The sequence below is a fragment of the Aquirufa sp. genome, assembly GCF_964796385.1.
The window spans coordinates 57,546-114,086 of sequence record NZ_CBAUBA010000003.1 but is presented as its reverse complement, the minus strand read 5'-3'; the positions used below and the strand labels follow the sequence as shown (position 1 = coordinate 114,086).

55 protein-coding genes and 1 tRNA gene (2 of these 56 running past the window's edge) are annotated in these 56,541 nt (G+C 41.4%); 27 read left to right on the top strand and 29 right to left on the bottom strand.

What is annotated here, in order from left to right; all coding sequences use genetic code 11:
• Nucleotides 1–1,951 carry the 3' portion of a TonB-dependent receptor gene (locus tag AC1W6K_RS02160; RefSeq protein WP_481946265.1) on the top strand. 422 nt of this gene lie to the left of the window's left edge, so only the last 1,951 of its 2,373 coding nucleotides appear in the window; its start codon lies beyond the left edge, outside the window; it ends in the stop codon at nucleotides 1,949–1,951.
• 42 nt (nucleotides 1,952–1,993) lie between these two features.
• Here AC1W6K_RS02160 and AC1W6K_RS02155 read toward each other — a convergent pair whose 3' ends face one another.
• Nucleotides 1,994–2,731, bottom strand: coding sequence for a glycosyltransferase family 2 protein (locus AC1W6K_RS02155; RefSeq protein ID WP_481720351.1), 738 nt, complete (start codon nucleotides 2,729–2,731; stop codon nucleotides 1,994–1,996).
• A gap of 58 nt (nucleotides 2,732–2,789) precedes the next feature.
• Here AC1W6K_RS02155 and AC1W6K_RS02150 point away from each other — a divergent pair, with 58 nt between their 5' ends.
• Complete coding sequence (locus AC1W6K_RS02150; RefSeq protein WP_481946264.1) at nucleotides 2,790–3,836, top strand: TerC/Alx family metal homeostasis membrane protein; 1,047 nt, start codon at nucleotides 2,790–2,792, stop codon at nucleotides 3,834–3,836.
• An 88-nt stretch (nucleotides 3,837–3,924) separates the two neighbouring features.
• On the opposite strand, the gene AC1W6K_RS02145 is transcribed toward AC1W6K_RS02150, so the two are convergent.
• The gene (locus tag AC1W6K_RS02145; protein ID WP_481720355.1) at nucleotides 3,925–4,812 is read right to left on the bottom strand and encodes an AraC family transcriptional regulator; all 888 of its coding nucleotides are present in this window, start codon (nucleotides 4,810–4,812) and stop codon (nucleotides 3,925–3,927) included.
• Nucleotides 4,813–4,925: 113 nt separating this feature from the next.
• On the opposite strand from AC1W6K_RS02145, the gene AC1W6K_RS02140 reads away from it, so the two are divergent.
• Nucleotides 4,926–5,717 carry a phytanoyl-CoA dioxygenase family protein gene (locus AC1W6K_RS02140; protein ID WP_481946263.1) on the top strand — a complete coding sequence of 264 codons (792 nt, stop codon included), beginning with the start codon at nucleotides 4,926–4,928 and terminating at the stop codon, nucleotides 5,715–5,717.
• Here AC1W6K_RS02140 and AC1W6K_RS02135 read toward each other — a convergent pair.
• Nucleotides 5,714–5,899, bottom strand: a complete 186-nt coding sequence (locus AC1W6K_RS02135; protein WP_481946262.1) for a hypothetical protein — start codon at nucleotides 5,897–5,899, stop codon at nucleotides 5,714–5,716. The two genes, AC1W6K_RS02140 and AC1W6K_RS02135, sit on opposite strands and share 4 nt — an antisense overlap.
• Complete coding sequence (locus AC1W6K_RS02130) at nucleotides 5,899–6,732, bottom strand: dienelactone hydrolase family protein (RefSeq protein WP_481946261.1); 834 nt, start codon at nucleotides 6,730–6,732, stop codon at nucleotides 5,899–5,901. Before AC1W6K_RS02130 ends, AC1W6K_RS02135 begins: the two co-directional genes overlap by 1 nt.
• Before the next feature lie 80 nt (nucleotides 6,733–6,812).
• On the opposite strand from AC1W6K_RS02130, the gene AC1W6K_RS02125 reads away from it, so the two are divergent.
• Nucleotides 6,813–10,181, top strand: a complete 3,369-nt coding sequence (locus tag AC1W6K_RS02125) for a ThuA domain-containing protein (RefSeq protein ID WP_481946260.1) — start codon at nucleotides 6,813–6,815, stop codon at nucleotides 10,179–10,181.
• A gap of 66 nt (nucleotides 10,182–10,247) precedes the next feature.
• Here AC1W6K_RS02125 and AC1W6K_RS02120 read toward each other — a convergent pair whose 3' ends face one another.
• The 4 genes from AC1W6K_RS02120 to AC1W6K_RS02105 are packed head-to-tail and all read right to left on the bottom strand — an operon-like array spanning nucleotide 10,248 to nucleotide 14,504.
• Complete coding sequence (locus AC1W6K_RS02120; RefSeq protein ID WP_395784099.1) at nucleotides 10,248–10,469, bottom strand: VF530 family protein; 222 nt, start codon at nucleotides 10,467–10,469, stop codon at nucleotides 10,248–10,250.
• Between the two features lie 3 nt (nucleotides 10,470–10,472).
• Complete coding sequence (locus tag AC1W6K_RS02115) at nucleotides 10,473–12,332, bottom strand: ABC-F family ATP-binding cassette domain-containing protein (RefSeq protein WP_481946259.1); 1,860 nt, start codon at nucleotides 12,330–12,332, stop codon at nucleotides 10,473–10,475.
• 6 nt (nucleotides 12,333–12,338) lie between these two features.
• Nucleotides 12,339–13,202 (bottom strand): twin-arginine translocase subunit TatC, encoded by an 864-nt coding sequence (tatC, locus tag AC1W6K_RS02110; protein WP_481720367.1) that lies wholly within the window; start codon nucleotides 13,200–13,202, stop codon nucleotides 12,339–12,341.
• A 9-nt stretch (nucleotides 13,203–13,211) separates the two neighbouring features.
• Nucleotides 13,212–14,504 carry a serine hydroxymethyltransferase gene (locus tag AC1W6K_RS02105; protein ID WP_481720368.1) on the bottom strand — a complete coding sequence of 431 codons (1,293 nt, stop codon included), beginning with the start codon at nucleotides 14,502–14,504 and terminating at the stop codon, nucleotides 13,212–13,214.
• Nucleotides 14,505–14,658: 154 nt separating this feature from the next.
• Between AC1W6K_RS02105 and AC1W6K_RS02100 the strand changes: the two genes are divergently transcribed.
• Together AC1W6K_RS02100 and AC1W6K_RS02095 are read left to right on the top strand one after the other, a co-directional pair.
• Entirely contained in the window at nucleotides 14,659–16,578 is a 1,920-nt protein-coding gene (locus tag AC1W6K_RS02100) for a protein-disulfide reductase DsbD family protein (protein WP_481946258.1), read from the top strand.
• On the top strand, nucleotides 16,578–17,024 hold the full coding sequence (locus tag AC1W6K_RS02095) for a hypothetical protein (protein WP_481946257.1): 447 nt from the start codon (nucleotides 16,578–16,580) through the stop codon (nucleotides 17,022–17,024). Before AC1W6K_RS02100 ends, AC1W6K_RS02095 begins: the two co-directional genes overlap by 1 nt.
• A 53-nt stretch (nucleotides 17,025–17,077) precedes the next feature.
• Here AC1W6K_RS02095 and AC1W6K_RS02090 read toward each other — a convergent pair whose 3' ends face one another.
• Both AC1W6K_RS02090 and AC1W6K_RS02085 read right to left on the bottom strand, forming a co-directional pair.
• Nucleotides 17,078–17,326 carry a hypothetical protein gene (locus tag AC1W6K_RS02090; RefSeq protein ID WP_481720371.1) on the bottom strand — a complete coding sequence of 83 codons (249 nt, stop codon included), beginning with the start codon at nucleotides 17,324–17,326 and terminating at the stop codon, nucleotides 17,078–17,080.
• 57 nt (nucleotides 17,327–17,383) lie between these two features.
• Nucleotides 17,384–19,111, bottom strand: a complete 1,728-nt coding sequence (locus AC1W6K_RS02085) for a M3 family oligoendopeptidase (protein WP_481946256.1) — start codon at nucleotides 19,109–19,111, stop codon at nucleotides 17,384–17,386.
• A gap of 67 nt (nucleotides 19,112–19,178) precedes the next feature.
• On the opposite strand from AC1W6K_RS02085, the gene AC1W6K_RS02080 reads away from it, so the two are divergent.
• Nucleotides 19,179–19,997 (top strand): aldo/keto reductase, encoded by an 819-nt coding sequence (locus AC1W6K_RS02080; protein WP_481720373.1) that lies wholly within the window; start codon nucleotides 19,179–19,181, stop codon nucleotides 19,995–19,997.
• Between the two features lie 80 nt (nucleotides 19,998–20,077).
• On the opposite strand, the gene AC1W6K_RS02075 is transcribed toward AC1W6K_RS02080, so the two are convergent.
• From AC1W6K_RS02075 to AC1W6K_RS02065, 3 genes are read right to left on the bottom strand one after another with little or no spacing between them, the layout of a single operon-like run.
• Complete coding sequence (locus AC1W6K_RS02075) at nucleotides 20,078–21,130, bottom strand: 2Fe-2S iron-sulfur cluster-binding protein (protein ID WP_481946255.1); 1,053 nt, start codon at nucleotides 21,128–21,130, stop codon at nucleotides 20,078–20,080.
• 1 nt (nucleotide 21,131) lies between these two features.
• Complete coding sequence (locus tag AC1W6K_RS02070; RefSeq protein WP_481946254.1) at nucleotides 21,132–22,634, bottom strand: glycoside hydrolase family 10-like protein; 1,503 nt, start codon at nucleotides 22,632–22,634, stop codon at nucleotides 21,132–21,134.
• Nucleotides 22,635–22,665: 31 nt separating this feature from the next.
• Nucleotides 22,666–23,361 carry a response regulator transcription factor gene (locus AC1W6K_RS02065; protein ID WP_481946253.1) on the bottom strand — a complete coding sequence of 232 codons (696 nt, stop codon included), beginning with the start codon at nucleotides 23,359–23,361 and terminating at the stop codon, nucleotides 22,666–22,668.
• A 105-nt stretch (nucleotides 23,362–23,466) separates the two neighbouring features.
• On the opposite strand from AC1W6K_RS02065, the gene AC1W6K_RS02060 reads away from it, so the two are divergent.
• Nucleotides 23,467–24,528: an AI-2E family transporter gene (locus AC1W6K_RS02060; RefSeq protein WP_481946252.1), complete on the top strand. Its 1,062-nt coding sequence runs from the start codon at nucleotides 23,467–23,469 to the stop codon at nucleotides 24,526–24,528.
• Here the strand turns inward: AC1W6K_RS02060 and AC1W6K_RS02055 are convergent.
• Genes AC1W6K_RS02055 through AC1W6K_RS02045 form a run of 3 tightly spaced genes read right to left on the bottom strand, consistent with a single transcriptional unit; the run spans nucleotide 24,514 to nucleotide 26,938 of the window.
• Nucleotides 24,514–25,242: a LytR/AlgR family response regulator transcription factor gene (locus tag AC1W6K_RS02055; RefSeq protein ID WP_481946251.1), complete on the bottom strand. Its 729-nt coding sequence runs from the start codon at nucleotides 25,240–25,242 to the stop codon at nucleotides 24,514–24,516. The two genes, AC1W6K_RS02060 and AC1W6K_RS02055, sit on opposite strands and share 15 nt — an antisense overlap.
• 8 nt (nucleotides 25,243–25,250) lie before the next feature.
• Nucleotides 25,251–26,294: a sensor histidine kinase gene (locus AC1W6K_RS02050; RefSeq protein ID WP_481720379.1), complete on the bottom strand. Its 1,044-nt coding sequence runs from the start codon at nucleotides 26,292–26,294 to the stop codon at nucleotides 25,251–25,253.
• Nucleotides 26,295–26,296: 2 nt separating this feature from the next.
• Nucleotides 26,297–26,938 (bottom strand): histidine phosphatase family protein, encoded by a 642-nt coding sequence (locus AC1W6K_RS02045; RefSeq protein WP_481720380.1) that lies wholly within the window; start codon nucleotides 26,936–26,938, stop codon nucleotides 26,297–26,299.
• A 69-nt stretch (nucleotides 26,939–27,007) separates the two neighbouring features.
• Between AC1W6K_RS02045 and AC1W6K_RS02040 the strand changes: the two genes are divergently transcribed.
• Both AC1W6K_RS02040 and AC1W6K_RS02035 read left to right on the top strand, forming a co-directional pair.
• Nucleotides 27,008–27,430, top strand: coding sequence for a hotdog fold thioesterase (locus AC1W6K_RS02040; RefSeq protein WP_481946250.1), 423 nt, complete (start codon nucleotides 27,008–27,010; stop codon nucleotides 27,428–27,430).
• Nucleotides 27,430–28,542: a chorismate-binding protein gene (locus tag AC1W6K_RS02035; RefSeq protein ID WP_481946249.1), complete on the top strand. Its 1,113-nt coding sequence runs from the start codon at nucleotides 27,430–27,432 to the stop codon at nucleotides 28,540–28,542. Before AC1W6K_RS02040 ends, AC1W6K_RS02035 begins: the two co-directional genes overlap by 1 nt.
• Here the strand turns inward: AC1W6K_RS02035 and AC1W6K_RS02030 are convergent.
• From AC1W6K_RS02030 to AC1W6K_RS02000, 7 genes are read right to left on the bottom strand one after another with little or no spacing between them, the layout of a single operon-like run.
• On the bottom strand, nucleotides 28,526–29,848 hold the full coding sequence (locus tag AC1W6K_RS02030) for a hemolysin family protein (protein WP_481946248.1): 1,323 nt from the start codon (nucleotides 29,846–29,848) through the stop codon (nucleotides 28,526–28,528). The two genes, AC1W6K_RS02035 and AC1W6K_RS02030, sit on opposite strands and share 17 nt — an antisense overlap.
• Complete coding sequence (locus AC1W6K_RS02025) at nucleotides 29,845–30,075, bottom strand: hypothetical protein (RefSeq protein ID WP_481720388.1); 231 nt, start codon at nucleotides 30,073–30,075, stop codon at nucleotides 29,845–29,847. Before AC1W6K_RS02025 ends, AC1W6K_RS02030 begins: the two co-directional genes overlap by 4 nt.
• A gap of 1 nt (nucleotide 30,076) precedes the next feature.
• On the bottom strand, nucleotides 30,077–32,620 hold the full coding sequence (gene ccsA, locus AC1W6K_RS02020; protein WP_481946247.1) for a cytochrome c biogenesis protein CcsA: 2,544 nt from the start codon (nucleotides 32,618–32,620) through the stop codon (nucleotides 30,077–30,079).
• A gap of 2 nt (nucleotides 32,621–32,622) precedes the next feature.
• Entirely contained in the window at nucleotides 32,623–33,066 is a 444-nt protein-coding gene (locus AC1W6K_RS02015) for a cytochrome c maturation protein CcmE domain-containing protein (protein WP_481720392.1), read from the bottom strand.
• A complete protein-coding gene (locus AC1W6K_RS02010; protein WP_395784142.1) occupies nucleotides 33,063–33,269 on the bottom strand; it encodes a CcmD family protein in 207 nt (68 codons plus the stop codon). Before AC1W6K_RS02010 ends, AC1W6K_RS02015 begins: the two co-directional genes overlap by 4 nt.
• A 1-nt stretch (nucleotide 33,270) precedes the next feature.
• Entirely contained in the window at nucleotides 33,271–33,945 is a 675-nt protein-coding gene (gene ccsA / locus AC1W6K_RS02005) for a cytochrome c biogenesis protein CcsA (RefSeq protein WP_481946246.1), read from the bottom strand.
• Nucleotides 33,933–34,598: a heme exporter protein CcmB gene (locus AC1W6K_RS02000; RefSeq protein ID WP_481720398.1), complete on the bottom strand. Its 666-nt coding sequence runs from the start codon at nucleotides 34,596–34,598 to the stop codon at nucleotides 33,933–33,935. The genes ccsA (AC1W6K_RS02005) and AC1W6K_RS02000 overlap by 13 nt, the downstream gene beginning before the upstream one ends.
• A 149-nt stretch (nucleotides 34,599–34,747) precedes the next feature.
• On the opposite strand from AC1W6K_RS02000, the gene AC1W6K_RS01995 reads away from it, so the two are divergent.
• Together AC1W6K_RS01995 and feoB are read left to right on the top strand one after the other, a co-directional pair.
• Nucleotides 34,748–34,987: a FeoA family protein gene (locus tag AC1W6K_RS01995; RefSeq protein WP_481720400.1), complete on the top strand. Its 240-nt coding sequence runs from the start codon at nucleotides 34,748–34,750 to the stop codon at nucleotides 34,985–34,987.
• Nucleotides 34,988–34,989: 2 nt separating this feature from the next.
• The gene (feoB, locus tag AC1W6K_RS01990) at nucleotides 34,990–37,116 is read left to right on the top strand and encodes a ferrous iron transport protein B (RefSeq protein WP_481720402.1); all 2,127 of its coding nucleotides are present in this window, start codon (nucleotides 34,990–34,992) and stop codon (nucleotides 37,114–37,116) included.
• Here the strand turns inward: feoB and AC1W6K_RS01985 are convergent.
• Both AC1W6K_RS01985 and AC1W6K_RS01980 read right to left on the bottom strand, forming a co-directional pair.
• Nucleotides 37,113–37,562, bottom strand: a complete 450-nt coding sequence (locus tag AC1W6K_RS01985) for a PaaI family thioesterase (RefSeq protein WP_481720404.1) — start codon at nucleotides 37,560–37,562, stop codon at nucleotides 37,113–37,115. The two genes, feoB and AC1W6K_RS01985, sit on opposite strands and share 4 nt — an antisense overlap.
• Before the next feature lie 25 nt (nucleotides 37,563–37,587).
• On the bottom strand, nucleotides 37,588–38,007 hold the full coding sequence (locus AC1W6K_RS01980; protein ID WP_481720406.1) for a DUF2147 domain-containing protein: 420 nt from the start codon (nucleotides 38,005–38,007) through the stop codon (nucleotides 37,588–37,590).
• Between the two features lie 129 nt (nucleotides 38,008–38,136).
• On the opposite strand from AC1W6K_RS01980, the gene AC1W6K_RS01975 reads away from it, so the two are divergent.
• From AC1W6K_RS01975 to AC1W6K_RS01965, 3 genes are read left to right on the top strand one after another with little or no spacing between them, the layout of a single operon-like run.
• Nucleotides 38,137–38,898: a phosphosulfolactate synthase gene (locus tag AC1W6K_RS01975; RefSeq protein ID WP_481946245.1), complete on the top strand. Its 762-nt coding sequence runs from the start codon at nucleotides 38,137–38,139 to the stop codon at nucleotides 38,896–38,898.
• 35 nt (nucleotides 38,899–38,933) lie between these two features.
• Nucleotides 38,934–39,572 (top strand): VTT domain-containing protein, encoded by a 639-nt coding sequence (locus tag AC1W6K_RS01970; protein WP_481946244.1) that lies wholly within the window; start codon nucleotides 38,934–38,936, stop codon nucleotides 39,570–39,572.
• A gap of 1 nt (nucleotide 39,573) precedes the next feature.
• Complete coding sequence (locus tag AC1W6K_RS01965) at nucleotides 39,574–40,329, top strand: shikimate dehydrogenase family protein (protein WP_481946243.1); 756 nt, start codon at nucleotides 39,574–39,576, stop codon at nucleotides 40,327–40,329.
• Here AC1W6K_RS01965 and AC1W6K_RS01960 read toward each other — a convergent pair.
• Nucleotides 40,326–40,829 carry a phosphoribosyltransferase family protein gene (locus AC1W6K_RS01960; RefSeq protein ID WP_481720414.1) on the bottom strand — a complete coding sequence of 168 codons (504 nt, stop codon included), beginning with the start codon at nucleotides 40,827–40,829 and terminating at the stop codon, nucleotides 40,326–40,328. The genes AC1W6K_RS01965 and AC1W6K_RS01960 overlap by 4 nt on opposite strands.
• A gap of 99 nt (nucleotides 40,830–40,928) precedes the next feature.
• Here AC1W6K_RS01960 and AC1W6K_RS01955 point away from each other — a divergent pair, with 99 nt between their 5' ends.
• Both AC1W6K_RS01955 and ruvX read left to right on the top strand, forming a co-directional pair.
• Complete coding sequence (locus AC1W6K_RS01955; RefSeq protein ID WP_481720416.1) at nucleotides 40,929–41,474, top strand: YcxB family protein; 546 nt, start codon at nucleotides 40,929–40,931, stop codon at nucleotides 41,472–41,474.
• A gap of 2 nt (nucleotides 41,475–41,476) precedes the next feature.
• Nucleotides 41,477–41,890, top strand: a complete 414-nt coding sequence (gene ruvX, locus AC1W6K_RS01950) for a Holliday junction resolvase RuvX (RefSeq protein WP_481720418.1) — start codon at nucleotides 41,477–41,479, stop codon at nucleotides 41,888–41,890.
• A gap of 7 nt (nucleotides 41,891–41,897) precedes the next feature.
• On the opposite strand, the gene AC1W6K_RS01945 is transcribed toward ruvX, so the two are convergent.
• Complete coding sequence (locus AC1W6K_RS01945; protein WP_481720420.1) at nucleotides 41,898–42,725, bottom strand: phytanoyl-CoA dioxygenase family protein; 828 nt, start codon at nucleotides 42,723–42,725, stop codon at nucleotides 41,898–41,900.
• 289 nt (nucleotides 42,726–43,014) lie between these two features.
• Between AC1W6K_RS01945 and AC1W6K_RS01940 the strand changes: the two genes are divergently transcribed.
• The 8 genes from AC1W6K_RS01940 (at nucleotide 43,015) to AC1W6K_RS01905 (ending at nucleotide 49,347) form a co-directional block, all read left to right on the top strand.
• Entirely contained in the window at nucleotides 43,015–43,752 is a 738-nt protein-coding gene (locus AC1W6K_RS01940; RefSeq protein WP_481946242.1) for a transporter, read from the top strand.
• Nucleotides 43,753–43,803: 51 nt separating this feature from the next.
• Entirely contained in the window at nucleotides 43,804–45,210 is a 1,407-nt protein-coding gene (locus AC1W6K_RS01935) for a BatD family protein (RefSeq protein WP_481946241.1), read from the top strand.
• 6 nt (nucleotides 45,211–45,216) lie between these two features.
• Nucleotides 45,217–46,302, top strand: a complete 1,086-nt coding sequence (aroC, locus tag AC1W6K_RS01930; RefSeq protein WP_481720426.1) for a chorismate synthase — start codon at nucleotides 45,217–45,219, stop codon at nucleotides 46,300–46,302.
• A gap of 3 nt (nucleotides 46,303–46,305) precedes the next feature.
• Nucleotides 46,306–46,743, top strand: a complete 438-nt coding sequence (locus AC1W6K_RS01925) for a nucleoside deaminase (RefSeq protein WP_481946240.1) — start codon at nucleotides 46,306–46,308, stop codon at nucleotides 46,741–46,743.
• Nucleotides 46,744–46,804: 61 nt separating this feature from the next.
• Nucleotides 46,805–47,416 (top strand): superoxide dismutase, encoded by a 612-nt coding sequence (locus tag AC1W6K_RS01920; RefSeq protein ID WP_481946239.1) that lies wholly within the window; start codon nucleotides 46,805–46,807, stop codon nucleotides 47,414–47,416.
• Nucleotides 47,417–47,507: 91 nt separating this feature from the next.
• Nucleotides 47,508–47,581, top strand: a tRNA-His gene (locus AC1W6K_RS01915).
• A gap of 201 nt (nucleotides 47,582–47,782) precedes the next feature.
• Entirely contained in the window at nucleotides 47,783–48,421 is a 639-nt protein-coding gene (locus AC1W6K_RS01910; protein WP_481946238.1) for a carotenoid biosynthesis protein, read from the top strand.
• A gap of 44 nt (nucleotides 48,422–48,465) precedes the next feature.
• Nucleotides 48,466–49,347: a MerR family transcriptional regulator gene (locus AC1W6K_RS01905; RefSeq protein WP_481946237.1), complete on the top strand. Its 882-nt coding sequence runs from the start codon at nucleotides 48,466–48,468 to the stop codon at nucleotides 49,345–49,347.
• On the opposite strand, the gene AC1W6K_RS01900 is transcribed toward AC1W6K_RS01905, so the two are convergent.
• Entirely contained in the window at nucleotides 49,344–50,408 is a 1,065-nt protein-coding gene (locus AC1W6K_RS01900; RefSeq protein WP_481946236.1) for a mannose-1-phosphate guanylyltransferase, read from the bottom strand. The two genes, AC1W6K_RS01905 and AC1W6K_RS01900, sit on opposite strands and share 4 nt — an antisense overlap.
• 3 nt (nucleotides 50,409–50,411) lie before the next feature.
• The gene (locus AC1W6K_RS01895) at nucleotides 50,412–51,452 is read right to left on the bottom strand and encodes a DUF3089 domain-containing protein (RefSeq protein ID WP_481722425.1); all 1,041 of its coding nucleotides are present in this window, start codon (nucleotides 51,450–51,452) and stop codon (nucleotides 50,412–50,414) included.
• 224 nt (nucleotides 51,453–51,676) lie between these two features.
• Here AC1W6K_RS01895 and AC1W6K_RS01890 point away from each other — a divergent pair, with 224 nt between their 5' ends.
• Nucleotides 51,677–54,553 (top strand): TonB-dependent receptor, encoded by a 2,877-nt coding sequence (locus tag AC1W6K_RS01890; protein WP_481946235.1) that lies wholly within the window; start codon nucleotides 51,677–51,679, stop codon nucleotides 54,551–54,553.
• Nucleotides 54,554–54,637: 84 nt separating this feature from the next.
• Nucleotides 54,638–56,541 carry the 5' portion of an excinuclease ABC subunit UvrA gene (gene uvrA / locus AC1W6K_RS01885; RefSeq protein WP_481946234.1) on the top strand. The gene runs 916 nt beyond the window's last position, so the window shows 1,904 of its 2,820 coding nt (coding positions 1–1,904); it begins with the start codon at nucleotides 54,638–54,640; its stop codon lies off the right edge, out of view.

Below are 56,541 nucleotides of genomic sequence, written 5' to 3'. Positions count from 1 at the left end.
GCTAACTACATCAGACGCAGGAGCGGGAGTTGGTTATACCGGTATCCGAATTCGGGGCTCTGATGCGACGCGTGTGAATGTGACGGTCAACGGTATTCCCATTAATGACTCGGAATCGCAAGGGACTTTCTGGGTGAATATGCCGGATTTTGCAAGTTCCGTGAATTCGGTTCAGATTCAACGTGGAGTGGGAACTTCGACGAATGGCGCGGGGGCTTTTGGGGGTTCTGTCAATATGCAAACCAATACCTTCGAGCCTAAAGCGTATGGAGAAGCGAATGCTTCCGGGGGGTCTTTTGGAACGCTAAAAACGACGCTCAAATTTGGATCGGGATTGTTAGGAGGGAAGTTTACCTTGGATGGGCGTTTGTCACGCATTGTATCGGATGGATTTATCGATCGAGCTTCATCCAATCTACTATCTGCCTATTTTTCTGCGGGGTATTTTGGCGCGAAAAGCTTCGCTCGTTTTAACTATTTTACCGGAAATGAAAAGACATATCAATCGTGGTATGGGACACCCGAAAGTAGAGTCAATGGTTCGGTAGATGAGATGAAAGCCTTTATTGACCGCAACTATTTGTCTGAATCTGATGCGACAAATTTGTTGGCTAGTGGCCGGAGATACAACTATTATACGTATGATAATCAAACAGATAATTACGCGCAGGATCATTTTCAGTTAATTACGAATCACCGATTGGACGAGGCGTGGAATTTGGATTTGAACGCGCATTACACGTATGGACGCGGATATTTTGAAGAATTTAGACCAAATGCTGATTTGCAATCGTATGGGCTTGGCGCAAAACCTATCGTAGATGTGGTACGTCGAAAATGGCTAGATAATGATTTTTATGGATCGACATTTGCGTTGAATTATGCCGGTTCGCAAAAATTCAAGTTCACTTTTGGCGGGGCCTGGAATCGATACATTGGTCGTCATTATGGTTTACTTGTTGCGCCAGTTGCTTTTGCAGGTCATGAGTGGTATCGCAGTCGATCACAAAAAACGGATTTGAATTTATATGCAAAAGCAAATTGGGATATAGCCACAGCTTGGAATGCCTACTTTGATGTACAATTCCGAACCGTGGGTTATCGCATGCTAGGAACTGCGGATAAGTTTTTGACTTTGGATTCCGACAATTCGTATTCATTTTTTAACCCCAAATTTGGCCTAACGCATCAAATTTCAGAAAAATCTAAAGTGTATGGGTCCGTTTCTGCGGGCAGCAAAGAGCCCAGTCGGCAAGATTTTGTCGACAACGCCGCCGCAGCTCCGCGTCCGGAATACTTGCAGGATTATGAGTTTGGATATGAGCGATCTGGCCTCCGGTATGGATTGCAGTTAAATGGTTATTTTATGAATTATCAGGATCAGCTCGTCTTAACCGGTGCTGTTAATTCGACCGGCGATGCAATCCGGACAAATGTGGAAAAAAGTTACCGTTTGGGTTTGGAGGCGGTACTAAATTACCAAATTTCAAAGCGTCTTGTTTGGAGTGGCAATGTGACACTGAGCCAAAACCGAATTCAGAATTTTCAAGAAAAAATGGTTGACTATGATTTGAATCAGGAGGTGGTCATCAATCATGGAAATACGGATATTGCTTATTCGCCATCGGTCATTTACGGAAGTGCGTTGACGTATACGTTGGGAGCTTTTGAAGCAAGTCTTTTACGTAAATATGTTGGAAAACAATATTTGGACAACACCTCGGATGATGCTCGTTCGCTGAAGGCTTACAGCACGCATGATATTCGCTTGAAATACACGATGAAGAAAGGACCTGCCTTTACGTTGTTATTGAATAATGTGCTGAACGAGATGTATTCTTCGAATGGGTACACCTATTCCTATCGGTATGGAGGGGCTACCACGACGGAGAATTTTTACTATCCGCAGGCGGGATTTAATTTCTTGTTAGGAGCGAGTATTCGATTCTAATCTACATAAAAAAGCCTCAGATTTATATTCTGAGGTTTTTTATTAACTCATTAAATCCCATTTCCATCCCCATTTGGCGAGTCGGTAGCGGACTGAGTACCAAAGAACACCTATTCCATAGATGGAGCTTCGTGTGAAGTTGATCGAGGAGGCCTCCTCAAAATATTTTGTGGGGCAGGTTACTTCGCCTACTTCGAATCCTTTCCAGAATACTTGTAAAATCATTTGGTTGTCAAACACAAAGTCGTCGTCACATTTCGTGAAGTTGACCGCTTGAAGCACTTCTTTTGAGAATGCGCGGTAGCCAGTATGATATTCGGATAATTTTTGGTCGATTAAGATATTTTGAAATAATGTCAAAAGCCGATTCGCAATGTATTTGTAAATAGGCATTCCTCCTTTGAGCGCTCCTTTACCTAAAATTCTAGAAGCAAAAACGACCGGATATAATCCGTTACCGATGATTGAAATCATGGCTTTCAACAACATCGGGGTATATTGGTAGTCGGGGTGCAGCATGATCACAATGTCGCCACCTAGTTCAAGTGCTTTGGTATAGCACGACTTTTGATTTCCCCCGTAACCTTTGTTTTTATCGTGGCGGATGATGTGTTTGATGCCAATTTGCCGGGCCACTTCCACGGTATTGTCTGGGCTGTAGTCGTCAACTAAAATGACTTCATCCACCCAGTCGTGCGGGATTTCGTTATATGTTTTTTCTAATGTGAGTGCTGCTTTGTAAGCAGGCATCACGACGATTACCTTTTTGCCTTCGTACATATGATATTGGTCAAAATTTGCGACCTTTGTCCCTTTGAATGCGTAAAAATACTTATTTATGAGTGAATCTCTATTTTTTCTTGTCTTTTCAGTGCTCGTGATATTGGTGATGTTAATTGACTTGGGCATCTTTAAAAAGGCGGGGGCGGCGGAAGTTACGTTTCGCGAAGCTGGATTTTGGACGGGGGCGTGGGTGTTATTAGCGCTGATGTTTTACATATTTCTGGGGTATAACGGCGCTTTGGTGCATGGGATAAAGGATTTGGCTGGTTTGCGGGCGGTCCAACAAGCCTATGCGTCGCATATTGATCTAGGTACTGGGTCATATTTTGACCAGTTGGCCATTTTCCAAGATAATTTATCGCTTGAATTTATCACTGGTTATTTAGTCGAGTATTCGTTGTCGGCCGATAACGTCTTTGTCTTTATATTAATTTTTAATTCGTTTGGGGTTCAGAAGCGGTATTACAAGAAGATATTGGTTTGGGGGATTTTGGGAGCGATTGTGTTGCGGCTTGTATTTATCTTTTTGGGGGCAGCCTTGCTACAGAAATTTGATTGGATCATTTATTTGTTTGGGGCATTTTTGGTTTACACGGGTGTGAAGATATTATTTACGAAAGAGCATGAGGAGGAGATTGACGTGGCTGATCATCCAGTTGTCAAATTACTTTCAAAGTATTTTAATGTATACAAGCGAAATGTGATTGGGCACTTTTTTGTACGTATGAAAAATACGGGGAAGATTTTTATAACGCCAATTTTTGTGGTGGTTGTGGTCATTTCATTTACTGATATTTTGTTTGCGGTGGATTCTATTCCAGCGATTTTCTCTATTTCAAAAGATCCGTACATTGTATTCTTTAGCAATGTTTTTGCGGTCATGGGGCTGCGCTCTCTTTTCTTTTTCCTATCAAGTTTGATGGGCTTGTTTCGCTTTCTGCCGATGGGCTTGGGGGTGTTGCTCAGTTTCGTCGGATTGAAGATGATTGGTCACCATTATTTGGAACAATGGGGTTTTGGAACCCTAGCATCTTTGGGCGTAATCCTAGGAATATTGACTGCTAGTATCGGGTTGAGCCTTTTATTCCCGGCGAAAAAATAATCAGTTTTTTATCAGTTTTTTTCTAGGTTGTACTGTCCTAAAATGTGATTTTTGGTAACGCTGCCGGGGTCTTCAACCCCGGCAGCGTTTACCCCACCTGCCATTCGCGAACTAATTTCCGATACTGCAGCGGTGTTTCGTTCATGTAAAGCTTAAACTGTTTATTGAAATGTGATAGGTTCCCAAAACCACTTTCAAAGCAGATTTCAGCCATGCTCAACTGGCTACTTCGTAATAATTCACAGGCATGTTTGATGCGAAATTCAGTCACCATTTCCACAAAAGTCTTCTTCGTCACCTTCTTAAAATAACGGCAAAAGGCCGTTTCAGTCATATTAGCTAAATGTGCCACTTCATCTAAATGAACCTCCTGGGTATAATTTGCAATGACATACGCATATACGCGATTGATTCGCGCCAGATCCACTGCTGATAATGCATAACTGGAGTCGTTAACCTCAATAACCTGAGCATCCGACCCTGCCTGACTCAACTGATGCAAGATGTTTAAAAAGGCAAGCATTCTTGGGAATAGCGTCAAATCCCCCAATTGCATTAGCTCCCGCGCCACGCGATCTTGCGTTGGCCCTTGAATTGACAAGCCGCCACGCGCTTTTTCAAATAGCTGTCGGAGCGCCGCACATTCTGGTTTTTGGAGGAAATCGCCGCCCAAAAAGTCTTTTCTAAAATGTACAACTAATGCTTGTGCTGCCTGTGGGGTTTCTTCGGTTGCCAACCAGTCTTTGCGGTGGTTTTGCCAACAATGCGGCACATTTTCACCGAGCAGTACTAAGTCGCCAGGCCCAAAATCTGTAATTTGATTCCCTACAAAGCGCTTGCCAGTCCCTGCAATAATTAATGTTAGTTCAAATTCGGGATGAAAATGATAGGGTGCGTCAAAGCGTTCTTGAATAACTTCTTTCAGTTGGATGGAGCTTCCCGTAGGTTCTCCTAAATGCTCTAAACTCGCCTTCATTGTTTTATCAAATTACCTGCCTCGCCCTAAAATGCATAAGGTTCAGGTAAAATTGCATTATTATTGGCAAATTTTTAGGTAGTCTTTACCATAAAATTTCTCAAATTTTGAGAATGCTTTCAAATCCATACAAACTCAATGCCAATCAAATTGCTGAATTCCAGCAAAACGGCCACATTTATTTACCCAATATTCTTAGCCAAGAAACGCTTGAGCCCTATCGAAGTGCCATTCGTAATTGGGCTGCAGATTTTCAAGCGAAGCAAAAACCCATCGCAGAACGTGATACTTATGGTAAGGCTTTTTTGCAAATGATGAATTTATGGGAAGAAGATGATAAGATTAAAGAATTTGTTTTGGCGAAAAGGTTTGGGCAGATTGCTGCTGATTTGTTAGGCGTTAACCAAGTACGTTTATATCATGATCAAGCGCTATTCAAAGAACCCGGAGGCGGACTGACCCCTTGGCACCAAGACCAATATTACTGGCCCATGCAAACCCCCAAAACGGTGACCATGTGGATGCCTTTTGTCGATATTGACGTAGACATGGGGATGTTGACTTTCGCTTCGGGCACTCAAAAGGCTGAATTGCCTCCAATGCCCATTTCCGATGAATCCGAAGCCATGATTGCGCAATATGTTCAAGATCAGCAATTTCCAATCGCTGCTCAAAAAACGATGCAAGCTGGTGATGCGACTTTTCACATGGGCTGGACCTTGCATGCCGCACCGGGGAACGCATCTCAAACTATGCGCGAAGTCATGACTGTCATATTTATGGATGCGGATGCGGTCGTGATGGAACCTAAAAATGCCAACCAGGAAGCAGATCGCTTGCGCTGGTTATCCGGTTATGCACCTGGCCAAAAAGCTGATTCGCCTTTAAATCCTGTGATCAATTAACTAGGTAGCGGCGGGCATTTACACTTTTTCTTGCGTTTTAAAAACGAGAAAAAGCCTTTTTTCTTTTGGTAAACTTTAGGTTTCGCTATCGAATAATGCGTGGATACGACAACCGCAGCTTCCGATTCATAAAACGAACCGAGCACCAGTGCACCTACCCACAAGACGATCACTTTTTTCATTAGTTCAAACGCGCTTTAAAGTAATTGGTCGCTAATTTCCAGGCCTCCTCAGTCGCCGCCTTATCGTAAGCCGGGTTTGAGGGATTCGCAAATGCATGTTCTGCATCAAACGATTTAATTTGAATCCCCTTACCCGCTAATTTCATATTTGCTTCAAACTCAGCCACTACAGCAGTTGAAATGAATTTTTCCCGTCCAGCAAATAAGCCCAATACATCCGTGTTCAATGTTTTTAATTGCTCCACATCCTTAACTGGCATGCCATAATACATGACACAAGCCGTAGCTTGGGATCCCGCTAAGATGGATGCTTTCAATGAAAGTGCCCCGCCAAAACACCAGCCCACGGTGGCAATTTTTGCTTTGGGTCCCGCGTAGGCGATGGCGCCTTTAATGATGCTTTCTAAGCGTAAGGGATTTGCGCCGCCCATATATTTACCCGCTTCTTCGCGTGTCGTGGCCACTTTTCCATCGTACATATCAATCGCCAACACATTGACATTGCCCAAATCAGTATAGAAATGTTCCGCTTCGCGCTTGATGTGGTCATTTAATCCCCACCATTCTTGAAAAACAAATAAGGTATAATTGGTTGGTTTTGCGGCCTTTATGAAGAAGGCATTGGCCCGTTGGCCATCCGGCGTCGCAAACGTAATCATCGCTCCCCCAGCTTGACTAACATGCTGGTATGGTTTTGGTAATTTGTGTGAGCGTATGAAGGCTTTGTTGGACGCCATTAATTGCATTTCATCTTTAGTGACAAAGCAGCAGGACTGGCCGAAGGTGAATGTGCTAACAAATAGAAATGCAAATACTGTAAATAATTTGCTCATGGTAGAAATATTTGAGGAAATTTATAAATAAAATTCGCATTTAGGCTAACTTGCACGACCTATTGTTAAAATTATCAACTATGAAAAAGAATTTGTTCGGCTTAGGCCGAGTAGTGTTTGCTATCTTTGTTAGCATCATATCAATCTCAACTGCTTTCGCTCAGGAGGCAAATCCATTGAAAGGTCAAAAAGTATTGGTCTTTTCACTCACTAAAGGTTTCCGACACAGTTCCATTAAGCCGGGTCAAATTGCCTTATTTAAAATGGCCAAAGAAAAAGGCTTTTCTGTTGACACAACTGAAAATCCTGCCGTATTCACCGAGAAAAACTTAAAAAACTACCGGGTGGTTGTTTTCATGAGCACAACGGGAAATGTATTAAACGAGCAACAGCAAAATGCATTTGAGCGGTACATTCAAGCGGGTGGAGCCTATTTTGGTGTACATGCAGCGACAGATACCGAATACGATTGGCCTTGGTATAACAAATTAGCTGGTGGCCAGTTCGCTTCGCACCCAGGGCGCCCAAATGTCCAAAAAGGAACATTTACAGCGGTTGACCAATCCCATATATCAACCAAACACATGCCTACGACGTTTGATCGTACGGATGAATTCTACGATTTTAAGAACTTCAACAAAGACGTTAAGGTATTAATTACTTTGGACGAGAAGACGTATAAGGATGGCAAAATGGGTGATTATCATCCAATGGCCTGGTACCATGAGTTCGATGGGGGACGTTCATTTTACACCAACTGGGGTCATACGCATGAAACATTTGATGAGCCTTTAGTTCTTCAGCATATTTGGGGTGGCTTGCAATGGGCTGCTTCAGGTCCTGCCATTAACTTCAATAAGCCTTTGCGCACGGGTCCTCTTCCTGAGGATAACCGTTTTACGAAAACGATTTTAGATAAAAATTTGGATGAGCCTACGGAGTTGGCTTTAACAGATGGTGGAAAAATTTTCTACGGAGAAAGAAAAGGTAAGTTAAAAATGTATGACCCTAAGAAGGGGAAAGTGAAAGTTGTAGCTGATTTGAACGTATTTTCTAAGTTCGAGTACGGTTTGATGGGCGTCAATATTGACCCTAACTACAACAAAAATCACTGGATTTATTTATTCTATTCGCCCCAAACAGGCCAGCCTGATACAGCTCAGCACCTTTCGCGATTCGTTTATGATGATGTGAAAGATACCTTAGTGATGGATAGCGAAAAAGTACTTTTACGCGTTCCTGTCAAGCGTGACGGTTGCTGCCACACGGGCGGTTCAATCGCTTGGGATAAATCAGGTAACTTATATTTATCTACCGGTGATGATACCAATCCATTTGATTCGAATGGATACGGACCAATCGATAATCGTGACAAGCGTTCTGGTTGGGATGCACGCGCAACCTCTTCAAACACGAATGATTTACGTGGTAAGATCTTACGGATTAAACCGACAGATGATGGAAAATATACAATTCCAGAGGGTAATTTATTTCCTAAAGGAGTTTACCATGTTAAACCTGAAATTTATGTGATGGGTAATCGTAATCCTTATCGGATTGCGGTAGACCAGCATACCGGATTCTTGTATTGGGGTGAAGTAGGTCCAGACGCTGGAGAAGATTCGCCAAAGTATGGTTCAAAAGGACATGATGAAGTGAATCAGGCTCGTGAGGCCGGATATTTCGGATGGCCTTTATTTGTGGCGGATAACCGTCCGTATAATCAACGGGATTTCAATAAAGATTCAACGTGGGCAAAGTTCAATCCCAATGCCCCTGTAAATGATTCACCTTTTAATACAGGTTTTGCTCATTTGCCAAAAGCACAAAAGGCATTTATCTATTATCCATATGGTGATTCTCCGGAATTTCCAGTAATGGGGAAAGGGTCTCGTAATGCGATGGCGGCTGGTGTTTACCACCTCGGAGATTATCCAAAAGATTCAAAAGTAAAATTGCCAGCTTATTACGATGGTAAATTGTTCGCATATGATTGGTCGCGGGATTTAATTTATACGGTTAGTATGAAGGAAAATGGCGATTTCTTAAGTATGGAGCGGTTCTTACCTAACATGGGCTTTATACACCCGATGGATTTTGCCTTCTCCAAAGAAGGAGCTATTTATGGATTGGAATATGGACCTAACTGGTTTGCGCAAAATGAGGAAGCTGTTTTATTCAAATTGGAATATAACGCAGGAAATCGTACCCCTAAGGTAGTTGCGACAGCAAGTAAAAAAGAAGGTGCCGCACCAATGCAAGTGAAGTTCTCTTCTGAAGGAACGATGGATTACGACAAGGATCCGATCACGTATAGTTGGAATTTTGGGAATGGCCAAACAAGTACAGCAGCAAACCCTTCCTATACATTTACCAAAGCAGGCGTGTACAGTGTAGTTTTGAAGGTTAAGGACAACAAAGGCAATTCAAATACAGCTTCCGTTCTTGTTAAAGTTGGGAATGATGTACCGAAAGTGGATGTACAAATCGATGGTAATAAGACCTTCTATTGGAATGATAAATCAGTGAATTATCAAGTATCGGTAGAAGATAAGGAAGATGGAACTTTGGCTGCAAGTAAAATTGCGGAGGAAGATGTTATCTTGAACATCAACTATTTAGAGGGATATGACCGGACAATTATCGAGCAAGGCCACAAGAGCAATACGACTTTCTCTAACGGAAAACGTTTAATTGATTTGTCGGATTGTAAGACCTGTCACGCGGTTGAGAAGAAGTCAATCGGGCCAGCTTACAAAGAAGTTGCTAAAAAATATCGGGCAAGCGCTCAAAACATCGATGAGCTTTCGAAGAAGATTATCAACGGTGGCGGTGGTGTTTGGGGCGAGCAAGTAATGGCCGCTCACCCTCAAGTTTCCAAAGCTGATGCGCGCGAAATGGTGGTTTATATTTTGGGCCTATCGGATAAGAAGAAAGCAACGCAGCCTGTTAAAGGTTCGTATGTTACTTCTGATAAGGGTAAGCCAGGAACATTTATTTTCTCTGCTTCATATACAGATAAAGGAAATGGTAAAATGACTCCTGCAACAGGCCAAAAAGTAGTCACGTTGCGCGATGCGAAAGTAGCGGCTGGCTCTTATGATGGTAATGCGAAAACGATGAAAACGAAGGTGGATGGTGTAGGTGAAATTGTGGTGGCTCTTGGCGATCAAGGATACGCATCTTTCAATCAGATCGATTTGACTGGTATTAAAAATATCAAAGCTTCCGCATTTGTTATGGCTGGCCAAACAGCTGGAGGAAAACTTGAGTTGTACTTAGGTAGCCCAACGGGGAAACTCGTAAGCAGTGTGGATATTCAAAAAATGGGTCAAGCAACGATGCCAGTTTCCGTAACAGGGGTTAATGATCTGTACTTTGTATTTGTTAATCCAAGTGCTGGAGAGAAACCGCTTTATGCATTAAAAGATTTCTTCTTTGAGAACTAGAGTTTGAGTAGCCTCAGGTTAAAACCTGGGGATATAAACGAAAGAGGCCCCAAACGGGGCCTCTTTTTATTTCGGGGGATGCTCATCCATTCGACTCGCCTTGATGTACAAGTTCTCTACTTTCTTTCGCGCCCAATCTGTTTTTCGCAAAAAGGTTAAGCTCGAATTGACACTCGGCTCATGAGCGAAACAATTGATACGAATGCGACTAGCCAGGCCTTCCCAACCGTATTTGTCCACCAAATATTCGATAATAAATTTAAGTGTTTTGCCTTCTAAAGGATCCATCGTTTATGCTCTTTCGGATAGTTCTAACCAGCGTAATTCTTTTTCTTCTAAGGTGTTCTTCAATATGTCAATTTCTTTTGCCCAGTCGGCCAACACCTGGAAATCACCTGAGCCGCTATTTAATTTTTCAATCAATGCGTCTTTTTCAGATTCTAATTTAGCCATCTCTTTTTCCAAATCCTCAAACTCTTTTTGCTCCTTAAAGCTCAATTTGGCACCTTTTTGAACCGAGAGTACCTCTTTTTCCTTTACTTGAACTTTTGGGGCAGGTGCGGGTTCATTTTCTTTATTCTCTAGCGCAATCCGGTAATCGGTGTAATTGCCATTAAAGAAGTTTACTTCACCTTCGCCCTCCACCAGGATTAATTGATCTACCAAATTATCCATGAAATAACGGTCGTGCGAAACAAGCAATAAACAGCCTTGGAACTCACTTAAAAAGTCTTCTAATAACTGAAGTGTGTCTAAGTCCAAATCGTTTGTGGGCTCATCCAGAATCAAGAAATTCGGATTCTTCACCAATACCTGCATCAATTGCAAACGCTTCTTTTCCCCACCGGATAATTTAGAAACCGGCGTGTATTGTTGGGCCGTTGGAAACAAAAACTTACTCAAAAACTGACTCGGAGATAAAGACTCATTCTTACCATATGGAATCACCTCGGCAATTTCCGTAATGGTATCAATGACGCGTTGTTCGGGTTTGAATTCAAAAGGCAATTGGGTGTAATAACCAATCACTAAAGTCTCCCCGGGATCAATGGTTCCTGAATCCGGTTGCTCTAATCCGGTCAATAATTGCAAGAAGGTCGTTTTGCCTGCTCCATTTTTGCCTACGATACCAATGCGGTCTTTTTTCTTAAACGTATAGGTGAAATCATTGACGATTTTCTTCTCACCCCATGCCTTTTTCAGGTGGTTGATTTCAATGATTTTATTGCCCAAGCGTGACATTTGAATATTCAATTCTAACTTGCTGTCATCCACTTTCCGATGCGCCATTTCCTCTGTTTCAGAGAAGGCATCGATTCGGGATTGTGATTTGGTGCCACGCGCTTTCGGTTGGCGACGCATCCATTCCAATTCCTTTCGATACAGGTTTTTGGCTTTCGAAACCGTACTTGCTTCTGACGCCTCACGCTCTGCTTTTTTCTCAAGGAAATACCCGTAATTCCCTTCGTAGGTGTATATCGACCCGAGGGCCAATTCCATCATTTTATTACAAACTTTGTCTAAGAAATAACGATCGTGAGAGACAACTAAAACGGTGACATTGGGACCGGATAAAATCCCTTCCAACCATTCAATGGTTTCAATATCCAAGTGGTTGGTCGGCTCATCCAAAATCATAATGTCTGGACTTTCGATCAATAACTTAGCTAAAGAAAGGCGTTTTTTTTGCCCCCCTGAAAGCGTGGAGACTTGTTGGTCCCCATCCGGAATTCCTAAACGCGTAATAATTTGTTTGGCTCTAGCTTCGTAATCCCAAGCGTTATTCGTTTCCATTAAAGCAAACGAATCTGTTAACTCTTGTGGATCGCCGGATATCATTGCCTTTTCATAGGCCTTGATCGCTACGGCACTTGGTAAATCATCGGTGAACAAATAATTTAAGACGCGTTCATTCTCCGCAAAAACGGGGTTTTGGGGTAAATATCCTACACGTATTCCTTTACGAATCGTGATTTTACCTTCATCGGGGGATTGCATTCCCATGATGGATTCCATCAAAGTGGTTTTTCCCGTTCCATTTTTCCCGATTAGCGCTACTTTTTCGCCCTTCTGTAAGCCAAAAAATAGGTTTTTAAACACCCAGCGTTCGCCAAGATTTCGCGAAATGTTTTCCGCCGATAGATAATTCATAAGGTATTAGTCGTTTGCTTCTGCAGCCTCCTCACGCATTTTTCTGCGTAATACTCGGCCCGAAACGATGATGCTGATCTCGTACAATCCGAAAAGAGGAAAGGCGACCAACAATTGGGAAATCACATCAGGGGATGGCGTGATAATCGCTGCCAACAATAATATAACAATCAAGGCATGCTTGCGGTATTCGCGCATGAATGAAGGTGTCAAAATACCCACTTGCGATAATACGAATGCAATCATAGGTAATTGGAAGGTTAATCCACAGGCCAGCGTCAACATAGACAATAACGAGATGTAATCGTTAATATCGAATTGATTTTGAATCGAAGGATCTAACTTAAACGTAGCCAAAAAATTAATGGCCATCGGTGCTACCAAGAAGTATCCGAAAGAAACACCGATAAAAAACAACAGAGAAACCCAAAATACCGCTCCACGGGCAGCTTTTTGTTCTTTTTCTTTAAGACCTGGACGAATGAAACGCCATACTTCATAAAAAGCATAAGGAAACGCAAACATCAAGCCAACAATAATTGACTGGGTAAGCGCCATCATGAATTGGCCTGAAACCTCCCGGCTCTGAAGAATAAAATCTGCTTGTTTCAAGCAAAGACTCGTCCATCCAGTCATTTCTGCCAATCGGCATAATACTTGGTTTGTCCAAAAATCAACCTTAGTCGGCCCCATGATGATAATTCCGAAAATTTCATTCCGAAAAATCCAAGCTGCTATGGTAAAAATTAGGATAGAAGCCATGGACCGAATGATGTGCCAACGCAACTCTTCTAAGTGATCTAAAAAAGACATTTCCGTCCCGTCCTTATCCTCATCTACTTCATCGTCCCAATCTTGATCTAACGCCATTTTTGTTTATTATAGATACAATGGGAATTGCTTTACCCATTCATTTACTTCTCCTTTTATTGATTTTAATACCGCCTCATTGTCGTTGTTCATCAAAGCCTTATCCACCATCTCAACAATCTGTGACATGTCAGATTCTTTCAAACCACGCGTTGTCATCGCTGCTGTACCCACACGCATACCTGAAGTGACAAATGGAGATTTGTCATCGAATGGTACCATGTTTTTGTTAATGGTAATGTCGGCTTGAATCAAGGTGTTTTCGGCTAATTTGCCGCTTAAGCCTTTTGGCCGTAAGTCGATGAGCATTAAGTGGTTATCTGTTCCTCCTGAAATAATATCATAACCTTTCGCTAAGAAAGCCTTTGCCATTGCTTGCGCGTTCGACTGGACTTGCTTTGCGTAGGTTTCAAATGTAGGGGATAGTGCTTCTCTGAATGCGATTGCTTTTGCTGCAATTACGTGCTCCAAGGGTCCTCCTTGTGTTCCTGGGAATACGGCTGCATCGAGGCAGGCCGACATCATTTTTAGTTCGCCTTTCATGGTTTTAAAACCGAAAGGGTTTTCAAAATCGTTCCCCATCATGATCAAACCACCACGAGGCCCACGCAAAGTTTTGTGGGTTGTTGTTGTAATGATGTGGCAATGTTGCACAGGGTTATTTAACAATCCTTTGGCAATTAAAGCGGATGGATGTGAAATGTCGGCTAATAAAATAGCTCCTATTTTGTCTGCAATCGCACGCAAGCGAACATAATCCCAATCACGAGAATATGCAGATGCGCCACAAATAACTAATCTTGGTTTTTCTTTCAAAGCGATTGCTTCTACTTTATCCCAGTCGATCAAGCCTGTTTCTTTTTCTACGCCGTAGAAAAAAGCTTGAAAGTATTTTCCGGAGAAATTCACAGGCGAACCGTGTGAAAGGTGACCGCCATGTGCTAAATCAAACCCTAAAATTTTATCTCCTGGATTTAAAAAAGAAAGAAAAACAGCTGCATTCGCTTGCGCTCCTGAGTGCGGTTGCACGTTGGCCCACGTAGCGCCAAACAATTTCTTTGCCCGCTCAATGGCTAAAATTTCTACTTCGTCAACGACCTCACAGCCTCCATAATAACGCTTTCCTGGTAGTCCTTCGGCGTATTTATTTGTCAAAACGCTTCCTTGTGCTTCCATCACCTGTGGCGATGTGAAATTCTCGGATGCGATTAACTCAATACCAAATTCTTGTCGGTGAGCTTCTTGATCAATAAGTTTAAAAATTTCGGTGTCTCGTTGGGTTGGGAATGTGCTAGCAGCCATGAATTAATGTAGTTCTTGAATACGTAATTTAAGGATGTAAAAATAAGTTTTTTTATCTGAATAGAAAAACGATTGTGCTGGAACTATCGCGACAAATATCACGTTTGTATCCAAGTAAAAAAGCGTATTTTTGCAGGCAATAATTTTTCCAAAAATGAAATTAAAATTTTTAGCACTGTTCCTGTTGTTTTCGGTTCAGCTTTTCGGTCAAAAAATTACTCCAGCGAAATGGTCTTGGACCTTATCTCCTGCGCAACCTACTTCGGGTCAAGAAGCAGAATTAATTTTTAAGGTATCTATTGATAAAGGTTGGTATTTGTATTCATCTGATTTTGATAAGGATTTAGGTCCAGTTGTTACGACGGTTACGTTAAAACCTGGCTTGGGTGTTGAGTCCATTGGTCCGTTAAAAGCGATTAATCCACATAGCAAGGAGGATAAAGAAATTTGGGGAGGAACGTACACCTATTTCACGGAGCAAGGTGAATTTCGTCAGAAGATTAAAATCACTTCTGATAATTGGGTGATTGACGGGGTATATGATTCCCAAACATGTTCAAATGAAAGTGGCCTCTGTGTTCCAATAAAGGGTAATTTCAAGATTTCAGCTACGGAGGACTCAAAAAAAAAAGCCTCTAATGTAGCTGGAGGTGGTTTGATTGAGTTCTTTTTCGTGGCGTTGGGTGCAGGATTACTAGCCCTTTTGACGCCTTGTGTGTATCCATTGATTCCGATGACCGTGAGTTTCTTCACCAAGAAACAAGGTGGAAAGCGTCTTGCTTTCTTATACGGTTTATTCATCGTTTTGATTTACGTGTTTTTTGGGACGATACTCGCCTTCTTTGCGGGGGCTAGTTTTGCGAACTTTTTGAGTACGCACTGGATTCCTAATCTACTTTTCTTTGTGATATTTATCTTTTTTGGAATTTCCTTTTTGGGAGCTTTTGAAATTGTCTTGCCTTCGGGTTTGGTGAATTCAGTCGATGCCAAATCCGACAAAGGAGGTTTGATGGGCGTGTTTTTTATGGCCTTTACACTCGTTTTGGTATCATTTTCGTGTACAGGCCCCTTAGCGGGATCCATTCTGATTGCAGCTTCTCAGGGGGTTTTCTTAAAGCCAATTATTGGGATGTTGGGTTTCTCCTTGGCCTTTGCGATTCCGTTTACGATGTTTGCGATCTTCCCTGGTTTTATGAAATCGCTTCCTAAATCTGGGAATTGGATGAATGAGGTAAAAGTGGTTTTGGGTTTCTTGGAAATCGCATTGGCGTTTAAGTTTTTAAGTGTGGCTGATCAGGTGTACCATTGGCATTTATTGGATCGGGAGATTTTCTTGGCGATTTGGATTGCGATTTTCGGAGCCTTGACTTTGTATTTATTTGGCAAAATTTCTTTGCCACACGATGGGCCTGCGAAAAACTTGTCGGTGCCACGCACCTTATTCGCCACAACTGTACTAGCCTTTGTGATTTATTTGATTCCAGGTATGTTTGGCGCGCCTTTGAAAGGATTATCGGGGTGGTTGCCTCCGTTGAGTTCGCAGGACTTTAAAGGATCTGAAGCATCTGTTACTGCCCCTGTAAAAACAGATCAAGGCCAAAAGAAATATGCTGATTTTCTCACGTTACCATTGGGCTTACAAGGATTTTTTGATTTTGAAGAGGCAAAAGCCTATGCGTTGAAAGTGAATAAACCTTTGTTTATCGATTTCACTGGCCATGGTTGTGTGAATTGTCGGAAAATGGAAGAGAATGTGTGGTCGGACCCGCAAGTACTAAAGCGCTTGCAAGAACAATACGTCGTGGTCGCGTTGTATTGCGATGATAAGACGGAATTGCCGGCAGATCAGTGGTACACATCTAAGGTCGATGGTCAAGAAAAAAAGACCTTGGGCGATCAAAATCTTGACTTTCAAATTGCCCGTTTTAATTCAAATGCTCAGCCACATTACGTATTGTTGGATCCACGAAATGATGCAGCCCCAATGGTGAAGCCGGTGGCATTTGATGCCAATATTGCCCATTTTATTTCCTTTCTGGATCAAGGGGTGTCGGTCTATAATGGTGCCAAATAATGCAGTGGGGAGCCTATTTTGCGGTCATGGCCGCTTCGTCGATTAAATTTGTTGCTGGACCTTTGACTGGTTTTGGGTTGGGTTTATCCATGCTCGAGACCATTATTTGCACCTGGGTGGGGATGATGTTTACGGTAACGGTCATGTTGACGATAGGCCGTTTTCTAGTTCAACAAATTTCCCGGATTCGTATTCAAAAACCAAAATTATTTTCTGGGCGCGTTCGTTATGCGGTAAGTATTTGGCAGCGATTCGGAATTAAAGGCATCGCAGTGATGACCCCGTTATTATTTACCCCTATTGGTGGCAGTTTACTCGCCTTGTCTTTTAAAGTTCCTACGCCACGCGTATTGTTTTTTATGGCGATTTCAGGAATATTTTGGTCGGTGATTTTTACGGTCCTTTTTTATCAGTTGACATTCATCCGAGACCTATTGATTCAGTAGGGCATAAAAAAAGCCGGTCATCGACCGGCCTCCTTCTTAAGCTATATTGGTAATTAATTTCCTTTTGAAATTTCTTTTCCTTGAAATAGTTTTTCACGAATGGCATTTGCGCGTACTTCTAATTCCGGCTTGGCTGTATATGTGTTTTTCGACTGCGCAGCGGCTGAATCTGGATGAATTCCGTAAACATACTTATCATCTTTGCGAACGTCTTTTTGTTTGATTGTATTATTTTTTTGATAATCACATGCAATAGCAGTTACAGCTAGGGCAATAATCGGAAGTAAATTTTTTAATTTCATTGTTCTTATTGACAAAATTACGATGCAAAAGTAAGGCCAAAAATTGGTTTAAAAAAATTAGCTTTCTTCTAATTGTTGAATTTTTTGCGCTAAGAAGTCCATCAATTCTTGGATGTAAGCTTGGCTGAAATTGAACTCAATTCCTGCCGTGGCGTAAATTTCTTTAATTGGTTTGGTATAGCCCAAACTCAATGCATTCAAATATTTATCCAATGCCTGCGTTGGATTTTGGCAGTAATTACGCCAAACCGCTAGCGCTCCCAATTGCGCAATGGCATATTCAATGTAGTAAAATGGTACCTCAAATAAGTGCAATTGTTTTTGCCAAAGTTTCGTTTTGACTTCTTCGTGCTCACTCCAGTCCGTTATACTATCTGAAAACTGTCCATAAATACGGTTCCAAGCTTGCGCACGTTCCGCTGGGGAATGACTCGGATTTTCATAGATCCAATGCTGGAATGCATCAATCGTTGCTACCCAAGGCAAGGTGTCCAATATGTCCTCCAAATGCTTGATTTTTGCTCTTTTAGCTGCTTGGGGATCTGTAAAATAGGTGTCCCAATAATCCATCGTTATTAATTCCATGCTCATGGAAGCCAGCTCAGCAACTTCCGACGGGAAATTTCGGAAGGCGTTTAAGGCTAAATCTTTCGTTAAAATCGAATGAACCGCGTGCCCGCCTTCATGTAGGAGCGTAACCATATCTCGTACCTGACCAGCCGCATTCATGAAAATGAATGGGAAACCACTTTCCTCTAAAGGGTAATTATATCCACCTGGGTTTTTCCCTTTGCGTGAGCCTAAATCAAATCTGTCTAATTTGACCATTTCTTTCAAACAATTACCTAAAAATGGATCCATCTGATCGAATACCTCAATTGTTTTTAGTAGCAATTCCTCGCCCGTTTCAAACGGTTTCAAGGGTTCCCGTCCGAGAACATCTACGGCCTTGTCCCAAGGTTTTAACGCCGTAACACCAAGTACACTTTTGCGTTTTTCAGCTTGACGGTTGATCATAGGAACCACCGTTTTGGCAACCGCAGAATGAAATTCAAAGCAGTCTGCTGGGGTATAATCAAAGCGCCCTAGGCTAGCAAATGCATAATCGCGGTAATTTGCGAAGCCTGCGTTTAGAGCAAGTTGATGGCGTTTGCCAACTAATTGATCAAATAAATCATCGAGTTTTTCTTGAATAGCTAATCGTGCTCCAGATACTTTTTCGTAAACCTCTTTTCGTTTTTCGCGGTCATTTGATTCTAAATAGGCGTTGGCTTGTTGGAGCGTTTTTTCTACCCCATCTATCTCCACCATTAAGCCACCTGTGGCCGCACCATATTGCGTTTGTAAATTTTGCAATTCAGTAAACAGAGGGATATTTTCCTCGCGGAATATTTCGATCGACTTTTTCAAGCCACGCAACATAATCGAATAGCCTGCTTGTGGAAGTTCAGCGGCAAATGGACTTTGCATCACTTTATTATTCCAGGCGTCCTCGAAGACCGAGGCATTTGGCATAATTTCATTGACAAACTGCTGATAGCTATGCTGGTGCGCCTCATTTTGATTATCGCACGACATCTTAATATACCGCCACGCAAAGTTTTCAGAAAGGTAGCTTTCCAATTCAGAACGGTTCTGGCAAAATTCGATTAAATCTTCTAGGGAGTTGATTTTCGTTTCGCTGAGTTTTTCAAAATAAGGTAAAACACTTTCCCACGAACTTAATGTGAAGTCGGCTGCTAAGAATTTACGTGTGATTTTTTGTGGTCTTACTACTCGGTTCATCAGCTGTTTTTTTTGTAAAAATACATCAATTTTAGCTAGCTTTAATGTCGAAATTAAACTAGATCTAATGTTGCAAATTCCAAATGTTCGATTGAATTCAGGTTATTTTATGCCTCAGCTGGGTTTGGGGGTGTATGCGCCGGGCCAACAAAACGAAGTTGGGCAATCGGTTCGAGAAGCGCTTGATCTTGGGATTCGCTTAATTGATGCAGCTTCTATATATGGGAATGAATTGGAAGTTGGGCAAGCAATATCGTCCACTTCCGTTGCACGCGAAGAATTGTTTATTACGAGTAAGGTGTGGATGGATGACATGGGATATGATTCAACCATGCGTGCGTTTGAAAAGTCGTTGCATGATTTGTCTTTGGAATATATCGATTTGTATTTAATTCATTGGCCTAAGGAAGATAAGCGCAAGGAAACGTGGAAGGCGTTGGAATCCTTGCATGAACAAGCTGTCATCAAGTCCATCGGTGTTTCTAATTATTACCAAAAAAACTTGTCGGAGCTTTTGAACTATGCCCATATTTGTCCGGCAGTGAATCAAATTGAGTTAAGTCCGTTTTGTTACTTACCTGATGAATTAGCGTTCTGCCAATCGCAGGGTATTCAAGTTGAAGGATATGCGCCGGTCGTGCGTGGTTTCAAAAAAGAGCATCCCGTTTTAGTCGAAATCGCACGTAAATGGGCCAAAACTACCTATCAGATATTGATTCGTTGGAATATTGAAATGGGCGCGGTGACGATTCCAAAATCCATTCATCGGGATCGCATGATTGAAAATGTAACGGTATTTGATTTTGCGTTGGATGAAGATGACCTGACTCGATTAGCTTCTTTGTATGACAATACGCGGGTGGCTTGGGATCCCCGAGATTTCTAATTCCCCCCTACCTTTGGCAAACCTTGGAGGATTGCCAAAGGTAAGTGGAAAAAGTGATTTTCAAGCCCGAAAAACTGATATTAATCTAGATCAATCACCACCCCATCACTCGTCGGATGTGCCACGCACGTAAGAATATATCCTTTTTGAATTTCACCTGCCGTCAGTCCATCTTCCTCATCCATCACCACAGATCCAGACTTACACAAGCCCATACAAGCCGTGCACATTCCCGCCTGACACGAATACGGGATATCTAAATCTGCCTCAAGCGCTGCCTCCAATATCGTCTCATGTGGTTGCACCATCACGGCATGTGATTTCCCCTCATAGATTAAGGTAATCTCACGGGCCACTGAATTATCTTCGATCGACGTATCTGCAGAAGGAGCTGCACTAAATAATTCCTTGTGAATCTGGTCGGCAGGGACATCAAAAATCCCCAATGCCGCCTGCACATCATCCATCATACCCACGGGTCCACATAGAAAATAATGCGCTTTGGCAATGTCTAAGCCAAATTCTTGTTTCAAATAATACACCGTAGACGCCTGATTGATCCGACCTTTCAAGCCTGGCCAGGAAGCAGATGGCTTACTGATCACGTGCAATACCTGCAAGCGATCCGCAAATGATGCTTCTAATGCGTCCAACTGCTTTTTGAAGATGATTTGGTCTTCATAGCGCGACCCATAAATAACCCGAATTTTTGATTTGGATTCTCCGTGCAAAACAGATTTAATCATGGACATAAGCGGTGTGATGCCCGAGCCAGCGCCCACAAACACATAGGTTTTAGCTTGATTCGCATCAGCTTCTAACACGAAATTCCCCATCGGAGCAATAACCTCAATCGCATCGCCCACATTAATGTGGTCACATAAAAAATTGGAAACCACTCCACCCGAAATACGCTTCACCGTAATTGCTGGTGACATATCGGTTTTAGGAGAAGAAGAAAGTGAATAGCTACGGCGCGGTTTTTCCCCCGCGATAGTTGGGATCAAGGTTAAAAATTGACCCGATATATACGACAAAGTCTCATGTATTGGATGCCAAAAATGGATGGTTTTCGTGTCCGAGGTCTCCTCCGTGATTTCTTTAACTGTCAAATGTAAAAAACGTAAACTCATATTAATTAGGGTTAGGCACAATCCATTGAACCGTGCCGGCAGTTGACTCATTATGTAATCGATCGACGGCCGTTACGACAAATCCATGACCGGATTCTACGGTTGAAGCCTCTATCTGTATTTCTGTTTTGCTTCCTTTGTAAACAATATTTTCCGTATGTTCCAAAGCCTTCAATCCCTCCTTGCGATGGATTTTATAGACCAAATAATAGGTGGCAGGGTCTTTGTCCATACTCATTTCGCCAGGTTTCCATGTCAAAACCCATTGTCCCCCCTTTTTGTTTAAACTCACTTGGTGCGGAGCCGTGGGCGGAATGCTATCCAACCAAGGCATCGTGGGAACTAATGCCAAATGCGCAAAATATGATTTACGCAAAGTGTCTTGGAAGCCTTTTAAGTTTTTGGCTATTTGGCTTGAACTGAAGTAAATAGACCCTTTGACTTGATCTAAACTCCGAGCATGTTGCAATTGTTTGGCTAATTCCCCCGCATTCCACTGATCCGTTAAATGATAGGCCGCATGCCCCACGTAGATCGGTCGGCCATACCCATGCTCATTCCACCAGGCGGCAAGTGGCCCAAAGGGAGCTACTCTGTGCGTATTTCCCCAATATAATTGGGGGGCTAAATAATCAAGCCAACCAGCCTTCGCCCACTTTTCAGTATCAGCATACAAATCGTCATAGGACTGTAACCCGTTTCGTGTCGGGGATCCATATTCGGGATCTGAGCTTTTATGTCGCCAAATGCCAAATGGACTAATGCCAAATTTTACACGCGGATTGACTTCTTTAATGGCTTGAGCTATTTCTTGAATGAGATTATTGACGTTTCTGCGTCGCCAGTCGGCCAAACTTTCATTAGGTAATTTATACGTTTGATACGCTTCACCATCCTGAAAAACTTCATTTTTAATCGGATAAGGGTAAAAATAATCATCAAAATGAATGCCATCTACATCGTAGTTCTGTACAATATTTTTGACAACATTGGTGATATAATGCCGAACGGCAGGGATACCAAAATTTAAAAGATGTTGGTGATTATACGTCACAATCCACTCGGGGTGTTTGCGCACAATACTCTCCGAACTAAGTAAAGATTTAGTGGACATACTAGCCCTATTCATATTTAGCCACGCATGAAACTCCATGCCACGCGCATGACTTTCCGAAATCATGAAGGCAAGTGGATCGTAATAGGGTTTTGGTGCTTGGCCCTGTAGTCCAGACAAATAGGCGGACCAAGGTTCCGTGCTTTTGGCATAGAGTGCATCTGCTGCAGTACGCACTTGAACAAATAGGGCATTGATTCCGGTTTTATGATGGGAATCTAAAAGCTCAATGAATTCTTTTTGTTGGGTTATTCCATTGTAATTGCGCGCACTTGGCCAATCGATGTTTTGGACCGTTGCCACCCAAACGCCTCGTAACTCGCGTTTCGGATGCTCTGCCAACAGGCTAAATGAAAATAAAACTAGAATTAAAGGAAACTGCTTCATCATTGAAGCCGCAATTTACCAAAAATGGCTCGAATTAGGCCTTTTCAATCGAAAATAAATAACCTACCCCCTTCAGAGTTTTGATGTAATATTCCGGGATTTTCTCGCGTAGCTTTCGGATGTGCACATCTACTGTGCGTTCAACGACGTAGACGTCTGACCCCCAAACTTTTTCTAATAATTCGTCTCGGTTAAATACTTTATTTGGATTTTTTGCGAGATAGGAAAGTAACTCAAATTCCTTTTTAGGTAGCACAAGCGTACGTCCATCAAAGGTTGCTGCATATTGTGTCCGATTAATCACTAATCCGCCAATCGCAATAATTTCTTGACTTTCTTCCGCCGAATCGCGTTTCAGAATCGCATTGATGCGACTAACAAGAGCACGCGGCTTGATAGGCTTAATGATGTAATCATGCGCTCCTGCATCAAAAGCCGCCACCTCAGTAAACTCTTCTCCTCGCGCTGTTAGAAATAAAATCAGTGTATTTTTTAATTCAGGAATGGCTTTGATTTTACGTGCCGTCTCAATTCCATCCATCACGGGCATCATGACATCCATGATAATTAAGGCTGGCTTGAATTGTTTAACAATATCCAATGCTTGTTGTCCATCATGAGCTTTGGCCAAAACATAATTTTCTTTTGCTAAATTGTACTCCAGTAGCTCGAGAATATCGGGGTCATCATCCACCAAAAGTATTTTCGCTTTATTAAACTGTGTGTTCATATTCGTATTGGACAATTAGTTTAAATGAAGTGACACAAAGATATAAGTCGCTATATTACGAAATTGTTAACTTTTTCCTTACTTTGATTTAATTATTACTACCCAATGCCCGAAAAAACTGCTTATCCGATTCGCTTAGCTGCTGTGCTCATTTCCATTGCGCTAGTTATTTTGGGATTGTATCTACTTCAGGACTTACTTATTTTATTGTCATTTGGAATGATTCTTGCGATGTTACTTTTGCCCATTTGTGCTTGGCTTGAGCGTCGCGGATTGCTACGTGCCATTTCCATTAGTATCTGCTTACTGCTGCTTATTTTGGTTTTAGGCGGATTGTTATTACTTCTCATTGGGCAAGCGGCCGAATTTGTAAGCGACTGGCCCATCTTTATCAAAAAGGCGGAGTCTTGGTTAAACAGCCTACAAAGTTTTTTATCCAAAAACCTAAATATCTCCCGCAAAAAGCAAATGGGCGAGGTGACGAACCAAACCATGAATCTGTTAAAAAATTCCGGATCGATTTTATCTACAACGTTCACTACGTTAATTCACTCAATTACCACCCTGATTTTAGTCCCCATATTTGTATTTTTCTTCTTGTATTATCGGCAGTTTTTTTCGGAGTTTTTAAGTAAGGTTTTCCCAACAACCGAGCGTTCGGTGTTACAAGGAATTATGCACAAAACGGGCGGAGTGGTGCAGAGTTATTTGGTGGGACTTTTAGCGGTTATGCTGATCGTTGCCATTTCAAATTGCATTGGCTTTTGGTGGCTGGGTGTTGATTATTACTTGTTTTTTGGATCGTTGACGGGTATTTTATTGCTAATCCCTTACGTAGGGATTTGGGTGGGAGCGGCCTTACCGATCATTTTAACTTTAGTTACATTAGGCCCCGGTTTTGCTATGGGCGTAGTTGCTTGGGTAGCCGCAGTTCAATTTGTAGAAGCAAATTTCATAACACCATTGGTCATTGGATCCAAGGTGAGTATTAATCCCATGATTGCTATGTTGGCCCTTTTAGCCGGGGAACTAATTTGGGGAGTACCAGGTCTGATTTTAGCTTTGCCTTTAACCGCTATTCTTAAAGTTATTTTTGATCATGTGCCTGCACTTGAGGCCTATGGATTTTTGCTCGGCGAAGCCCCAAAACGATCAAAGCGAGAGTAACTCCTTGAACCTGATGGACTGTCGGCGCGATATCTCAATCTTCTCGCCCTTACCCATCAACGTAACCTGCAAGCCTCCGGAAAACCAGGGCTCAATTTTATCAATGTAATTTAGGTTGATGATATGCTTGCGATTCGCGCGAAAGAATACCTTGGGGTCCAAGCGATCTTCCATGGCATTTAAGGATTTCAAGACCAAGGGTTTCTGATCATCAAAAAACAAGCGGACATAATTTCCCATGGATTCGCATAGGCGAACGCGATCTAGGCGGACGAACCAACATTTCTCCCCGTCTTTCACAAAGATTTGGTCTTGGGCACCCAATTTATGACTAGGGCTTTCGGTAGCGCGCGTTTGTGCTTGCACCTGCTTTTCTAATTTTTGAATACTATCGCTGAGGCGAGATAGGTCAATGGGCTTCAACAAATAATCCAAGGCATTCACCTCAAATGCTTTTAATGCAAAGGCGTCAAAGGCTGTTGTAAAGATCACTTCGGGCAAAAATCCCTCCCAAGTTTCAAGCCATTCAAATCCTGTTTTCCCAGGCATTTGTATATCCAAAAACAACACGTCTGGCTGTTGGGTCTCTAGTAATTCGGACACCTCATCCGTATTAGCGGCCTCACCAATCACTTCGATATGTGGGAAATTTTCCAATAAACGTTTGAGTTCATTTCGAGCTAAGCGCTCGTCGTCTACGATAATTGCTTTCATGGTAGGTATTATTTTAGTTCAAGGTAAGGTAAAACCATCATTGCTTCCACGTGATTTTTGTCCAATGGACGAATACTTAATTGAGCGGTTTCTCCAAACAATAAATTAAGCCGACTCTTTGAATTTTCAAATCCAATCCCCAGCGAATTGGCCATTTCTGCTTTTAGTTGGCCAGGATTAATCACGGAGATATGTACACTTCCCTCATTCAATTGCGCAGCGATTGTGATCATCCCGCCTTTGACCGAATGTGAAATTCCATGTTTAATGGCATTTTCAACCAGTGTTTGGAGCATCATAGGAGGTATCTGAGCCTTTGAACATGTGGATGGAATTTCCATTTTCCACGTGAGTCGATCCTCATAACGAATTTTTTCCAATGCCAAATAATCAGCCACTGTTTCAAGTTCCTCTGCAAGCGGAATCGTTTTTCTGCGCTCAGTCAATAATGAGCTACGCAGTAATTTTGACAATTGGTTAATCCCCTTTTTTGCCTTTTGAGGATCTTCCGTAATTAGCGCTTGCACGCTGTTTAATGCATTGAAAACAAAATGTGGATTCATTTGGGCGCGCAAAACTTTACCTTCAGTTTCCTGTATCGTGCGTTCCAATCGGTCCTGCTCACGTTCCATGTCCAGCTTTTTATTGGAATATTGGAAGAAGAAATAAATCAACTGCCAAATTGCCAACGGCTTCATAAAATTGAATAAAATCTGAATGACAATAAATGGGCTTAATGTAACGTCATAGCTTTCTTGTAGAAAGGTATAATCCATGGGGATGTTTAAGCCTACTAAACAAAGCGCCATGAAAAGTAGCGCAAGAATATTCAATTGTAAGAGGCGAAATAAGCTCAGATCTTGCCAATGGAAGTGTTTGGTTATATGTCGGTATTGGTGGGTTAAGAAAATAGCGAGCGAAATATTGGCCAACGATGAAAAAAGCCATGCCCATTTCCAACCATATTGATTTGTGTAAAGTAGGGCTTCATTGAGCGCCCAGGCAAACCAGCCGCCGAATTGCAATGTCCAATAAAGCTGATTTTTTTTCATCCTTACATGGATTCGGGCAAGTCGCGTAAATGATCCGTGTGATTTGCTTTTAAAAGGTTGAATTTGCCTTGTTTGTAGTCATATTGAATGTGATACAAACATAAATTTTGATGGGCAAAATCGTCCATTTTGTGCAATGGTTTTTCAAATAAATGCGTAAGTAAAACACGCATGGCACGCCCATGCATTGCAATCAATATCGATTTTTCTTCTGGACGCGAAAGAATTAGGTCGACGACCGGTTTTTGTTTTTCTAAAACCTCAAGTGGACTTTCACCCTCCTCAGACTGCACATGTACATTCCCTTCACGCCATGTTTTAGTTAAATTTCGATAGTAAGTATCATCTGCTGTATTCGGGGTGCGACCCTCACGAACACCCCAAGAAATTTCGTTTAAACCTGCATGCTGCTCCCATGGAAGTCCCTTTTCGATGAATTGTTGGACCGACTGATGTGTTCTCTTCAGCGCAGAGGTATAGATTTTATCTAATTCAAGGTGATGATAATGCGCATAAAATGCTTCTGCTTGTCTTTGACCCAATTCATTCAAATCGGCATCAATACCGCTGCCCTGAACTACCCCGGAACGGTTGTATATCGTTTCGCCGTGGCGTATCAAGTAAATGTCTTTAATCGAATGCATAAAAAATTACGAAAGGGTCTTTATTCGGCAAATATTTCCGAATTTTACGCCACAAAACTACGAATATTTATGTTTAATACGGCCATTTCTCTTGATACCATAAATGCATGGGCAGCGGGTAATATGATCGAGCATCTGGGAATTGAGTTCACTGAAATCCATGCAAACTTTATCAAAGCTAAAATGCCTGTTGACCATCGAACAAAACAGCCTTTCGGCTTACTACATGGCGGCGCATCCGTTGTATTAGCAGAAACGATGGGGAGCATTGCTTCTAGTTTAGCTGTACCAGATGCGGAACATTACAAAGGGGTCGGGGTTGAAATTAATGCCAATCACTTGAAATCGGCGCGCGGAGGTTTTGTCGTAGGAACCTGCATTCCGTTACGAATTGGAAAAACACTACATGTGTACGAAATAAAAATTCATGATGAGGACGAACAATTAATCTGCGCGAGTCGTTTAACTGTAGCTATATTGAAAGTAGATTAATGTCAAATTTGTGGAGTAAGTTGTGGGAGGATGCAGTTCAATCAGAACATGCCATCGTTGTTTGGCGATTGCCTAATCAGCCTGAGAAGCACTTGATGGTGGACGCCACTGGGGGAGTGAAACAAGCTTCTTTGGATATAGCGGCCTTACCAAGCGGATTTTTAGTCGCCCCCTTCGAAGGAGAACCTTATTTTTTATCGGCAAGTCACATACACTCATCACCCGTTCTCCCATTCGATTTACCTTTAGTTAAGGACGTACCTGTGGTGGTAGACGAGGTTGAAAAGGCGTATTTTAAGGAGCAAGTTCGGCGTTCAATTGAAAAAATTCATCTTGGTGAGTTTCAGAAAGTAGTTTTATCGCGTACGGCAGAACAAATTTTTGATCCGTCTTTTGATGTTTTGGAGGCTTTTGATCGCTTATGTATGGCTTATTCATCTGCATTTATATGTGCCGTATATCTTCCTTCTTTTGGTAGTACGTGGATGTGCGCCACCCCTGAAATACTTGTTTCGCAGAATAAAGCGGGAGTTTTTAGTACGATTTCACTTGCAGGCACGCATGCAGCTTCACAAGCAGATGGCACGCAATTATCTGTTCAGGAAGTGCGCTGGTCACAAAAGGAGATAGAGGAACAAGCCTATGTAAGCCGCTATATTATTGATTGTTTTAAGCGGATTCGCCTGAGAGAGTATGTCGAAACTGGGCCTAAAACCGTACTGGCCGGTAATTTGATGCATTTAAAAACGGAATACTTGGTAGATACACAGAAGTATCATTATCCAGGTTTAATTTCTACTATGTTAGACCTTTTACACCCGACTTCTGCCGTTTGTGGCACACCTAAAGAAGCAGCAAAATCTTGGATTCACTCGGTAGAAAAGCACCAGCGATCGCTATACAGTGGATATTTGGGTCCTGTTAATGTGGATCAAGAGATACATTTGTTTGTTAATCTACGTACTGTCCGCTTGGAACATGGTATTAAACAAATGAAGGCAACTTATTTTGCAGGTTGTGGAATTACGGAGGAATCTATTCCTGAAACAGAATGGCAAGAGACAGAAATGAAATGCCAGACACTCCAGCGCGTACTTAGTGCTTCCCTTTAGTAGGTTCGTCTTTCGGTATTTTTCCTGTAATAATCATTTTAATGGTATCAATTCGAGCGTCAGTTACCGAAATGATTTGGAATTGAAAAGGGCTTAATGTAATAATCTCATTCACGCCAGGAATATCTTCATAAATGCTAATAAGCATTCCTCCCAGCGTTTCATAGTCGCCATCTGGTAAATTCCAAGCATATTTTTCGTTTAAATAATCGATTTCATGTCGGCCTGAAAGCAAATACGTGTGATCATCTAATTCCTTTTCAATCCAATCTTCGGAGTCATCATACTCATCTTGAATTTCACCAAAAATCTGCTCCATCACATCCTCCATGCTGACTAATCCGGAGGTACTTCCGAATTCATCAACGACCAATGCCAGTGATTTACGCTCTTTGGAGAACTTGATCATCAGGTCATTCGCTGGCATAGCTTCAGGAACGATTGGAATGGGGGTTAAAATGGCCAACAGGTCTTTTGGCTTTTTGAATAATTCCAACGAATGGCAATAGCCGATTACCTCCTCAAGTGTTTCTTTGTAAACCAAAACTTTAGAATGGCCACTTTCGATAAATACATGAGTTAAGCCTTCAATGCCTTCCTCTACTTCAATAGCCGTAATTTCTGTCCGAGGAATCATACATTCGCGGACCTTTACTTGTTTGAATTCGAGGGCATTATGGAAAATTTTAGTGTCAACTTCATTTTCCTCTTCAGTCGAAATCTTTCGATTCAAATTTTGTAAATAATGATTCAAGTCCGTAAGTCCAAAGGCGGGCTTTTCCTCCGAATAAGGAAGCCGTAAAACTTGGGTAATGAACCATTTAGACAGGCCAACAATACTCCAAACTAATGGAAACATGAGTGTATTGATTATCCATATTGGGATGGCAAGGAATTCGAGAATGGCATCTGGATTGATTAAAAAAACACTTTTGGGAGTGAATTCAGAGGTCATCAAAATTAAGATTGTGGCTAGAATTGAAGCCAATAAGCGGGCGATGATCTCATTTTCGATTACAGGAATGTTATGCAAAATCAAATGGTGGAGAAACTCTTCCATGAAAATACCATATGCCACGAGGGTAAGTGTATTTCCAATCAACATTGTGCCGATGAATAGGGATGGACTTCGGTTGAAATTAGAAATGATTTTGGCGCTTAGAATATTTTGTTTCGACTTAAGTTCGAAGTACAATTTATTCGAGGAAACAAAAGCCATTTCGACTCCAGAAAAGAATGCAGAAAATACCATGGAAACGATTATTCCAATGATTTGACTACTTTGAATAGTATATTCTGGACTCATTGACTATTTTTTTTTGATTCTTCTTCCTCCTTTTTCAATCGGATATTTTTTGAAAATTGATAATAAAAGAGGCAAGCAACGGCGTACATGAGCCATCCATAATGGTAAAATATTTCATTCCAAAAGTCGCCTTGAATCTCCTTGGGTGTCGGACTATTTAGGTCAATAATCCAAATAATCAAAAATCCGATGGCACCCGAAATACTTAATTTTTCTCTACGACTCATGTTAAGCGATATTTTTTTCTGTCCGACGAAATGTAGCGACAAATAATCCAATAAACATAAGAATCGATCCAACCCAAACCAAATTGATATACGGTTTTTCCAATGCCTTTATAATAATTAAGTCTTGCTGGGTCGTATTAACCGCAAAACTAAACTGTTGTGTCTTTGGGTCTATCGCCGTAAATTTAATTTTTATACCTGTCTCCTCGCTTTCAAAAGCTGGCATCGCAACCATACCATCCTTAATAATAAAGGTTGGTTTCAAATCAAACTGCTGGAAGTTTTTACCCAACACAAGAAAATTGGCCTGAACAGCGGCATCTGTTTCGCTTAGGCTTACCCCTTCGACATTTGTTACGCGGCTCACGTCTTTTAGGACGGCTACAAAATCATTTAAAAACAACGTATCGCCAATGGAGACCTTTGAATTTATAGTTTGACTCCATTGCTTTTCCTCACCCGCCTCGGCAGCCAAGCGTGGGTCTAGCGAAACATAGGTGTAAATATCATGTCCCCAGGCGTGTTTTACATCCGGCGAAATGGCGGTTCCCATTTTTGGATTTACTTGCCAGCGCGGATATAGTGAAACTACTTTTCCCTCTGCATTCTTAAACTCTAATTCGTAATAATTATTCTCAGGCTCTACAGTTAGTGTATCCCCTTTTTTCGCAACAGATTCTCCATCTTGTGTCACGTCGCGCAGAGCTACGGCATGAAAATCCCCCTCAATAATTTCAAAATCTTTTTTGTTGTAGTATCCTGATTTTCCACGAATAGCAATTTTACGGCCTTTATAAGTCACCAAATAATCTTGCATTTGCGCCCCTTGTCCTAGCCAAAGTGGAAGATTTTCTTTGTTTTCTTTGTTGTTATCTTTCGTAAATTCTTCGACTTTATTCGAGATGGCAAATCCCGACCGATTTAGTGAGACAACTTTAGAGTATCCAGATGAAAACAACACCCCAATCAACATAATCGCTAATCCTACGTGTGCCATTGCACCGCCTGAAAGCGAGAATTTTTGTTTAATCAAAAACCAAAGGATGGTTCCATTGGCAATTGTAGAAAATAGACTACTCCACAAAAGTACAATGTAGGAAGCCGTATAGATCTTGCCCAGGTTAACAAATAAAACGGTTAATAAACTGGCAATTAACACCGCATTTAAAAGTGGCTTCCATTTAGTTGATTCCTTAATTTTCCCCCACCAAACGTACTGACCTACTGCACTCAAAACAGCAACTGCTACAAAAATCCATATTTGAATTTTACTGTAATGTTCTGCTTGATCAGCAGGTAGTGCCAGATTAGAAACTAATCCAAAGGCCTCCGCGATAGTATTGTAGACCGGGATAGACGTTGTAAATGTTAGTTGGAATGCCGATAAGCCCAATATAGATGCACCAACAAAAATCCAGAATTCTTTTGAATAGACCCCAATTTCCTTTTCGTCTTTGGGTAGGTCTTTCCAACGGTACCAAGCAAATGCGATGGCACCAACAAGGAAAGTTAGCATGTAAACGAGTAATTGACCAGATAATCCAAGATCTGTAAAAGAGTGCACTGATGCATTTCCTAATACACCGGAACGATTTAAGAAAGTTGAGTACAGAACCAAAATAAAGGCTGAAATCACCAAAATTATAGAGGTCTTTAATGCGGCACTTGAATTACGGTAGGCGACCATAGTGTGGATGGCTCCAATTAGAACTAGCCAAGGCACAAGCGAAGCGTTTTCTACGGGATCCCAATTCCAATAACCACCAAAATTTAAGGTTTCATATGCCCAGTAAGCTCCCATCAAAATTCCAATGCCTAGGATACCACCGCAGGCCAATGCCCATGGTAATGCGGGTTTAATCCATTCGGTCAACTTATTTTTCCAAAGCCCTGCAATTAAGTAGGCAAATGGAATTAAAGTCATGGCAAAACCTAGAAACAAGGTAGGAGGATGAATGACCATCCAATAATTCTGTAATAGTGGATTTAAGCCTCGGCCATCTTTCGGGATAAAGTTTGGCTGCATGCTCCAAACAGGCAAGTCGGGTTGTGCTTCGCGCAAAAGCAAGAATGGGGAGGAGCCAATTTTCAAGTCGATGACCGGAATGATAACGCCAATAATCATGGAGGTTAAGAAGGTTTGAACAAGCGCAAAAACGGTCATCACTGGGCCCTCCCAAGTGGGATTTCTGATCATCAACAGCAAACCAAGTAGCGCCTGCCAAAATATCCAAAGTAAGAAACTGCCTTCTTGTCCTTCCCAAAAACAAGAAATCATAAACTGAAGTGGTAGGGCAAGCGAAGCATGGGTAAACGCGTAATGGTATTCGAAATAGTGATTGTAAATGATGTGAAAAAGGCTGTAGGCCACACCGATTACAGCGGCAAAATGAATGAAAAACAAGGTGCGCGCAGTTTGTCTCCATTCCGTGTTTAGCGCATCTGTTTGACTCGTCTTATAGTACGCGAATGTAGCGAGAAGAGCCGTTACAAATGAGATAATGACGAGGCCATGTCCTATTTGGCCAATACTTTCGTGTATCATAATTATTTTTTTGCTTCTACTGAAGCGCTTGAGTCGGCGGAAATTTTACCCTCTTGGTATTTCGATGGGCATTTCAATAATATTTTATCACAATAAAAAATCTTGTCGGCCTTCATACTTCCCACCAGCACGATTTTTTCTGATTTCTCAAAATCCTGCGGTTTCGGAGCAGCATAAATTACTTCGTTTTCTCTTCCCAAACTATCCTCTACACTAAATTGCAGCCTGTTGGCATCTAACGCAGGGTTAAATTGTAACCCTACAATATGCCCTTGCGCGTCTTTCTTTAACTTGCCGACCACATGAACTTTTTGATTTGGATCTTGCTGGCCGATGCGTTCTGCTTCATCGAAGCCTACATACGTACTTGCGTCACTTGTAGTAATTAGTATAATTCCGATGGCAATCGCAATAAGGATTAGCCCTACGATATGTGTTTTTTTCATTTGAGGCGATTTTCTAAATCAGTGATTTTGCGGTCTAAGCGAAACAAATACACAAATAATCCCACCAAAATGATGCCGATTACAGCGATTACCACATTTATTTTACCGTCGGCCCGAAATTGATCGGCCATTTCTACCTCGGATTGTGCATTTGCCACGAAAGTAGTTAGTATTAAAAGCAGGCTGAATAAGTTCGTTTTCATATTATTCTTTTTCTTCGATTTGTTGTTCAATCTGTTTAATTCGGACGCGCAGATTCGCAATCCAGAATCCTAACATGGTCCAGCCGATTATCGCTGGATAAAATACCATACGCATGCGATTGTCTAAGTCCATGGAATTGAATCCAGGATTACCGCCATTCCCTGGGTGCAATGAATCCGTCATGCGGGGAAGTATCCAAATGAGCACCATGAAAACAACAAAGGCAAATATATTGTATACGGATGATATTCGAGCTTTTTGTTGGTCATCTGGGAGTGAAGAGCGAACCAATAAATAGGCAAGATAAATCAGTAAGCCTACGGCAACGGAATTTAATTTTGGGTCGTTTGTCCACCAATCACCCCATGTAAATTTGGCCCAAAAGGACCCAGTTATTAGGCCTAAAATAGCAAAAATAAGACCTGTTTCGACATAGGCATAGGATTTGGTGTCTGCCTGCAGATCTCCTTTCCGGAGGTATTGAATAGAATGATATACGGATGTTCCTAGTAAGAATATCATGGTAAACCACATCGTTACGTGAAAATACAAGTTCCGTACTGTTTCGTTTAATATGGCTTGACGAGGCACTTTACCATTTAAACCTGCATAGACGGTGTAAAAAAGAAGTGCAATGCAAACGAATTTCCAAAAGTTCTTTTTCAATGTCTCCATATATAGGGAAATAAGATGCCTGACAAAACGACTACAATCGTATTTAATGCGCCTAGAATGGCAATTTCGTCATAATTTTCTTGAATGGAAATTCCGTCCATAGCACTTTTCGATAATTTCAATACGAGTAGTAGTAAAGGAATGATAATAGGGAAACTTAAAACGGCCATTAATGTTGCCGAATTTTCAGCTTGTGCTGCAATGCCTGCCATGAGTGTGAGCGTTGAAGCAAGACCGATGGACCCTAAAATAATGGATAGGAGGTAAAGTGGCATGTTTCCAACGGGGTTTCCCATGACCCAGGAATAAAATAAAATTCCAATCAATGAAACCCCAATCATGACGATTGAATTATAAATTATTTTAGAATAGATGACTGCCTCCGGGCTAACAAGGGTGTAATAAAAGAGGTTTCGTTGGCTTGGTTCCTGTGTAAAACTCTTCGCGATTGCATTGATAGCGATGAAAAGCAGGATAATCCAAAACAACGTATTCCAAGTTATGGGGTTGATGCTATGTTGTTTGGCTTTAAAAGAAAGGTAACAAACGAAAATGGTGGAGGCCAGGTAAAGCAGCAATCCATGCAGCGCATAGCGCTGACGCCATTCCAATTGCATTTCTTTTTTGACTAAAACAGATATATGACCGAACATTTTGATTGAAAAATCCTAAAGGATCGGCAATTTACGATAGAAATTTTGCTTTCGGATACATTACGAACTAAAACTATTGCTTATCATTTTTTAGGTCAAAAATACTTAGTACATTTAGCCTAATTTTGAATAATTCTAAATAAGTAGACTTGAATACGCGTAAGACTTTAGCTGATTTAAAAATAGGAGAACGAGGTGAAATTATTGGTTTTACAGATGCCTTGCTTTCGTTAAAGTTATTGGAAATGGGGTGTTTGCCTGGTTCTGATGTAGAAATGACGCATTTGGCTCCATTTGGAGATCCGATAGCAATTAAGGTCTCCGGGTATACCTTGACAATGCGCAAGGATGAGGCGGCAACTATTCAAATTAATCCCTTAAAAAACTGATTTTGTCTCAAAGACCTAAAATAGCGTTAATTGGTAATCCAAATGCTGGAAAATCCTCTTTGTTCAATAGCCTGACAGGTTTGCGGCAAAAGACGGGGAACTTTCCAGGTGTTACAATGGATAAGCTGACAGGTGTATGGGAAATTGAACCGGGAAAGGAGGTTGACATATTAGACTTACCTGGTATCTACAGCATTTACCCGAAGTCCATTGACGAGGAGTTGGTTATCAATATTTTGGGTAACCCTACCCATGAAGATTATCCGGACATGGCGATTGTGGTGGCGGATGCTTCTAATTTAAAACGAAATTTATTGCTTTTTTCGCAGGTGCGTGATTTGGGTATACCCACGGTACTTGCTTTAAATATGATTGATGTTGCGGAGTCAGAAGGTTATGTGATTAACTCAATCAAGTTAGCCCGCGAGTTAAATGTCGAGGTAGCTGAAATTAATGCGAAAAAAGGGATTGGTGTTAATGGCTTACGTTTGGCTGTAAGTAAAACGTTAGCGAATCGGTACGCGTCAAATGATGGACTGCCGTTGCCAGTGGATGAGCAATTGCTGGCAGGGATTGAATTGAAGTTTGGGGAGGCGGATCCATACCGTTCTTTATTGTGGCTTATGGAGCATGATCGGTTGAAAATGTTTTCACCGGATCAGCGCAAGACCTTTGATGCGATACAGGATGAATTCCAATTTAAATCTGAAGAATACAAAACTTCTGAGACGGTCAAAAGGTATGAAGCCTTATCCGAGGTTGTCGAGCGCTGTGTTATAAATTTGAATCGTCAATGGGATGCTCCGCCTGTTAAAACGTGGACGGATCGGCTTGATTCACTTTTTTTACATTCGGTAGGCGGGTATTTATTTTTCTTCTTGCTATTATTTGTGATGTTTCAGGCGGTATTTACCTGGGCAGTCTACCCGATGGATGCGATTGATGGGGGAGTGGCGTATTTGAATGATTGGTTGAAAGCAGTTTTGCCTGCATCTGCTTTGACGGGCTTATTGACCGATGGCCTTGTGGCCGGAATTGGTGGAGTTTTGATTTTCGTGCCTCAAATTGCTTTTCTATTTTTCTTCATTGCCATGTTGGAGGAAACGGGCTATATGTCTCGTGTTATGTTTATCATGGATAAATTGATGCGTCGATTTGGCTTGAATGGCAAATCTGTTGTACCATTGATTTCAGGGGTTGCATGTGCTGTGCCTGCTATCATGAGTACGCGGTCAATTGGATCATGGAAAGATCGTTTGATTACAATTATGGTGACGCCCTTGATGTCTTGTTCGGCTCGTTTGCCTATTTACACCATCTTAATTTCGTTGGTTGTTCCGGAAAAAAGCACCTTGTTTGGGCTATTCAATTTGCAGGGATTGGCTCTTTTTGGTATGTATTTATTGGGCTTTTTAATGGCCATTATTTCAGCCTGGGTGATGAAGCAAATTTTGCAGGTGAAAGAGCGAAGTTATTTTATCATGGAATTACCCACCTACAAAGCGCCTAGGTTCAAACACATGGCGATTTCTATCTTAAATTCAGTCAAGGCCTTTGTTTTTGAAGCCGGTAAAATTATTGTTGCCATATCAATTGTTTTATGGGTATTAGCTAGTTATGGACCAGGTGATAGTATGAGCGAAGTTGATGCACGCTTACGAAAAGCTAACCCTATGTTATCAGCCAGTGAGTTATCCAATCGAATCGCTGCAGAAAAGTTGGAGCAATCTTATGCAGGACATTTTGGACATTTTATAGAGCCTGCTATAAAACCGTTAGGTTACGATTGGAAAATAGGTATTGCTTTAATAACGTCATTTGCTGCGCGCGAGGTGTTTGTGGGAACGATGTCCACTATTTACAGTTTGGGTGGAGATGTGGATGATGAAAATGCAACAATTAAGAATCGGATGCGCGCCGAAATCAACCCTGATACTGGGAAGCCACTTTATGATGCCGCACTTGGATTTTCTTTGTTGATATTTTATGCTTTTGCAATGCAATGCATGAGTACGTTAGCGACGACCTACCGGGAAACAAAATCGTGGAAATATCCCGCGATCCAGTTTTTCTACATGACTGCCTTAGCTTATTTGGCTGCGTTCATCACCTACCAGGTGTTGGCTTAGAAGTTGACAGGAATGGACGTTGCCGCCAGGTTACTCGACCCTTTTGCTAATAGCTTTCCTTCTTCATTATAAAGTTTGGCTTCTACATTCGCAATTTTCTTACCTACGCGATAAACCTCGGAAACGGCTATTACTTTTTCACCTGCTTTTGCTCCAAAAAGAAAATCAACATGTAAGTTGATGGTCACATAGAGGTGTTCTATTTTTAACGTAATGAGTGTCATCCCCATGATCTCATCCAAAATTGTGGTGATGATTCCACCATGCATTATTTGCGCATGGTTGCACTGGTCGGGGCGAACGTCAAATTCAGCCGTAATTGACCCTGCGGAGGCTTTTAGCAAAGTTCCATCCAGCCAGGTTGTAATAGGATTGGGATTTCCATCCGCAATTTTTTTATTTAAATTCTGATTTAAAAATGCGATAATTGACTCGTTTGGGATCATCTTAGGCGTTAGTTTAAGGGGGTAATTAAGAGCGGGACCATGTAGAGGTTCGGCCAAACATGGCTGAGCCTACAAAACCGCGAATGTCTAGTTTTTGATTTTTGTCTTTTACCTTTAAAATGCAATCATAGGTTTTGCCAGAATTCGGGTCGTAAATTGTGCCTGATTCCCAGCTTTCCCCTGTAAATGTAAAGTTTTGAAGGATGACCGTACCTACTAAGTCGCGGTTTCTGAGTTTAGGATCTGGATTGTTTGTGTCCTTTTTCCCAGGAATTTTCCCCCAAGATATTTTTCCAAAATAACGGTCTCCTTGTTTAAAAATTGTGATTTTTCCATCCCGCTTTTCCGAAACCCATTCCCCAAGAATCTGGTCTGAACTACCGTTTGCGGCACTGTTAAACGTAATAAAAAGCGAACAAATTAATAAAAGAAAAAAAGGTCTCATGATGGTAAGTTTTATTCCGACAAATATATGAGTATTTTGGGATTTGCCACAACGAGATGGAATGCTTATTTTTGCGAACTAGTGTCTAGCATGTACGTATTTAATTAATAGTTACAATCTAAAAAACCTATGAATTACAATTTGAGCCAAATTCCTGACCGGACCATTAAGCCAAGACAAAAAGGGTTGACCATGGTCATGGACAAAGGGTTGAGCCTTCGTCAAGTTGAGGATTTTATTGAGATGGCCGGTGCCTACACGGATATCGTTAAATTGGGTTGGGCAACATCTTATGTTACGCCAAACCTTAAAGAGAAACTAGCTATTTACAAGTCTGCAGGCATTCCCGTTTATTTTGGCGGGACGCTTTTTGAGGCTTTTTATGTTCGAGGACAGTTTGATGAATATCGACGTGTTTTAGATGAATTTGGAATGGAATATGCAGAGGTCTCCGATGGTTCGATTGAGATGGAGTCAGAGGTGAAATGCGAGTTTATTCGGACATTGAGCCAACAAGTCACCGTGCTTTCAGAAGTGGGCTCCAAGGATGAAGCTAAAATCATTCCTCCTTACAAATGGATTAAATTGATGCGCATGGAGTTAGAAGCAGGTGCATGGAAGGTAATTGGGGAGGCGCGTGAAGGAGGCAATGTAGGACTATTTCGTTCTTCGGGTGAAGTTCGTCAAGGGTTGGTAGAAGAAATTTTGACTGAAATTCCAGAGGATAAGATACTTTGGGAAGCACCGCAGAAGTCGCAGCAAGTTTGGTTTGTTAAGCTAGTGGGCGCCAATGTGAACATGGGGAATATCGCCCCAAGCGAAGTAACTTCGCTTGAGACAATCCGACTAGGTTTGCGTGGCGATACGTTTGATCATTTTTTGACTAAATAAGTCTTTCATTTACCGCGTGATTTCCGCGCTTTCATATGATTCAATTATTGCTTGATCTATTAAAAGATCCATTAACTTTTTTAAGCGATTTTATCGCGGCCAATGGCTCTCTGACCTATGCCCTTTTATTTGCGATTGTATTTGTTGAGACGGGATTAGTTATTATGCCCCTATTGCCTGGAGATTCCTTGTTATTTTCCGTGGGATTATTGGCGTCCGCTAGTGGTCAATTAAGTTTGTCAACGGTCATTCCCTTACTCATTACAGCTGCACTTTTGGGAGATCAATTGAATTATTTTATCGGCCGTAATTTTAGTTCCTGGATTAAAAGTAGAGAGCAAGTTTTGTTTTTGAAGCGGTCTCATATTGAAAAGACGGAGGAGTTTTATGCTACATATGGCTCAAAAATGGTCATTTTAGCCCGTTTCATCCCAATTGTTCGGACGGTAGCTCCATTTGTAGCAGGCGCAGGAAGGATGTCTTATCCCGTTTACTTATTATATGGATTTTTGGGTGCTTGTCTGTGGGTTTTCAGTATTACGTTGGCTGGATATTATTTAGGAGATAACGAATGGGTTAAGTCCAATTTTGAAAAAGTAGTCTTAGGCATTGTAGGTGTATCCGTTTTGCCCATCCTTATTGGGGTACTTAAACAGTCATTTTCGAAGAAATAAGATGGCTATAACATCGCTTTTTGGTTTGATAGGTTATCCGCTTGGGCATTCGTTTTCCAAGAAATATTTCACGGATAAATTTGATGTATTGGGACTTTCGGATTCGCATGCGTACACACAGTTCGAACTTCCATCAATTCAAGATTTTCCAACTATTTTACGGGATAATTTGAACCTCAAGGGACTTAATGTGACGATCCCTTACAAGCAACAAATCATTCCCTTTTTAGACGAAATTGATGAAGCGGCCGCACGTATCGGCGCTGTTAATACCATTAAATTTATGCCAAATGGTCGAATCAAAGGATTCAATTCCGATTATTTTGGTTTCCAACAAACGCTCTTAGATTGGTCGGCCTTGGCTGAGTTTAAGTCTAAGTCGGCCTGCGTACTAGGTCAAGGTGGAGCTGCGAAAGCGGTGATTGCGGCTATTGAGGATTTGGGAATATCTGTGGTCAAAGTTTCACGTACGTCAGTGGATGATTCAGTTGGGTATGATTCACTTGCAGATTTGTTGCCTGAAATTGGTTTAATTGTTAATACCACTCCGTTAGGAATGCATCCCCATGTAGAAACTTTTCCTCCAATTCCGTTTGAACGATTAACGAGCCAACACTACCTATATGACATTGTTTACAACCCGCTAGAAACTAGTTTTTTGCGCAAAGGGAGAGCGCAGGGTGCGGGCGGTACGCATGCAGGGTTGGCCATGTTACATGGTCAAGCAGAAAAAGCTTGGGAGATTTGGAATGATTAACGTAAATACACACCGCACTTTGCCGGATCCGAAATAACTACTTCTACATGTTCGGAGAGCGTAGTGGATAATGCATAACCAATGTAGTCCGCAGCAATTGGAAATTTTCGATAATTACGATCGATTAGTACGGCAACTTGTAGCTTTTTTACGGGGATACTCAGAAATGGGGCTAAGCTGTAAGAAAACGTCCTTCCGGTATTTAAAACGTCATCCACAATAATAACAACTTTATTCTCGAGTGCTGACAAGTCGGTGTCAAACCGAACGGGACTTTCGTACGGGACTTCTTTATTTAAGGTGATGGAGACTGCTTTCGCTTGAATACTGGATATTTCATGCAGATGTTTGCAGATTATTTCGGCTAATGCGAAACCTTGACCTACGATTCCTGCGATTATGATTTCCTTTTCTTCGAAATTATTTTCGAAAATCTGAAAAGAGATTCGTCTGATTTTTTGCAGTAAGGCTGGACCGTCTAGTACTTGTTTTGCCGACATATTCTTTTACGTAAAAACTAAATTAGCGAATTAAAATTACCCAAAATTATCCAATTTTTGTACCTTTGGCCTTTATTTAGCGTTTAAAATAATTTACTTATGGCTAAAATGTATGGTGGGCAGCAACGCGCTCAGATGCAAGCACCCTCCAATCCACTGGCAATCAAGACCAAAAAATACGGATTGGAAAAAAATAAATACGTAGGCCTTTGCATGCGTCAATTGTTTTCGAATCAATGGAAATGGGCTTTTATTCCTTTAGTGCTCGTTGGGGTAAATGTATTCCTCAACCTTTCTGGAACCTATAAAAATTATTGGATTTACATATTTTTAGCCATTGGTGTGGTTGGTTATATTCTGTTTTGGTTAATTCAATTCACAGGAATTACCCAACTTGCGCAATACAAACAATTGTTTGACAAGTATCGCTACGAAATTGACAGTCGGCAAATTTTCATGAAAATTTCTGAAAAAGAAGGCGGAATGTTAAAGTGGGATATGATATTATCAGCTTACAAAGACAAGCAAGCCTATATTTTAGAAATGGGTAAGTATCAGTTCTTGTACCTGCCATTTTCGATTTTTTCTGATAATGACCGTAAGTTGATGGATAAAATTATGCGCGACAAGGGTTTTTACGCCTAGGTATGGGACGAATAATGGCGATTGATTTTGGTTTGAAACGGACTGGCTTAGCCGTTACGGATTCGCTTCAAATCATCGCAAATGGGCTTGAGACTGTTCCTACCCATACGCTATTGGATTATTTGGCCGCTTATTTCAAGCAAGAACTTGTAGACAAAGTGGTTATTGGGATGCCCAAAAATCTCGACAATACAGACACTGATTCTACTCACGGCGTACGCGTGTTGATTAAACATTTCAAAAAGAAATTTCCTGAAATGGCCATCATAGAACATGATGAGCGATTTACCTCTCAGCTTGCCATGCAAGCGATGATTGCGGGGGGCATGTCGAAAAAAGACCGTCGCGTCAAAGGCACCGTTGACCGTATTTCTGCGACCATAATTTTACAATCATTTATGGAATCGCAGGCTTAAAAGATCATCATTTTGTAATGACTTTCGCAAAACGGTGGTAAAAGGGAGTTCGACTATTTTCACTTTTAGGTTTGTATTTCCCTGTTATGATGGGGACGTACATAACACGCCGACGGGATTTTTCGCCAAAATTAGGGGATACCTCAACCCGGTGCCAAAGGCGTCCATCGTGAACGGTTAAATCACCTCGTTCAATTTCAAATGCAATTTCGCGTGTATCTGGACGGTGATCAATAAATTGTTTTTTCCCAAAAAGTAATTTTAATACGCCTTGGTTTTGCGTGCCGGGTAAGACGCGAAGACCACCATTCGAAGATGGGCAGTTATCTAGGTGGATGCCAACGTTTAGCATTGGTAAAATTCGCTGGCCCAAAAATAAATCACGTGGAGAATCGGTATGCCATCCCATCTGTGTGAATTTGGAGTTTGGATGGTTAATGTAATGATTAAAAACTAGCCCATCTTTTTCCTCTTCGCCAATTCTGCCTTCATAAGGAGCGAGTAGTTCAATTAATAAGCTAAAACGAGGATCTTTTAAAAATTCAGCTAAAATGGAGCTATACTTGTTGGTAAAGCACATCCGTTGAATCATTTTATTGCCTGCTGAATCCTCGCCGAATTTGAGGGGAATTCCATTTACTTTTTCAACTTCTTCTGCGAGCCACCGCTGTTCTATTTTTGAAAATTCAGTAATGAACAATTCAGCCGTTTCAGGGGATATGAATTTCTTGAACTGGATAACACCATTTTTTTTGAAATAATCCTTTTGTTCTTGGGTTAAATGGTTCCCTAAAGTAAATGTTTTGGATTCAAATCTGGCTGTTGATATTTTCATAAGCTTGCAGCGAATGAATGCTGATTTTGTTTCACGATTCAGTGTAATTAGTGGAAATTTTGAGGACGCAATTTACTTATATGTTTGTTAGTTTTTCCGAAATAGGTTCATTTTTTCTGCAGAAAATCAGTTTACTGGTTTTAGGGATACACCTACTCGTTTTCAGTTTTGTTTCTTCAATTGATGAAACAGCCATGTGAGATGGAAATAGGTTTTATTCGATGCTTGGATTTTATTTTGGAAGCAAAAAATAATTTTTAGTCTGGCCTAAAAATTGTAGATTGCAGACATGCGATGGATTTGCTTAGTATTTTTATGTATATCATTTGCTTTATCGGCTCAGCAAGAGGGTCGTATTGAAACAGATAGGCCGGACCAAACGGAATGCCCATTTATTGTCCGAAAGGGTTATTTTCAAGCGGAAATGGGTTTTAATCGAAATGTTTCAAAGGATGAACTCGAATATCTTATGCCTACGTCTCTTTGGAAATTTGGCTTGGTAACGTGGGCAGAGTTGCGATTAAACTCGGTACTTCAAAAGCAGGGAGATATTTCCCGCTTCAAAATGGAATCAGTAGGAGCAAAATTTCACCTAGTTGAAGGAAAAAAATGGGTCCCGCGTACTGCTGTGATTGTTCAATATGATATAAATAGTCAAAATCGGGATGCTAGTGAGCGAAATGAAGTTTCTCATTCGTTGGGGAACGTTGTATTTACCATGCAAAATTCACTTGGCGGGCCTTTTGGTGTTGGTTATAATATAGGTACAGAATTTCACTCAGATGGGGGAATGGAAGGTATCATTCGTGTTGCGCCGAATGTTAACTTAGGTCAAAATGGCTATGCGTATATTGAGTTTTTTGGGCGGCTACCAAAATCAAACTTGACTGACACGTGGGTTGATGGTGGACTTGCCTATTACGTAACGGATGACTTAAAATTAGATGTTTCATTGGGGAAAAGTTTGAATGTAGGCCAACTATGGTATGCGGCTGTCGGGATTTCCTTTCGTGTTAAACTTTTTTAATTTTAAATCTGAATCGATTCTTCTCCTTGACAATTTGTGTAAATTGCGCGGATGCGTCAGATTATCATATTATTTCTGGGTTTATTGTTCTTCCTTGGTGTTCCAAAGCCAATCGTTGCACAGACACGTGAGGGATTAACGGTACAAATCGGGAGTAAATCAATTACAACCAATGAAAATTTAGTGATTTATTTTTCGATTCCGGTTTCAGACCAATCACCTGTTTATCAATTTCCAGAGATTCCTAATTTTAAAAAATTAGGTGTTAGTCGGAGTAAGGCATCCCTTTTTCAAAATGGGCAAGTGGTACAAACACAAACTTTTTCACAATATTATCAACCAGCGGGATCTGGAAATTTTGCAATACCTGCGCAGGAGGTTCAGGTAAATGGCCAGCAAATTTCTTGGGAGTCGTTTGTTGTTCAAGTAGCTGAGGGAGCTACAGAGGAGATTGCCAATGATCTTGTGGTTCCCGAAGAATCTTTGACCAATACGAATGAGGCCTTCTTTTTGGTCAGCAGTAATTTACGTAACCCGTTTGTTGGCCAAGGATTTACCGTAAAAATGTCTTTTTACGTTCCTGAAAATAACGCGATCGAGTTAGTTTTTGACCGTAATGACTTACAAATCCCAGAACTTATTCAGCAAATGCGGCCGCGGAATTGTTGGGAAGAAAATTTTGGATTACAATCTGAACGTATTTTAAAGGTAAAATTTCGGGGGAAGAGATATACCGAATATCGCTTTTTTCAAGCCACTTATTTTGCGTTAGATAATCAGGTGATTCGAATACCATCTTTGAATTTTCGAGTCAAAGAAGTTGGTGCTGGCAGGGGCTTGGAACGGAATATAAAGATTATCTATTTTAAGTCTACCTCACTTACCATTACCCCCAAATTACTACCAAGACACCCATTGGCCGGGAAAGTGCCAGTAGGAAGTTTCAAATTAGAGGAATCAATCAGCCAAAAAGCAGTTAGGACTGGCCAAACGTTAATTTATCGTGCGCGCATTATTGGTGATGGAAATAGCATTCTATGGGATTCAAAGGAAGTAGATTCTGATTATTTTGTTGAGTTTTCTCCTGTTTCCACAGAACGTTCTGTTGTTCCTTTTCGCGATCAAATGATTGGTCAAAAAACCGATATTTTTAAGATTATTCCTGAGCAACCGGGCCAAATTTCAATGGGAAAATATTTTAAATGGATCTATTTTAATACGGATAAAGAGCGATTTGACACCTTGCGGTCCTCACTTGTCTTAGTTGTAAAAGGTCCGCCAATTGATAGATTCTTACATACGGAAGAGGAGTCAGGAGGCATTTACAATCAGATTGAAAAGAAAGATTCTTTGACGGTTCTTTGGAATAGATGGATCAATTGGAGACAATTGGTTAATTTTGTGATTCTTTTGCTGATGATAACATTGCTATTTCTATTTGGGAAAGCAAAAAAATAAGGAAATATGGGGAGTATATACGGGAAAATTTTTCAGATTAGTACGTTTGGTGAATCTCACGGAGCGGCTGTTGGTGTGATTATTCAAGGATGTCCAGCCGGGGTAGATTTTGATTTGAATTTTATTCAATCCGAATTAGACCGTAGAAAACCTGGACAGTCGCGCATTACTACGCAGCGAAAAGAGGCAGACACGGTTGAGGTGCTCTCTGGTATTTTTGAAGGGAAAACGACGGGGACACCGGTTGCCATGCTTGTTTGGAATGGTGACCAGCGGTCCAAAGATTACTCGCATATTGCTGATCAATTTCGTCCCTCTCATGCGGATTACACCTATTTTGCTAAATATGGTTTACGTGATTACCGCGGAGGAGGACGTTCTTCGGCTCGTGAAACGGTTGCCCGTGTGGCGGCTGGAGCGCTGGCAAAATTAGTATTGAATCAATTGGGTGTTCGAATCACGGCTTATGTTTCTCAGGTAGGAACGCTCAAGTTAGAGACGCATGCAGAACAATTAGATCTAAGTTTGGCAGAAACGAATGCCGTTCGTTGTCCGGATACTCAATTGGCTGAAAAAATGTTCACTTACATTGATCAAATCCGCAAGGAAGGGGATTCTGTAGGAGGTGTTGTGTCAGCTTATATCACCGGTTGCCCAATTGGATTAGGAGAGCCCGTATTCGATAAATTACATGCGGAATTGGGCAAGGCGATGTTGAGTATAAATGCGGTCAAGGGATTTGAATATGGAAGTGGATTTGATGGGGTTGCTTTGCGCGGCTCCCAACATAATGATATCATTGAAAAGCAGGCTGATGGGACCTTGCGGACAGTAACTAATCATTCAGGAGGAATCCAAGGAGGAATTTCAAATGGCGAACCCATTTATTTTCGCGTTGGATTTAAGCCTGTGGCAACCATCATGCAAAATCAGGATAGTGTGAACGAGAAGGGGGAGAAAATAACTGTTTCAGGTAAAGGAAGGCACGATCCGTGTGTTGTACCACGTGCAGTGCCCATTGTAGAAGCGATGGCTGCGATTGTTCTTTTAGATTTTTATTTGCGTAACCGAGTTATTCAAATGCCGGCTTAAATTATGCTGAACGAAGACGCATATTATATGGGCTTAGCGCTCCGACAGGCTGAAATAGCCTTGGAAGAGGACGAAATACCCGTAGGCGCACTAGTAGTTTGTCAAGGAAAAATTGTGGCGAAGGCCTACAATCAAACGGAAATATTAACGGATGTGACTGCACATGCAGAAATGTTGGCAATCACATCAGCCGCTCAAACGATCGGAGGAAAATATTTAAAAGATTGTACCTTGTATGTGACCTTGGAGCCTTGCCTTATGTGTGCTGGAGCTCTTTATTGGTCGCAACTTGGTCGTTTGGTTTTTGGCGCCTCAGAGGAGAAGTGTGGATTTCAGGCCATTGGAAGTAAGGTTTTGCATCCAAAGACGGAGGTTATTGGCGGAATAATGGCATTAGAATCGGAATTATTATTAAAAGAATTTTTTTCGCGAAAGCGCTAAGCTTTCGAACAAATTAGGAATTAGAATCGTTTAAAAATTATTAACACTAAAATATATCGATATGGCTTTTGAACTAGCACCCTTACCTTATGCAAACAATGCATTGGAACCTCATTTTGACGCATTGACTATGGAGATTCACCATGATCGTCATCACAATGCGTATGTCACGAATTTAAATGCGGCGGTTAAAGACACTCCCTTAGAAGGAAAGACCCTTGAAGAATTATTTGCTTCAATTTCCACATTAGCACCTGCAGTTCGTAACAATGGTGGTGGACATTTTAACCATGATTTATTCTGGAATATCTTATCGCCAAACGGTGGAGGTGCTCCAGTAGGTACTTTAGCAGCAGCGATTGATGCGAAATTCGGTTCTTTTGATGCCTTCAAAGAAGAGTTTAAGAAAGCGGGTTTAACACGTTTTGGTTCGGGATGGGCATGGTTAGTAGCTCAGAAAGACGGTTCAGTAGCCGTTTCTAGCACACCTAATCAAGACAATCCATTGATGGATGTCGCAGACGTAAAAGGTTTCCCCGTAATCGGATTAGATGTTTGGGAGCATGCATACTATTTGAAATTCCAAAATAAACGTCCAGATTATATTGATGCATTCTGGAGCGTAGTGGATTGGACTAAAGCGGAGGCGCGTTACATCGCAGCTCAGAAATAATTGTTTCAGCGGGAGCATGAAAATTCTCCCGCTTTTTTTGTTTTAAGGTTTGCAATGTTGGAAGCTTTCCGTATTTTTGCAGTCCTAAATGGCGGTTGTAGCTCAGTTGGTTAGAGTAGGCGTTTGTGGTGCGCTTGGTCGTGGGTTCGAGTCCCATCATCCGCCCGTTTATTTTAAAAGTCCTGGTTAAGAAGCCGGGACTTTTTTTTATTTTTGATCTTGGACAAACCCAAAAGGCGTGTGATTGCCTACATAGATGGATCTAATCTCTACTTTGGGCTAAAGGATGCCGGATTAAAGTTTTGTAGGTGGCTGGATGGAGTTGAACTAAATAAGCCTATTGGCTGGTAAATTATATACTTAAATATGAATCCAGTTATATTAAAACGTTTTTTGATTGTTGTGTACGCATCGGGTTTGGTGGGAATGCATGTGCCAGCTGTTTCGCCCATGTTTACGTCCTTGGTTCCGCTAACTCTTTGGTTTACGGGATTTATTTGTGTTTGGCATTTCCCAAAGCCAAGCGCCCAGGCTTATATTTTATTGGCAGCTATCGGAATTGCAGCATGGATGCTTGAGGTTGCGGGCGTTCGTTCAGGTAAAATTTTTGGGGAGTATGCGTATGGGCCAACTCTCGGATTTAAAGTATTAGAAGTTCCCATTACCATTGGAATCAATTGGGTGCTTTTGGTGATTGTGACGAGTGCGGTCGTTGAGGAATGGAATTTGGGCGGAAAGGTTGGTCGCGCAGCATTAGGTGCGGGTTTAATGACAGCGCTTGATTTATTAATTGAACCTGTTGCCATGAACTTTGATTTTTGGCAATGGAGAAATAATTATGTCCCCATTCAAAATTTTGGAGCCTGGTGGATGGCTAGTTTTTTCTTTCATTGGGTCTATATTTCAGCTGATTTACCGGCAAAATCTAGTTTGTTTCGATTAATAGCGGCACTTCAATTTTTGTTTTTTTTAGGCCATTGGATATTTATGCAATTTAATTTGTAACAATTTGCCTGTTAGCTTGTTGCATTAATTAAAATCTATAAACTATGAATGTTTTTTCAATAAAAGATGTAGAGAATATAAGTGGTATAAAGGCTCATACGTTGCGGATTTGGGAGCAACGGTATGGTATTTTAAAGCCAGAGCGTACAGATACGAATATTCGTCATTATGGTGATGACGAACTTAAACTTGTACTTAATATTGCTCTGCTTCAGGAAAAAGGTGGATTTAAAATTTCTGAGATCGCCAAGATGAGCGATGCAGAAATGGTGTCACATATTCTGCATCTTTCAGAAACATCATTCAATCACGTGGATCACATGCAAGCACTAACGCTTGCCATGATGGATTTAGATGAGGCCCGTTTTCAAACCTTGACGCGTAACATTGTCAATGCCCATGGATTTGAATATTACATGCTTGAGGTGATTTACCCATTTATGCGCCGCTTAGGTACATTGTGGCTTTCGGGTTCCGTGGGTCCGGCGCAAGAGCATTTTATCAGTCATTTGATTCGGCAGAAATTGATTTCGGCGATAGACCAACAAGATTTAAGTTTAAAGCCAAATGCCAAACGCGTTTTGTTGTATTTGCCAGAAGGTGAGTTGCACGAAATTGGGTTACTTTTTGCTAATTATGTCTTTCGCGCTCGAAAACATGCGGTCGTTTATTTGGGGCAATCCTTGCCTTATGACGAATTGCTGCTCGCTTATTCGATTCACAAACCTGATTATATTTTTAGCGTATTTACAACTGAGCCCAGCATTGATGTAATGGATGATTACATTGCCCAAATGGCCAAAGATATGCCTGAAACGCAAATCATGTTAACAGGCTTCGCGGTGCTTCAGCCAGATCGTAATTTACCAGCTGAAATTCGGACTATTCCTGACTTTCAAACGTTGATTGATATCGCAACCGCTTAAGAAAAACGTTTATCAATGTTTGTAGCTGCTTCTACAAATTTCTTTACTTCCTGTTCTTGATCTTTTGGACAAATCATGAGTGCGTCTTCGTGTTCAGCTACAATGAAATTGTTCAGGCCTTGGATGACCACCAACTTATCTGAGGGTGTTCGTATGATGCAATTTTGGGAATCATATGTTAATACATTTCCGGTTATTACGTTTTGATTGTCATCTTTTTCGTGAATTTCATACATGGATTTCCAGGTACCTAGGTCGGACCAACCAATATCTGCAAGGATTACTTTGACATCTTGCGCTTTCTCCATAATGCCGTTATCTACCGAGATACTTTTACAAACGGCATATACTTTACGGATAAAATCATTTTCCTCCGTAGTATAATAGACAGATTCTCCTTCGTCAAATTGTTCAGCTAACCTAGCTAGGTTTTTCTCTAATTCGCGTTTGAACGTAGGGATGGTGAAGACAAAAATACCTGCGTTCCATACATAGTCACCACTTTCTAAAAACGCTTGCGCTAACTCAAGATGAGGTTTTTCGGTGAACGTTTTGACATTTTTAGCTTCTTTATCCCCCGTTTGAAATTGAATATAACCATAGCCTGTATCCGGCCGGGTTGGTAAAATTCCGAGTGTAACCAGTGAATTGCCCTGTGCGGTTTCAATGGCATGGGAGATTTTTGTCCGAAACGTTTCTTCCTTTAAAATAACGTGATCTGCAGGAGCTACAACAAGTGTTGCATTCGGGTGTTTTTTGCCAATTTTATAGGCTGCATATGCAATGCAAGGCGCGGTATTCCGACGTTGCGGCTCTTTTAAAATCTGATCTGATTTTAAGTATGGCAATTGCGTTTGTACCAAAACAGCAAACTCTTCAGAAGTCACAACATAGATATTTTCCTCTGGAATAATACCTGCGTAACGTTCAGCAGTTTGCTGGAGCATTGTTTTACCCACCCCAAGTACGTCATGAAATTGCTTGGGATTTGAGCTGCGGCTAATGGGCCAAAATCGAGTTCCGATTCCCCCTGCCATGATAATTAGAAAATGCTCTTGCATAGATTATTTGCCTAAAAATTCGGTTACGCGTTCTTTGGCATTCGTTCGAATGGGTGCGTAAAATAGATTAAGATCTGCTTGGTGCCAATTTTTAATTTTGACAAAGCTTCGGCCAAAAACATACGGTGTGTTTGTCCATAAAATTCCTTGGTGATTTTGGGCATCAGCAAAATGACGTACCCATTTAAATCCGTAGGAAACCCCTCCTGGATTAAGTTCTTTGGGGGCAAAATTTTCATCCAAAGTCCACGTAAGTGGGTTGGTTGAAACAAGATCTGTGGGCTCTCCCGGATGCCAAGGAGGTAAATATCCTTGTAAAAATGTTGTCCATGCGATGAAACAGCCTGTTTGACGCGGAGTCTGGCATGGTGGGATGGAGGTAAATGTATTTTTGGGTGTAGCAATACCAATAATGTACGCAGCAACTAATTGTTTTTGTAATGCTTTGCCATCAAAGTATTCTTTCATTAGTCGGGTGGCATGTACCGTCCCTTGACTGTGCGCGGCAATAATGATAGGTCTTCCTGAATTATAATGTGCGAGGTAATAGTCGAAGGACTTTTTAATATCCTCATAGGCTAGATCCAATGCCGCAGCTTTGTCCTCTTTGTACTCGGTTACAAAGGCAAAATAGTGCGCTTGGCGGTATCTAGGTGCATAAACTTTTCCAGCAGCATTGAAAATACTCGCTTGATTTAGGATTGCGGTGCTGTCAACTAATCGATTGAGGTATTCGTCGGACACAGATGCATTCCATTGGTATTCATTTTTTGGTATATAGGTTAAAATCGTGGGGTGAATGTAAAAGACATCCGCTTGTGCGTTGTTCTGCTCATCTTTCAAGGGTGATTTGGTAGGCAGTTTATCCGCCGCATCTAGTCGGGTAGGCAGCGATGCCCAATTTTCCTCGATTGAATAATCAACTTCTTTAGGTTTAGGACTTTCATTCCAGCGAATACTTAGTCGGGCTGGAACGGGTCTTTTACACGCTATACTAAGACTCGTTAACGTCAGAAAGGCTAAAATTAATTTTAAGTTGCGCATGCGTGGTTACTAATTGGGCCAAAGTTAGGAAGATTTTGGTCCTTTCTAAATGAAAATTATGTATTAGGCAACAGGAATTTAGGCTAATTAGTTCATCGAATAAAAATATTTTCTGAAAAACTAGTAGTTTTTTAAGGTCAAACATTGGGCATTTTACCGAAAATTTCTAGATTTGCTTTACTATTAAAACTGTTCACTCTATTGTGTAAACAAAATTAGACATTATGAAAAAACTTTTTACTTCAACGATGCCCTTATTTATGGTGCTTTTTCTTTTCGCTTTCGTAGCTGTTGCACAGACGAAGGTAGGTGGAAAGGTAACTGATCAAGGGTCAAAAGAGCCATTAATCGGGGTAAGTATCTCGGTAAAAGGCAAGGTGATTGGAACGATTTCTGACGCCAGTGGAAATTTCTCTTTGACAACTTCAACACCAGCTCCGTTTACTATTTTAGTTTCGATGGTTGGGTATGAGCGTCAAGAAATTGCTGTTACGGGTAATAAAACTGATTTGAAAATTAGCTTGAAAGAGCAAGCGTTGATGGGACAAGACGTTGTCGTTTCAGCTTCTCGTATTGAAGAGTCAGTGATGCAATCGCCAGTTTCAATCGAAAAAATGGATATTCGTGCCATTCGTGAAACACCTGCTGCCTCTTTTTATGATGCTTTACGTAATTTAAAGGGTGTTGAAGTGAGTACACAGTCGGTTTCATTTTCATCTATCAACATGCGTGGATTTAACGGAAACGGTAACGTTCGTGTAGTTCAAATGATTGATGGCATGGATAACCAAGCACCAGGTTTGAATTTCTCGGTAGGTAATATCGTAGGTATTTCTGAATTGGATTTAGAAGGTGTTGAGGTATTGCCAGGAGCTGCTTCTGCTTTATATGGTCCAAATGCTATTAACGGTATCATTTTGATGAATTCTAAATCGCCATTTTTATATCAAGGTTTAAGTGCTCAGGTCAAAGCGGGTGCGATGACTGCATCGAATCGTTCGCAAGCGACTACTCCTTATGGCGACATCTCATTCCGTTATGCGAAGGCAATCAACAACAAATGGGCTTACAAGGTTAACTTTAATATGTTGAGTGCTGAAGATTGGCAATCAACAGATTTTAGGGATCAGAGTTTATTAAATGGTCGTGGTTTAGGCGATGGAAATCACCGGACTAATGTGGGTTATAATGGGGTAAGTATATTTGGTGATGAGACTAATGTGAATATGTTGTCTTCATTATCACCTTTATTAGGTGTGCCAAACCATCCATTGACTGCAGGAATTAATGGAATTTCACGTGCTACGGGCGGGGCATTATCACCTGCTGCTATTCTAAGCTATATTGCACCAAATGTTCAAGTTTCACGTCAGGGATATGAGGAAGCTGATTTAGCTTCGTACACAAATCGTAACATTAAATTTAATGCAGCTTTGCATTATCGTTTTAATGATAAAGTTGAGTTGATTATGCAAGGATCTTATGGTCAAGGAACTACTTTGTATACAGGAGCGGATCGTTATTCAATCAAGAATTTCTCGATGGGTCAATATAAAGCGGAATTGAAAGGATCTAATTTCTTCGTTCGTGCATATACAACGCAAGAGAATTCAGGTGATGCATATGCGACAGGAACTTTGGGGGCTTTAGTAAATGAAGCGGCTAAGCCTTCGACAGATTGGTACCCAGAATACTTCGGTGCTTTTGCTGGTGCAGCTTTACAGAACTTTGGAACTGTATTGCAGACTACACTTGCAGCGACAAGAAATCCTACTACGGCTATTGGAACAGCGATTGCAAGTACCCAAGCTTTATTTCCTACATATCATGCGAATGCACGCGCGATTGCTGATGCGAATCGGTTGATTCCTGGTACTCCTGCATTTAATACGGCTGTAGCAGCGATAAAAGAAAAGGCTTTGCCTCAAGGAGCTAAGTTTACGGATAAATCAGCGCTATATCACTTGGAGGGTATGTACAATTTGACTGAGAAACTTGGCAACAAGTTTGAAATGATTGTAGGTGCAAACTTCCGTCGCTATGCGTTAAATTCAGAAGGTTCTTTATTTGCATTGCAAGATAACGGAGATGAGTTTACAATCTCAGAGTATGGTGCTTACGCACAATTTGCGAAGAAATTTGCAGCTGACAAGTTAAAGTTATCTGCTTCATTACGTTATGATAAGAATGAAAATTTTGATGGTCAGTTTAGCCCTCGTTTCTCGGGTGTATTTACAGAAGGTCGTTCGAATTTCCGTGCTTCGTACCAAACAGGTTTCCGTATCCCAACGACACAAGATCAGTACATCAACTTACTGACTCCGTCTGCTCGTTTATTAGGAGGTTTGGCAGTTATTCAAGATCGTTACAAATTATCGGGTAATTCATTTACGTTGCCATCGGTACTACAAGGAAAGCCTGTTGCTTACACGGCAAAGCCTTGGAAGCCTGAGCAAGTGCGTACAATGGAGGTTGGATATAAAGGATTGTTAGGAAATCGTTTATTAGCTGATGTGTATGCGTATCGTTCAAGTTTCACCAACTTCTCAGCGGGACAAGTAGTTGTTCAATTGCCTTCTCAGCATCAAGATAAAACTGTTCTTGGAAACAAGATTTTCTCTTTCCCATCAAATGTTGAAAGTGAAGTTATTACGCAAGGTTGGGGTGTTAGCTTAGATTACCAATTGGGTAATAACTGGATGGCTGGAACGAACGTTTCATATAATGAGTTGAAGGATACAGGTGGACTACCTAATTTCCAATTAGCGTTTAATACACCTAACTACCGTACAAACGTTTCATTATCTAACCGGAATATCGGTGGTTCAGGCTGGGGTGTAAGTGCTGTATGGAGATATCAAGAGAAGTTTGTTTGGCAGTCATCGATTGTTAATCAGGTCTTAAACCAACAGCAATTAAGTTTAATTCCAGCATTCCATACATTAGATATGCAGGTTAGCAAGAGATTGTCTAGTATGAAATCTATCTTAAAAGTGGGTGGAACTAATTTGGGAGGTAAGCTTTATCAAACAGGATGGGCTAACCCATTGGTGGGTACCATGTACTATGTTAGCTTGACTTTTGATGAATTATTGAATTAAGATTTATTTATATTTTCTTGAGGCTGCCCCGAAAAGGGCAGCCTCTTTTTTTGTACTTTTGTGGATTGAATTTTAGGAGAAGGCATGGATTTAACGGGTTTTTCACATATTGAGGTATTGGGTGCGCGTGAGCACAATTTGAAGAATATTGATGTATCTATTCCGCGTAACCAGCTAGTGGTTGTGACGGGAATCTCAGGTTCCGGAAAATCTTCGTTGGCATTTGATACCATTTACGCAGAGGGACAGCGCCGGTATATGGAAAGTTTTTCGGCCTATGCCCGGTCCTTTTTGGGAAACATGGAGCGTCCTGATGTGGACAAGATTGAGGGGCTTTCACCTGTAATTTCAATTGAACAAAAAACTACGTCTAAAAATCCACGGTCGACTGTAGGTACGACAACGGAGATTTACGACTTTTTGCGCTTGTTGTTTGCGCGTGGTTCGGAGGCATTTTCGTATTTGAGTGGCCAAAAAATGGTCAAACAATCTGTTGACCAAATCATTGCCACCCTGACTTCGCAGTTTGACGGATCTAAGATTGTTTTATTAGCGCCAGTAATAAAGGGACGTAAGGGCCATTACCGCGAGCTTTTTGTGCAGATTGCGAAGTGGGGATATACCAAAGTGCGGGTGGATGGAGAGATTCTCGACATTGAGCCTAAGATGCAATTGGATCGATTTAAAGTACATGATATTGAGGTGGTGATCGATCGCTTGGTCGTTACAGACGATGAGCGGGTGCGTTTATCGCAAAGTTTACAGACGGCGATGCTGGTGGGGAAAGGTCAGGTTTATGTACTAGACGGGGCTTTACATGTGCATTATTTTTCACAGACATTAATGGATCCTGAAACGGGTTTGTCATATGATGAGCCTGCCCCCAATACATTTTCGTTCAATAGCCCGTATGGTGCTTGTCCATGCTGCAATGGCTTGGGGGTAATTGAGGAAATTACAGAGGATTCGGTGATTCCTGATCGCAAATTGAGTATTGTTCGTGGGGCTATTGCGCCGATAGGCGAGTATCGCGAGTTATGGATTTTTAAGCAATTAGAAGTATTGTTAAAGCCTTTTCAAGTGGGTTTATCTACACCCATTGAAAAATTCCCTTTAGAGGCGGTGGAAATGATGTTGTATGGGACGGATGAGCCAGTTCCGGTTCCTTCGAAAAAATATGTGGGGACGGAGTGGAGTACCAAATATGATGGAATTATCAATTTCTTAAAGCGTCAGCAGGAGAGTGGATCGGAAAAGACGCAGGATTGGTTAAAGGATTTTTTAGTTATAAAAACGTGTCCAGATTGTGGAGGCTATCGCTTGAAAAAGGAGGCTTTGCATTTTAAGATTGATGGAAAGCATATTGGGGAGTTGGCCCAAATGGATGTGCTTGAATTAGAGCAATGGTTGGAGGGGCTTGAGTTGCGCATTTCTGATCGTCAGCGGCAGATTGGTTCGGAGGTATTGAAGGAGATTCGTAAGCGCGTTGGGTTTTTGACGCAAATTGGGTTGACCTATTTGACGCTTGATCGACCTATGAAGACTTTGTCGGGAGGCGAGTCGCAGCGGATTCGTTTAGCCACTCAAATCGGTACTCAATTGGTCGGTGTTTTGTATATCATGGATGAGCCTTCAATCGGGTTGCATCAGCGGGACAATGAAAAGTTGATTCAGGCCTTGAAGGATTTACGTGATTTGGGAAATTCTGTTTTAGTGGTGGAGCATGATAAGGATATGATGCTGGAGTCAGACTATATTCTGGATATTGGTCCGGGTGCTGGCCGACATGGCGGTCATGTGGTGGGGTTCGGAAAACCGGCAGATTTCATCAAATTAGGTACGCCTACGGCCCAGTTTTTAAATGGAGAGTTATCCATTGAAGTTCCGAAGGCTCGTCGGCCTGGAAATGGCCATCACATTGAGCTGAATGGTGCGACGGGGAACAACTTGAAAAATGTTTCGATATCGTTGCCTTTGGGGAAATTTAT

Excerpts from the sequence above, each read along its gene's own strand:
- AC1W6K_RS02155 (WP_481720351.1), bottom strand. The coding sequence starts at position 2,731 with ATGTACGAAGGCAAAAAGGTAATCGTCGTGATGCCTGCTTACAAAGCA.
- AC1W6K_RS02150 (WP_481946264.1), top strand. The coding sequence starts at position 2,790 with ATGAGTGAATCTCTATTTTTTCTTGTCTTTTCAGTGCTCGTGATATTG.
- AC1W6K_RS02145 (WP_481720355.1), bottom strand. The coding sequence starts at position 4,812 with ATGAAGGCGAGTTTAGAGCATTTAGGAGAACCTACGGGAAGCTCCATC.
- AC1W6K_RS02140 (WP_481946263.1), top strand. The coding sequence starts at position 4,926 with ATGCTTTCAAATCCATACAAACTCAATGCCAATCAAATTGCTGAATTC.
- AC1W6K_RS02135 (WP_481946262.1), bottom strand. The coding sequence starts at position 5,899 with ATGAAAAAAGTGATCGTCTTGTGGGTAGGTGCACTGGTGCTCGGTTCG.
- AC1W6K_RS02130 (WP_481946261.1), bottom strand. The coding sequence starts at position 6,732 with ATGAGCAAATTATTTACAGTATTTGCATTTCTATTTGTTAGCACATTC.
- AC1W6K_RS02125 (WP_481946260.1), top strand. The coding sequence starts at position 6,813 with ATGAAAAAGAATTTGTTCGGCTTAGGCCGAGTAGTGTTTGCTATCTTT.
- AC1W6K_RS02120 (WP_395784099.1), bottom strand. The coding sequence starts at position 10,469 with ATGGATCCTTTAGAAGGCAAAACACTTAAATTTATTATCGAATATTTG.
- AC1W6K_RS02115 (WP_481946259.1), bottom strand. The coding sequence starts at position 12,332 with ATGAATTATCTATCGGCGGAAAACATTTCGCGAAATCTTGGCGAACGC.
- tatC (WP_481720367.1), bottom strand. The coding sequence starts at position 13,202 with ATGGCGTTAGATCAAGATTGGGACGATGAAGTAGATGAGGATAAGGAC.
- AC1W6K_RS02105 (WP_481720368.1), bottom strand. The coding sequence starts at position 14,504 with ATGGCTGCTAGCACATTCCCAACCCAACGAGACACCGAAATTTTTAAA.
- AC1W6K_RS02100 (WP_481946258.1), top strand. The coding sequence starts at position 14,659 with ATGAAATTAAAATTTTTAGCACTGTTCCTGTTGTTTTCGGTTCAGCTT.
- AC1W6K_RS02095 (WP_481946257.1), top strand. The coding sequence starts at position 16,578 with ATGCAGTGGGGAGCCTATTTTGCGGTCATGGCCGCTTCGTCGATTAAA.
- AC1W6K_RS02090 (WP_481720371.1), bottom strand. The coding sequence starts at position 17,326 with ATGAAATTAAAAAATTTACTTCCGATTATTGCCCTAGCTGTAACTGCT.
- AC1W6K_RS02085 (WP_481946256.1), bottom strand. The coding sequence starts at position 19,111 with ATGAACCGAGTAGTAAGACCACAAAAAATCACACGTAAATTCTTAGCA.
- AC1W6K_RS02080 (WP_481720373.1), top strand. The coding sequence starts at position 19,179 with ATGTTGCAAATTCCAAATGTTCGATTGAATTCAGGTTATTTTATGCCT.
- AC1W6K_RS02075 (WP_481946255.1), bottom strand. The coding sequence starts at position 21,130 with ATGAGTTTACGTTTTTTACATTTGACAGTTAAAGAAATCACGGAGGAG.
- AC1W6K_RS02070 (WP_481946254.1), bottom strand. The coding sequence starts at position 22,634 with ATGATGAAGCAGTTTCCTTTAATTCTAGTTTTATTTTCATTTAGCCTG.
- AC1W6K_RS02065 (WP_481946253.1), bottom strand. The coding sequence starts at position 23,361 with ATGAACACACAGTTTAATAAAGCGAAAATACTTTTGGTGGATGATGAC.
- AC1W6K_RS02060 (WP_481946252.1), top strand. The coding sequence starts at position 23,467 with ATGCCCGAAAAAACTGCTTATCCGATTCGCTTAGCTGCTGTGCTCATT.
- AC1W6K_RS02055 (WP_481946251.1), bottom strand. The coding sequence starts at position 25,242 with ATGAAAGCAATTATCGTAGACGACGAGCGCTTAGCTCGAAATGAACTC.
- AC1W6K_RS02050 (WP_481720379.1), bottom strand. The coding sequence starts at position 26,294 with ATGAAAAAAAATCAGCTTTATTGGACATTGCAATTCGGCGGCTGGTTT.
- AC1W6K_RS02045 (WP_481720380.1), bottom strand. The coding sequence starts at position 26,938 with ATGCATTCGATTAAAGACATTTACTTGATACGCCACGGCGAAACGATA.
- AC1W6K_RS02040 (WP_481946250.1), top strand. The coding sequence starts at position 27,008 with ATGTTTAATACGGCCATTTCTCTTGATACCATAAATGCATGGGCAGCG.
- AC1W6K_RS02035 (WP_481946249.1), top strand. The coding sequence starts at position 27,430 with ATGTCAAATTTGTGGAGTAAGTTGTGGGAGGATGCAGTTCAATCAGAA.
- AC1W6K_RS02030 (WP_481946248.1), bottom strand. The coding sequence starts at position 29,848 with ATGAGTCCAGAATATACTATTCAAAGTAGTCAAATCATTGGAATAATC.
- AC1W6K_RS02025 (WP_481720388.1), bottom strand. The coding sequence starts at position 30,075 with ATGAGTCGTAGAGAAAAATTAAGTATTTCGGGTGCCATCGGATTTTTG.
- ccsA (WP_481946247.1), bottom strand. The coding sequence starts at position 32,620 with ATGATACACGAAAGTATTGGCCAAATAGGACATGGCCTCGTCATTATC.
- AC1W6K_RS02015 (WP_481720392.1), bottom strand. The coding sequence starts at position 33,066 with ATGAAAAAAACACATATCGTAGGGCTAATCCTTATTGCGATTGCCATC.
- AC1W6K_RS02010 (WP_395784142.1), bottom strand. The coding sequence starts at position 33,269 with ATGAAAACGAACTTATTCAGCCTGCTTTTAATACTAACTACTTTCGTG.
- ccsA (WP_481946246.1), bottom strand. The coding sequence starts at position 33,945 with ATGGAGACATTGAAAAAGAACTTTTGGAAATTCGTTTGCATTGCACTT.
- AC1W6K_RS02000 (WP_481720398.1), bottom strand. The coding sequence starts at position 34,598 with ATGTTCGGTCATATATCTGTTTTAGTCAAAAAAGAAATGCAATTGGAA.
- AC1W6K_RS01985 (WP_481720404.1), bottom strand. The coding sequence starts at position 37,562 with ATGATCCCAAACGAGTCAATTATCGCATTTTTAAATCAGAATTTAAAT.
- AC1W6K_RS01980 (WP_481720406.1), bottom strand. The coding sequence starts at position 38,007 with ATGAGACCTTTTTTTCTTTTATTAATTTGTTCGCTTTTTATTACGTTT.
- AC1W6K_RS01975 (WP_481946245.1), top strand. The coding sequence starts at position 38,137 with ATGAATTACAATTTGAGCCAAATTCCTGACCGGACCATTAAGCCAAGA.
- AC1W6K_RS01970 (WP_481946244.1), top strand. The coding sequence starts at position 38,934 with ATGATTCAATTATTGCTTGATCTATTAAAAGATCCATTAACTTTTTTA.
- AC1W6K_RS01965 (WP_481946243.1), top strand. The coding sequence starts at position 39,574 with ATGGCTATAACATCGCTTTTTGGTTTGATAGGTTATCCGCTTGGGCAT.
- AC1W6K_RS01960 (WP_481720414.1), bottom strand. The coding sequence starts at position 40,829 with ATGTCGGCAAAACAAGTACTAGACGGTCCAGCCTTACTGCAAAAAATC.
- AC1W6K_RS01955 (WP_481720416.1), top strand. The coding sequence starts at position 40,929 with ATGGCTAAAATGTATGGTGGGCAGCAACGCGCTCAGATGCAAGCACCC.
- ruvX (WP_481720418.1), top strand. The coding sequence starts at position 41,477 with ATGGGACGAATAATGGCGATTGATTTTGGTTTGAAACGGACTGGCTTA.
- AC1W6K_RS01945 (WP_481720420.1), bottom strand. The coding sequence starts at position 42,725 with ATGAAAATATCAACAGCCAGATTTGAATCCAAAACATTTACTTTAGGG.
- AC1W6K_RS01940 (WP_481946242.1), top strand. The coding sequence starts at position 43,015 with ATGCGATGGATTTGCTTAGTATTTTTATGTATATCATTTGCTTTATCG.
- AC1W6K_RS01935 (WP_481946241.1), top strand. The coding sequence starts at position 43,804 with ATGCGTCAGATTATCATATTATTTCTGGGTTTATTGTTCTTCCTTGGT.
- aroC (WP_481720426.1), top strand. The coding sequence starts at position 45,217 with ATGGGGAGTATATACGGGAAAATTTTTCAGATTAGTACGTTTGGTGAA.
- AC1W6K_RS01925 (WP_481946240.1), top strand. The coding sequence starts at position 46,306 with ATGCTGAACGAAGACGCATATTATATGGGCTTAGCGCTCCGACAGGCT.
- AC1W6K_RS01920 (WP_481946239.1), top strand. The coding sequence starts at position 46,805 with ATGGCTTTTGAACTAGCACCCTTACCTTATGCAAACAATGCATTGGAA.
- AC1W6K_RS01910 (WP_481946238.1), top strand. The coding sequence starts at position 47,783 with ATGAATCCAGTTATATTAAAACGTTTTTTGATTGTTGTGTACGCATCG.
- AC1W6K_RS01905 (WP_481946237.1), top strand. The coding sequence starts at position 48,466 with ATGAATGTTTTTTCAATAAAAGATGTAGAGAATATAAGTGGTATAAAG.
- AC1W6K_RS01900 (WP_481946236.1), bottom strand. The coding sequence starts at position 50,408 with ATGCAAGAGCATTTTCTAATTATCATGGCAGGGGGAATCGGAACTCGA.
- AC1W6K_RS01895 (WP_481722425.1), bottom strand. The coding sequence starts at position 51,452 with ATGCGCAACTTAAAATTAATTTTAGCCTTTCTGACGTTAACGAGTCTT.
- AC1W6K_RS01890 (WP_481946235.1), top strand. The coding sequence starts at position 51,677 with ATGAAAAAACTTTTTACTTCAACGATGCCCTTATTTATGGTGCTTTTT.